The organism is Streptomyces sp. NPDC043996 (assembly GCF_056435225.1).
The window spans coordinates 10,805-68,475 of record NZ_JBWKEY010000011.1 but is presented as its reverse complement, the minus strand read 5'-3'; the positions used below and the strand labels follow the sequence as shown (position 1 = coordinate 68,475).

General features: G+C 77.1%; 5 protein-coding genes. All 5 read right to left on the bottom strand.

What is annotated here, in order from left to right; translation table 11 throughout:
- Positions 1–17 precede the first annotated feature (17 nt).
- The 5 genes from AC07A4_RS27290 to AC07A4_RS27270 all read right to left on the bottom strand — a co-directional run bounded on the left by AC07A4_RS27290 (position 18) and on the right by AC07A4_RS27270 (position 57,388).
- The gene (locus AC07A4_RS27290; RefSeq protein ID WP_478603214.1) at positions 18–6,290 is read right to left on the bottom strand and encodes a type I polyketide synthase; all 6,273 of its coding nucleotides are present in this window, start codon (positions 6,288–6,290) and stop codon (positions 18–20) included.
- Positions 6,283–16,539, bottom strand: coding sequence for a type I polyketide synthase (locus AC07A4_RS27285; protein ID WP_478603668.1), 10,257 nt, complete (start codon positions 16,537–16,539; stop codon positions 6,283–6,285). Before AC07A4_RS27285 ends, AC07A4_RS27290 begins: the two co-directional genes overlap by 8 nt.
- 100 nt (positions 16,540–16,639) lie before the next feature.
- On the bottom strand, positions 16,640–28,411 hold the full coding sequence (locus AC07A4_RS27280; RefSeq protein WP_478603665.1) for an SDR family NAD(P)-dependent oxidoreductase: 11,772 nt from the start codon (positions 28,409–28,411) through the stop codon (positions 16,640–16,642).
- 69 nt (positions 28,412–28,480) lie between these two features.
- A complete protein-coding gene (locus AC07A4_RS27275) occupies positions 28,481–43,372 on the bottom strand; it encodes a type I polyketide synthase (RefSeq protein WP_478603211.1) in 14,892 nt (4,963 codons plus the stop codon).
- A gap of 18 nt (positions 43,373–43,390) precedes the next feature.
- Positions 43,391–57,388: a type I polyketide synthase gene (locus AC07A4_RS27270; protein WP_478603208.1), complete on the bottom strand. Its 13,998-nt coding sequence runs from the start codon at positions 57,386–57,388 to the stop codon at positions 43,391–43,393.
- Between the last annotated feature and the right edge of the window lie 283 nt (positions 57,389–57,671).

Below are 57,671 nucleotides of genomic sequence, written 5' to 3'. Positions count from 1 at the left end.
AGGGTGCTGGGGGGTGGTCAGGGTGTGGTGGTGGTCGTGGGGTCGAGGACGGTGGCGAGCCAGTCGGTGACGGCCTGGGCCGTGGTGTCGACGTGCTCCTCCATGAGGGAGAAGTGGTCTCCGGGTACGTCGACGACCGTGTGCGCGGTCGGCCAGGTGGCCCGCCAGTCGCCCGCCGCGGGGTCCGGGTCGCCGAGCGGCCGCGAGGCGCGCACCAGGAGGGTGGGTGCCGTCACGGCGGGCGGCGTCCAGGTGTCGAGGAGACGGAAGTAGCGGCCCATGGCGGTCAGTCGGGTGCCGTCCATGGGGGCGGCCCGCTCCTCGCGCGCGAACATGCCGCCCACCAGTACGTCGTTGAACTGGGTCATCCCTTCGTTGTCCGAGAGGTACGTGTCGAGCAGCACGACCGCCGCCGGGCCCGCGCCCAGTTCCTCCAGGCGGGCCGCGACGCCGTGGGCGAGGGTGCCGCCGGAGGAGGAACCCATCAGGACGAGGGGCCGCTCGCCGAGTTCCGCGCGCAGCGTGCGGGCCTGGAAGTCGAGGAGCGCGGGCAGGTCGGCCGGTACGGGTTCGCCCGGCAGGAATCCGGGGGCCGCGAGGGCGCTGACGCCGTAGCGGTCGCGGAAGCGGGCGGCGAAGCGGGCGTACTGGTGGGCGCCGCCGAGCGCGACGACGGAGCCGAAGCAGACGAGTTCCGGCGCGCTGTCGTGGGTGCGCAGGCGCAGCAGTTCGGGCTTGGTGGCGGCGGCCAGGAGCTCGCTTCCGGTGCGGAAGTCGGGGCGCAGGGCGGCGGCGTTCTTCAGGAGGGCGATGCCCTCGTCGACCCGGCCCAGGGCGCAGGCCTGCCGGAAGAGGGTGCCGACGGGGTCCGTGGTCGCGGTGTCCTCGGGCGCCGGAGCGGCGGTGTCGGCCGCGTCCGCCGCCGCGAGTTCGGCGCGCAGCAGCTCCGCCAGGCGTGCCGGGGTCCCGCTGTCGAGCACCGCGGTGGGGCGCAGGCGCAGGCCGGTGCGCGCGGCGAGCCGGTTGCGCAGTTCGACCGCGGTGAGCGAGTCGAAGCCGACGGACAGGAACGCGTCGTCGGCGCGCAGCGCTTCGGCGGTGGTGTGGCCGAGGACGTCCGCGGCCTGGGTGCGCACGAGGTCCAGGAGGAGCCGCTCGCGCCCGGCCTCGTCCGCGGCCTCCAGGCGCTGGCGCAGCGGGGGGCCTTCGGCGGCGGCGCGGGGGGCGGCGGGCGGCTTGACCAGGGCGCGCAGCAGCGGGGGCGGGGTCTGGTCGCGGTAGGCGGCGAGGTCGAGGTGGACGGGCACGAAGACCGGGCCGCCCGCGCCCTTGGGCGCGCTGCTGTCGTCCAGGGCGAGCGCGCGGTCGAACAGCGCGACGCCGTCGTCCGCCGACAGGCCCCGCACACCGCCGCGCCGCATGCGCAGCAGGTCGGTGTCGGACAGGTCGGCGGTCAGGCCGCTGCGCCGCTCCCACAGGCCCCAGGCCAGCGAGGTGGCGGGCAGGCCCTGGCGGTGCCGGGCGGTCATGAGGGCGTCGAGCGCGGCGTTAGCGGCGGCGTAGGTGGACTGGCCGGGGCTGCCGAAGACGCCCGCGGCGGACGAGTAGACGACGAAGGCCGTCAGGTCCGCGTCCCGGGTGAGGTCGTGCAGATGCCGGGCGCCGTCGGCCTTCGGCCGCAGCACGGCGCTCAGCCGTGCGGCCGTCTGCGCCTCCAGGAGTCCGTCGTCGAGGACGCCCGCCGTGTGGACGACGGCCCGCAGCGGATGGGCCGCGGGAATGCTCGCCAAGGCCTCGGCGAGCGCGGCGCAGTCGGCCACGTCGCAGGCCGCGACGGTGACCTCCGCACCGGCCTGGCCGAGTTCGGCGGCCAGTTCGGCCGTGCCCGGCGCCTCGGCGCCCCTGCGGCCGAGGAGCAGCAGACGGCGTACGCCGTGCCGGGTGACGAGGTGGCGGGCGAGGATCCCCGCGAGGACGCCGCCCCCGCCGGTCACCAGGACGGTGCCGTCCGGGTCGAACGGCGCCGCGCCGCCGCCCGCCGGGGTCGCGGCGCGGGCGAGCCGGGGCGCGTACAGCTCCCCGCCGCGCAGCGCGAGCCGTGGCTCGTCGCAGGCGAGGACGGCGGGCAGGGCGGCGGCGGTGCCTTCGGGGTCGTCGGTGTCGAGCAGGACGAACCGGCCGGGGTGTTCGGCCTGGGCCGAGGACAGCAGCCCCCAGACGGCGGCGCCCGCCACGTCCACGGGCTCCGGTCCTGGACCCGCCGCGCCCCGGGTGAGGACGACCAGGGGCGCGGCGGGGCTGCCGCCGTCCGCGAGCCACGCCTTGACCTGGTCGAGGACGGCCGCCGCGGTGGTGTGCACGGCCTCGGGTGCCGCCTCGGGGCCGGTCGGCGGGCAGACCAGCAGCACGGCGGCAGAGTCCTTGGCACCCTCACCGGCCGCGGCGGCGAACTCCTCCGGCAGCAGCCGCGCGTCGCCCTCCCCCAGCACCGTCCACCGGCCGCCAGCGGGCGGCGGCGTGCCGGGGGTGGCCGTCTGGGCGTCGTTCGCCGGCGTGCCGGGTGCGGCCACCTGGGTCCAGTCCACGCGGTAGAGCGATCGTTCTACCGCGCGCAGTCCGGTGTACGAGGCCGTGCGCAGCGTCAACGAGCCGATGTCCGCGACGAGTCGGCCGTCCTCGCCGGTGACGCGCACGCTCACCGCGTCGGCGCCGTCGGGCCGCAGGGCGACGCGCAGGGTCCGTCCCGCGCCCGGGCCGAGCGTCACCTGGCTCCACGAGAACGGCAGCGGCACGCCCCGCGTGCCGTCGCCGTCGCCGTCGGTGGTGGCGGTGGCGGTGGTGGCGGTGCGCAGGCCGGTCGTCTGGAGGGCGGCGTCGAGGAGCGCCGGGTGCACGGCGAACGGGTCCGTCACGCCCTCGGGCAGAGTGACTTCGGCGAACAGGTCGTCGCCCCGGCCCCAGGCGGCGCGCAATCCCCGGAAGGCGGGGCCGTACTCCACGCCGCGTGCCTCCATGGCGCGGTAGAGGTCGTCGACGTCCAGTGGCCGCGCGCCGTCCGGCGGCCAGCTCTCCGGCCCGGTGGGCGCGGCCTGGTCCGGCGGGGTGGGGGCCAGGTGGCCGCTCGCGTGCGGGGTCCATGCCTCGTCCCCCGTGGCGGACTCGGGCCGGGAGTGGAAGGCGACCGCGCGCCGCCCCGCCTCCTCCAGGGGGCCCACGGCCAGCCGGAGTTGGACGGCCTCGTCGGTGGCGGGCAGCGTCAGCGGGGCGGCGAGGGTCAGCTCTTCGATCCGCGCACAGCGCAGGAGGCCGCCCGCGTGGGCCGCCATCTCCAGGAAGGCCACGCCGGGCAGCAGGACGGTGCCGGAGACGGCGTGGTCGGCGAGCCACGGGTGGGTGGCCACGGACAGCCTCCCGGTGAACAGGGCGCCGCCGTCGGGCAGGTCGACGGCGGCGCCGAGCAGCGGGTGGCGCGGGTCGCGCTGGCCGGTGGACGCGGGGTCGCCGCCGGGTGCGGGCGCGTCGAGCCAGTAGCGCCGCCGCTGGAAGGCGTACGTGGGCAGGTCGACGCGGCGGGCGCCGGTGCCCTCGAACGCGGGGAGCCAGTCGACGGGGAGCCCGGCCGCGTACGCCTCGCCCAGGGCGAGCAGCAGCCGCCTGGGGCCGCCGTCGTCGCGGCGCAGGGTGCCGATGACCTCCACGTCGTCGAGGCCGGCGTCGGCGGCGGTGTCCGCGATGCCGTAGGTGAGCGTGGGGTGGGGGCTGACCTCGACGAAGGTGCGGTGGCCCGCGTCGAGCAGCCGTCGCACGGCCGCGTGGAAGCGGACGGGTTCGCGCAGGTTGCGGAACCAGTACCCGGCGGTGAGGCGCTCTGCGGTCAGCCAGTCGGCGTCGACGGCGGACAGCAGCGGCACGGCGGGCGTGCGGGGCTCAAGGCCCGCGAGGGCGCTGTGCAGTTCCTCGCGCACGGCGTCGACGGCCCCGGAGTGCGAGGCGTAGGCGACCGGCATGTTCCAGGCCATGACATCCCGCTCCGACAGGTCCGCGACGAGGGCGCGGACGGCGTCGGCCGGGCCCGCGACGACCACGACGCGCGGGCCGTTGACCGCGGCGAGGGACACCTCACCGCCGCGCTCGGCGAGGATCCGCTCGGTCTCCTCGCCGGACAGCATCAGCGTGGCCATGCCGCCCCCGCCGGTGACTCCCGCGAGCGCGCGGCTGCGCAGGGCGGCGACGCGGGCGGCGTCCTCCAGGGTGAGGGCGCCCGCGACGCACGCGGCGGCGACCTCGCCCTGGCTGTGTCCGACGACGGCCGCGGGCTCGATGCCGTGGGCGCGCCACACGGCGGCGAGGGACACCATCACGGTGAACAGCGCGGGTTGTACGACGTCCACGCGGTCCAGGGACGGCGCCTCGGGCTCGCCGCGGAGCGCCGCGGTCAGCGACCAGTCGAGGTAGGGGGCGAAGGCGCGCTCGCAGTCGGCGACGCGCGCGGCGAACACCGGTGACGTATCGAGGAGTTCGGCGGCCATGCCGGGCCACTGGGCGCCGAGTCCGGGCAGGACGAACACCGCCTTGCGGCCGCCGCGCGGGGCACGCCCTGTGGCGCCGTCGGCGAGCAGTTCGCCGCGGGCGAGGGCGTCGAGGCCGTCGAGGAGTGCGGCGCGGTCGCGGCCCACGACGACGGCGCGGTCGGGGAACCGGGAGCGCCCGGTGGCCAGGGACAGGCCGATGTCGGCCGGGCGCGGCGCCGGGTCGGCCAGGACGTGGGCGTACAGGGCGGCGGCCTGCCCGCGCAGCGCGGCCTGCCCCTTGGCGGACAGGGGCCAGGCGACGGGGCCGTCGTGAGGCGTGGCCGGGGCGCTGGCGGGCTCGTCCTCGGGCGCCTGTTCCAGGACGACGTGGGCGTTGGTGCCGCTGGCGCCGAAGGAGGAGACGCCCGCGCGGCGCGGGCGGCCGGTGGCGGGCCAGGGCGTCGCGGCGGTGAGCAGGGACACGGCGCCCTCGCTCCAGTCGACCTGCTCGGTGGGCCGGTCGACGTGGAGCGAGCGCGGCAGCAGGCCGTGGCGCAGCGCGAGGACCGTCTTGATCATCCCGCCGACGCCCGCGGCGGCCTGCGTGTGGGTGAGGTTCGACTTCAGGGAGCCCACCCACAACGGCCGCCCCGGGTCGCGTTGTTGGCCGTACGTGGCGAGCAGGGCCTGCGCCTCGATGGGGTCGCCGAGCACGGTGCCGGTGCCGTGCGCCTCGACGGCGTCGACGTCGGCCGGGGCGAGTCCGGCGCTGCCCAGGGCCTGGCGGATGACGCGCTCCTGGGCGGGCCCGTTGGGCGCGGTCATGCCGTTGCTGGCGCCGTCCTGGTTGACGGCGGAACCGCGGATCACGGCGAGCACCGGATGGCCTTGGCGGCGGGCGTCCGACAGGCGCTCGAGCAGGAGCATGCCCGCGCCTTCGCCGAAGCCCGCGCCGTCGGCGGCCGCCGCGAACGACTTGGAGCGGCCGTCGGGCGCGAGGCCCCGCTGCCTGCTGAAGCCCACGTAGAAGCCGGGCGTCGCCATCACGGTCACGCCGCCCGCGAGGGCCAGTTCGGCGTCGCCCGCCCGCAGGGCCTGGCAGGCCAGGTGGACGGCGACGAGCGAGGAGGAGCAGGCGGTGTCGAGGGTGACGGCGGGCCCCTGGAGGCCGAGGGTGTAGGCGACGCGCCCGGAGGCGACGCTGGCGATGGAGCCGGTGCCGAGGAAGCCTTCGAGGTCCTCGGGCACGCTGCTGAGGCGGGAGCCGTACTCGCTGTAGATGACGCCCGCGTACACGCCGGTGCGGCTGCCCTTGAGGGTGTGCGGGTCGATGCCCGCGCGTTCGACCGCCTCCCAGGAGGTTTCGAGGAGGAGGCGCTGCTGCGGGTCCATGGCGAGGGCCTCGCGCGGCGAGATCCCGAAGAAGCCGGGGTCGAAGGCGCAGGCGTCGTGCAGGAAGCCGCCTTCGCGGGTGTACGAGGTGCCGGGCGCGTCCGGGTCGTCGGCGTACACGCCTTCCAGGTCCCAGCCGCGGTCGGTGGGGAAGCCGGTGACGGCGTCGCGTTCCTTGACGAGCAGCTCCCACAGGTCTTCGGGGGAGCTGACGCCGCCGGGGAAGCGGCAGCTCATCGCCACCACGGCGATCGGCTCGCGGGCCTCGTCGGCGAGTCTGCGGTTCTCCCGCCGCAGGTGCTGGTTGTCGAGGAGGGAGGCCCTGAGGGCCTCGACGACCTGGTCCGTGGACATGTTGTTCCCTTCTTCCCGCGCCGGATCAGGCACGCTCGCCACCGCCCAGCGCCATGCGCACGAGGGCGTCCACTTCCATCTCCCTGATCGCGGCGGGGTCGTCCGCCGGGGCCGCCGCCCCGCTCGTCCCGCCGCGCGTGCCGTCGCCGCCGGTCCCGGTCAGGCGCAGTACGGAGTCCAGGAGTCCGGCCTCGCGCAGCCGGGCCACCGGCACGGCGGCCAGGCGCCGTTGGAGCTCGCGGTCGCCGTCCGGGGGTACGGGGGCCGCGGGCTCGGTGGCCGGGGCGAGGCGCGCGGTGACGTAGGCGGCCGCGGCGGCGGGGGTCGGGTGGTCGAAGACGAGGGTGGCGGGCAGGCGAAGACCGGTCGCCGCGTTGAGGCGGTTGCGCAGGTCCACGGCGGTCAGGGAGTCGAAGCCGAGGTCCTTGAAGGCCTGTTCCGGGTCGATGGCGTCGGGGCCGCCGTGGCCGAGGACGTCGGCGACGCGGGCCCGTACCAGCTCCTCGATCCGCTCGTGGCGCTCCTCGGCGCCGAGCGCGGCCAGGCGCTCGCGCAGCGACGCGGCCTGTCCGGCGTCGGCGCCCGCGGCGGTGGGCCGGGCGCCGCGCACGAGGCCGCGAAGGAGCGGCGGCACGGCGCCGTTCGCGGCGCCCGCGCGGAGCCTGGCGGTGTCGAGGCGTACGGGCACGAGGGCGGCGTCGTCGCGGCGCAGCGCGGCGTCGAACAGCGCCAGGCCCTCGCTGTCGGAGAGCGCGGCGACACCGCCGCGGGCCATCCGCCGCAGGCCCGTGCCGTCCAGGGCGGAGGTCATGTCGCTGCGCTGTTCCCACAGGCCCCAGGCGAGGGACTGCGCGGGCAGGCCCTCGCCGCGGCGGTGGTGGGCCAGGGCGTCCAGGAAGGCGTTGGCGGCCGCGTAGTTGGCCTGTCCCGCGTTGCCGATGACGCCCGCCGCGGAGGAGAACAGGACGAACGCGGCGAGCGGCAGGCCGCGGGTGGCCTCGTGCAGGGCGAGGGCCGCGTCGGCCTTGGGCCGCAGGACGCGGTCGAGGCGCTCGTGCGTGAGCGAGGCGAGAACGCCGTCGTCGAGGACGCCCGCCGCGTGTACGACGGCCGTCAGGGGGTGCCCGGCGGGCACGCCCGCGATCAGTGCGGCGACGGCGGACGGGTCGGCCACGTCGCAGGCCGCGAACTCCGCTTCGGCGCCGAGGTCCCTGAGGTCGGCGAGGAGCGCGTCGGCCCCGGGCGCGGCCGCTCCGCGCCGCCCGGCCAGGAGCAGGCGGCGGGCGCCGTGGCGGGCGGCGAGGTGCCGGGCGACGAGCCCGCCGAGGACCCCGCCCGCGCCGGTGACCAGGACGGTGCCGTCCGGGTCGAGTGGTACGAGGGCCCCTTCGGGGCGGTCGGCTCCGGCGGCCTCCCCGGCGCCCTCGGATGCGGGGACCCGGGCGAGGCGGGAGGCGAGCAACCGCCCTTCACGGACCGCTAGTTGGGGTTCGCCGAGGTCGAGGGCGCCCGGCAGCAGGGAGAACAGGGAGCTGCCGCCGTCCTCGTCATCGGCATCGGCATCGGCATCGGCCAGGACGAAGCGGTCGGGGTGTTCGGACTGGGCGGAGCGCACCAGGCCGCGCGCCGCCGCGGCCGCCAGGTCGCGCACCGCGTCGTCGGGCCCCGTGCGCACCGCGCCGCGCGTGACGAACACCAGGCGGGCGTCGGCGAACCGGTCGTCGGCGAGCCAGGCCTGGAGCAGGTCGAGCGTGGAGTGAGTCAGGGCGCGTACGGCGTGTGCGTCGCCCCCGCCCGTGCTGTCCTCGTCGGCCGATGCGCACTCTGAGAGGACCACGTCGGGCACGGGTGCCCCCTGGTCGACGGCCGCGGCCAGGGCCGCGAAGTCGGGGTAGGTGTCGGGCAGGGGCGCGGCGGAGCCGAGGGCCGCCCAGCGGACGGGCGGCGTGGGCGCGCTGGCCACGGCGGGCAGGGGCGTCCACTCCAGGCGGTACAGCGAGTCGGCCGCGGCCGGGGTGGTGGCGGCGCGCAGGGCGGCGACATCGACGGGGCGGACGGCGAGGCCGGACACCGTCGCCACCGGGCGGCCGGAGGGGTCGCTCGCGCTGAGGGCCACGGCGCCCTGGGCGTCCTGGGAGAGGCGGACGCGCAGCGCGGTGGCACCGGCGGCGTGCAGGGTCACGCCGGTCCAGGCGAACGGCAGCCGCGCGGTGCCCGGCGCGAGGTCGGGGCCACGGGTGCCGGGGGCGAGCCACAGGCCTTGCAGGGCGGCGTCGAGCAGGGCGGGGTGGAGGCCGAAGGCGGCGGCCGCGGCGTGCTGTTCCTGGTCGAGGCGGACCTCGGTGTACAGGTCGCCGCCGTGCCGCCAGGCGGCGCGCAGCCCTTGGAAGGCCGGGCCGTAGCCGTACCCGGACGCGGCGAAGCGCTCGTAGAGGTCACCGACGTCGACCGGTTCGGCGCCCGCCGGGGGCCAGCTCGCGGTGTCCGCCTCCGGTGCCGCCGCGGCCGTCTCGGCCAGCACGCCGGTGGCGTGGGCCGTCCAGGGCGCGTCGGCGGCGTCCTCCGGGCGGGAGTGCACGTCCACGGTGCGGCGGCCCTCGGCGTCCGGGGCGCCGACCCGCACCTGGAGGCGTACGCCGCCGCTGTCGGGCAGCAAGAGCGGTGCCTGGAGGGTGAGTTCCTCCACGGCGCGACAGCCCGCCTCGTCGCCCGCGCGGACGGCGAGGTCGACGAACGCGGCGCCGGGCAGCAGCACGACGTCCGACACGGCGTGGTCGGCGAGCCAGGGGTGGGTGCGCGTCGAGAGGCGCCCGCTGAGGAGGATCTCGCCGCTGTCGGCGACGTCGAAGGACGCGCCCAGGAGGGGGTGCCCGGTGGCGCCGAGGCCCGCGGCCGTGACGTCGCCGCCGGTCCCCTGGGCCGGCAGCGCCCAATAGGCCTGGTGCTGGAAGGCGTACGTGGGCAGGTCGACGCGGCGGGCTGCGGTGCCCGCGAACAGCGGCGACCAGTCGACGGGGGCGCCGTGCGCCCAGGCCGTGCCGAGGGACGCGAGGACGCGTTCCATGCCGCCCTCGTCGCGCCGCAGCGTGCCGAGCACGGCCGCGTCGGCGCCCGCCGCCTCCAGGGTCTCCTCGACGGCGAGGGTGAGGACAGGGTGCGGGCTCACCTCGATGAACGTGCGGTGGCCCGCTGCCGCGACGGCGCGCACGGCGGACTCGAAGCCCACGGTGCGGCGGAGGTTGGCGTACCAGTAGCGGGCGTCCATCGTGGCCGTGTCCAGCCAGTCGCCGGTCACCGTGGAGTACAGCGGGATGTCGCTCGCGGTGGGCTCGATGTCCTTCAGGGCGGTGGTCAGTTCGGCTTCGAGGGCTTCCATGTGGGCGGAGTGGGAGGCGTAGTCGACGTCGACGCGCCGGGCCCGTACCCCGTCGGTGTCACACGCCGCTACGAGTTCGTCCAGGGCGTCCGCGTCGCCGGAGACGACCACGGCCGAGGGGCCGTTGACGGCGGCGAGGGCGAGGCGGCCGCCCCAGGGGGCGATCCGTTCGGCGGCGCGGCCTCGCGGCAGCGCGAGCGACACCATGCCGCCGTCTCCGGCGACGCGGGCGATGGCGCGGCTGCGCAGGGCGACGGTCTTCGCGCCGTCCGCCAAGGTCAGCGCTCCGGCGACCACGGCGGCGGCGATCTCGCCCTGGGAGTGGCCGACGACGGCGTCGGGGACGACGCCGTACGCGCGCCACAGCCGCGCCAGCGACACCATGACGGCGAACAGGACCGGTTGCACCACGTCGACGCGGTCCAGGCCGGTGCCGTCGCGCACGACGTCGAGCGGGGACCAGTCGACGTGCGGGGCGAGCGCGTGTGCGCAGGCGCGCATGGCGTCCGCGAACTCCGGTGATTCGTCCAGGAGTTGGCGGGCCATTCCGGTCCACTGCGAGCCCTGTCCGGGGAACACCAGGACGGTGCGGGCCTCGGTGTCGGCGATGCCGCCGATGGCCGGGGTGGCGCCCGCCGTCCACTCCTTCAGGGCGGTCAGGAGCCGGTCCCGGTCACCGACGAGGGCGGCCCGGTGGGTGAAGGCGGTCCGCCCGGTGAGGGAGAGGGCCACGTCGGCCGCGTCCGGCGCGTCCGGGCGGGCCAGGTCCGTGAGCAGGCGGTCCGCCTGGGCGCGCAGGGCCTCCGGGGACCGGGCGGAGAGCAGCCAGGGCAGGGCGCGCGGCGGCTCGGAGCCGCGCGGGGCGGGTTCCGGTTCGGCGGAGACGGGGGCCTGTTCCAGGATGACGTGGGCGTTGGTGCCGCTGAGGCCGAAGGAGGAGACGCCCGCGCGGCGCGGCCGCCCCGTGTCCGGCCAGGGCGTGGCCTCGGCGGCGAGGGCGACGGCACCCCGGGTCCAGTCCACGTGGGTGCTGGGCCGGTCGGCGTGCAAGGTGGCGGGGACGGTGGCGCGGGACAGCGCGAGGACCGTCTTCATGACGCCCGCGACGCCCGAAAGCGCCTGGGTGTGGCCGATGTTGGACTTCAGTGAGCCGATCAGGAGCGGCCGCTGGGCGGCCCTGTCCTGGCCGTAGGTGGCGAGGAGCGCCTGGGCCTCGATGGGGTCGCCGAGGGTGGTGCCGGTGCCGTGGGCCTCCACCACGTCGACGTCGGCGGGGCCGAGCCCGGCGTCGGCGAGCGCGGCGCGGATGACGCGCTGCTGGCTGGGCCCGTTCGGCGCCGAGAGGCCGTTGCTGGCGCCGTCCTGGTTGACGGCGGAGCCGCGCAGGACGGCGAGCACGGGGTGGCCCTCGCGGCGGGCGTCGGACAGGCGCTCGACGAGCAGCACACCGGCGCCCTCGGCCATGCCCATGCCGTCGGCGCCGTCGGAGAACGCCTTGCACCGGCCGTCGGCGGCCAGGCCGCGCTGGCGCGAGAAGCTGATGAGGGCGCCGGGCGTCGCCATCACCGCGACGCCGCCGACCAGGGCGAGGGAGCAGTCCCCCGCGCGCAGCGCGCGGGCGGCCAGGTGCAGGGCGACCAGGGACGAGGAGCAGGCGGTGTCGACGGTGACGGCGGGGCCCTCCAGGCCGAGGGTGTAGGCGACGCGCCCGGAGACGACGCTGGGCGCGCTCCCGGTGAGCGCGTGGCCCTCGCCCTCGGTGGAGCGGGCCACGGCGGCGCCGTAGTCGCTGTAGTTGACGCCGGTGAACACGCCGGTGCGGCTGCCGCGCAGGGCCTCGGGGTCGAGGCCCGCGCGTTCGACGGCCTCCCAGGAGGTTTCGAGGAGGAGGCGCTGCTGCGGGTCCATGGCGAGGGCCTCGCGGGGGGAGATGCCGAAGAAGGCGGCGTCGAAGTCGGCGGCGTCGTGCAGGAATCCGCCGTGCCGGGTGGTGGAGGTGCCCGGGTGTTCCGGGTCGGGGTCGTAGAGCGCGTCGAGGTCCCAGCCGCGCCCGGCGGGGAAGCCGGTGACGGCGTCGCCCCGGTCGGCGAGCAGCCGCCAGAGCTCTTCGGGGGTGGTGACGCCGCCGGGCAGGCGGCAGCCCATGGAGACGATGGCGAGGGGCTCGTCGGCGGCTCCCCGGCGGGGCTCCGCCGCGACGGGCCCCCGCTCGTCGACCGTGCCGAGCAGGCATGTCTCCAGGTGGTCGGCGAGGGCGGTGGCCGAGGGGTGGTCGAAGACGAGGGTCGACGGCAGCCGCAGTCCGGTCGCCTTGTTCAGGCGGTTGCGGAGTTCGACGGCGGTGAGGGACGCGAAGCCGAGCTCCTGGAACGCCTTCGCGGGCGGTACGGCGTCGGCGGACTCGTGGCCGAGCACGGCCGCCGCGTGGCCGCGGACGAGGCCGAGGAGGAGCCGGGTGCGCTCGGCGGGCCGCCGCAGCGCGGTCAGGCTCCGCCGCAGTTCGGTAGCGGCGGGCGCGTCGCCTTCGTCCCGGCCCTCCAGGGCGCGCCGGGCTTCGGGGAGTTCCCGCAGCAGCGGGCTGGGGCGGCTCGAGGTGAACACGGGGGCGAACTGCTCCCAGTCGACGTCGGCGACCGTCAGAAGCGTCGCGTCGTCGTCGAGGACCTCCTGGAGCGCGGCGAGGGCCCGCTCGGCGTCGATGCGGGGCAGGCCGTGCTCTTCGAGGTTGAACAGACCGGCGTCGGCGGCATCGGCGGGCGGCGCCCACGGGTTCTCGGCCCGCCAGATGCCCCAGTCGACGGTGGTCGCGGCCAGGCCCCGGCCGCGCCGGTGCTGGGCGAGGGCGTCGAGGTGGGCGTTGGCCGCGCTGTACGCGCCGTGGTCGCCGCTGCCCCAGACCCCGGCGATCGACGAGAACAGCACGAACGCGTCGAGGTCGCGGTCGAGCAGCGCGTCGAGGTGCGCCGCGCCCGCTGCCTTGGCGGCGACGACCCGCTCGTACGCCTCCACGGGAATCGTGTCCAGCGGGGCGAGCGCGATGTAGGCGGCGGCGTGCACGACGGCGGTGACGGGCGTGCCGTCCGCGTCGAGCCCGGCCAGGAGCCGCGCGACCTGCTCGCGGTCGGTGAGGTCGCACACGGGCAGCGCGAGGGTGGTGCCGTGCGCGGCGAGTTCCGCGCGGAGCGCGTCGGCGCCGGGCACGTCGTGGCCGCGCCGTCCGGGCAGGACGAGGTGTGCGGCGCCGCCGCGGGCCAGCCAGCGGGCCAGGTGCGGGCCGAGTGCCCCGGTGCCGCCGGTCAGCAGGACGGTGCCGCGCGGCTTCCAGGTGCGGCCGGGGCGGGTGGTGCGGGGCGCGCGGACCAGGCGGCGGGCGAACAGGCCGGTGGCGCGCACCGCCAGCTGGTCCTCGCCGCCGGTGCCGCCGAGCGCGGCGCACAGCCGTTCCCCCGCGCGGGCGTCGAGCGTCTCGGGCAGGTCCACCAGGCCGCCCCAGCGCTTGGGGTGTTCGAGCGCGGCGACCATGCCGGTCCCCCACACCTGCGCCTGCGCGGGCGCGGTGAGCCGCTCACCCGCTCCCGTGGACACCGCGCCGCGCGTGGCGCACCACAGGGGGGCGGTGACGCCCAGGTCGCCGAGCGCCTGGACGAGCGCGAGCGTGAGGGCCGTGCCGGTGGGCAGGGCCGGGTGCCTGGGGTGCGGGTCGTCCGCGAGGCCGAGCAGCGACAGGACACCGGTGAGGGGGCGGCCGCCGGTCGCGGCGGTGACGGTGGCGGCGAGGCGTTCGCGGTCGGCGACGGGTCCTTCGGTGTCGGAAGCGGGGCCGTCGGCCCGCGCCGTCAGCACCCGCGCCCCGTGCGCGCGCAGCGCCCGTACGCACTCTCCTGCCGTCGCGCTCTCCTCGTGGCCTTCGGGTACGAGCACCAGCCACGTCCCGGCGAGGGCGGGGGCCGCCGGGTCGGGGACGGGATGCCAGTCGACGCGGTAGCGCCAGGCGTCGGCCGTGGCGGTGGCGTGCTGGCGGCGGCGCCAGCCGTCCAGGGCGGGCAGGACGTCGCGCAGGGGTGCGGTGTCGACGGCGAGGGCGTCGGCGGCCTCCGTCACGTCGCCGCGGGCGACCAGGTCCCAGAACGCGGCGTCGGCGCCGGTGGCGGACGCCTCCGTGGCGGGGGGCGTGAGCCAGTGGCGGCGCGCCTGGAACGGATAGGTGGGCAGGTCGACGCGGCGGGCGCCCGCGCCTTCGTACACCCTGGTCCAGTCGAGGGGCACGCCGCGCGTCCACAGCGCGGCGGCGGAGGTGAGGGCGCGGCGCACCCCGCCCTCGTCGCGGCGCAGGGTGCCGGTGACGACGGGCTCGGTGAGGCCCGCGGCCTCGGCGGTGTCCTGGACGGGGGAGGTGAGCACGGGGTGCGGGGACACTTCGAGGAAGACGCCGTGGCCCTGCTCGGCGAGGGCGCGCACGGCGGTCTCGAAGCGCACGGTGCGGCGCAGGTTGCGGTACCAGTACGCGGCGTCCATGGCCGTGGTGTCGAGCCGCTGCCCGGTGACGGTGGAGAACAGCGGGACGCGGGACGCGACCGGTGTGATGTCGTCGAGGGCGGCGGTGATCTCGTGTTCGAGGCGTTCGACGTGCGCGGAGTGCGAGGCGTAGTCGACGGGGATCGTGCGGGCGCGCACGCCGTCGGCCTCGCAGGCCTCGGTGAGTGCGGCGAGGGCCGCCGCGTCCCCGGAGACCACCACGGACGCGGGGCCGTTGACGGCGGCGACCGCCAGGCGCCCCGCCCAGGGGGCGGTCAGTTCCTCGGCGCGCTCGCGGGACGCGGCGAGCGAGACCATGCCGCCGTCGCCCGCGAGCGCGGCGATGGCGCGGCTGCGCAGGGCGACGACCTTCGCGCCGTCCGCGAGGGACAGCGCGCCCGCGACCACCGCCGCCGCGATCTCTCCCTGCGAGTGCCCCACGACCGCGTCCGGTTCGACGCCCCAGGAGCGCCACAGGGCGGCCAGCGACACCATCACCGCGAACAGGGCGGGCTGGACCACGTCGACGCGGTCCAGGGAGGCCGCCCCGGGCGCTCCGCGCACGACGTCGCGCAGCGACCAGTCCACGTGCCCGGCCAGAGCGTCCTCGCAGGCGGCGAGGGTACGGGCGAACTCCGGTGCGGTGTCGAGGAGTTCGCGGCCCATGCCGGACCACTGCGCGCCCTGCCCGGGGAAGACGAAGGCGACGCGGCCGGGCGCGGGCTCGGCGACGCCGGTGACGGCGCTCGCCGCGCTCGCGGCGCCTTCCGGGTCGCGGACCAGCTCGTCGAGCGCGGCGAGGAGTTCGCTGCGGTCGGCGGCGGTGACGGCGGCGCGGTGCGCGAAGGCCGTACGCGTGGTGGCGAGCGAGTAGCCGATGTCGGCGGGGCGGGCTTGCGGGTCGGCCGCGACGCGGGCCTTGAGGCGCAGGGCCTGGTCGCGCAGGGCGGCGGCGGTGCGCCCGGACAGCACGCACGGCACGGCGTTCGGGGCGGCGTCCGCGGCCTCGGGCGCGGGCGCCTGCTCCGGGAGTGGCGGTGCCTGTTCCAGGATGACGTGCGCGTTGGTGCCGCTCATGCCGAAGGAGGAGACGCCCGCGCGGCGCGGCCGCCCGGTGTCGGGCCACTGCCTGGCCTCGGTCAGGAGCGCGACGGCGCCCTCGCTCCAGTCGACGTGCGGGGTCGGCTCGGTGATGTGCAGGGAGCGGGGCAGCAGCCCGTGGCGCAGGGCGAGGACGGTCTTGATGACGCCCGCGACGCCCGCGGCGGCCTGGGTGTGGCCGATGTTCGACTTCAACGAGCCGAGCCACAGCGGCCGTTCACCGGACCGCCCGCCGGGCCGCTCGCGGCCGTACGTGGCGAGCAGCGCGTCGGCTTCGATGGGGTCGCCGAGGGTGGTGCCGGTGCCGTGCGCCTCGACGGCGTCGACGTCGTCCGGGTTGAGGCCCGCGTCGGCGAGCGCCGCCTGGATGACGCGCTGCTGGCTCGGCCCGTTGGGCGCGGTGAGGCCGTTGCTGGCGCCGTCCTGGTTGACGGCGGAGCCGCGCAGGACCGCGAGCACGGGGTGGCCGTTGCGGCGGGCGTCGGACAGCCGCTCCAGGAGCAGCATGCCGACGCCTTCGCCCCAGCCGGTGCCGTCGGCGGACGCGGAGAACGGCTTGCAGCGGCCGTCGGCGGCCATGGCGCCCTGGCGGCTGAACTCGGTGAACACCGAGGGCCGCGCCATCACGGTGACGCCGCCCGCGAGGGCGAGGGCGCACTCTTCGGCGCGCAGGGCCCGCGCCGCCTGGTGCAGGGCGACGAGCGACGCCGAGCAGGCGGTGTCGACGGTGACGGCCGGGCCCTCGAGGCCGAGGGCGTAGGCGACGCGGCCCGACATGACGCTCATCGAGTTGCCGGTCATCAAGAAGCCCTGGACGGTCTCGGGGGCGCCGGTGCCGAGCTGGCCGTAGCCCTGGTCGATGGCCGCGGTGAACACGCCGGTGCGGCTGGCGCGCAGCGCCGCCGGGTCGATGCCCGCGCGTTCGATCGCCTCCCAGGCGGCCTGGAGCAGCAGCCGCTGCTGCGGGTCCATCGCGAGGGCCTCGTGCGGGGACACCGCGAAGAACTCGGCGTCGAAGTCGGCGGCGCCGTCGATGAAGGCGCCCCGGCAGGGCACGCCGCCCGCGCTGAGCCGCGCGGTGTCCCAGCCCCGGTCGCCGGGCACGCCGGTGACGGTGTCGCGGCCCTCGGCCAGGAGCCGCCACAGCTCTTCGGGGGTGCGGACGCCGCCGGGGAACCGGCAGCTCATGGAGACGACGGCGATCGGCTCCCGGCTCTTGGACTCGGCCTCGCGCAGCCGTCGGCGGGTGTCGCGCAGGTCGATGGTGACGCGGTTGAGGTAGTCGCGCAGCTTCTGCTCGCCGGTGGGCGCGCTCGGCTGCCGCTCGGGGGTGGGCGCGCTCATCGGGCCCCTCCGTGGGTGCGTCGGGACGGCGCGGTCGGGACGGGACTCACGAGATGCCCAACTCCTTGTCGATCAGGTCGAAGATCTCTTCGTTGGTGGCGGACTCGATGGCGTCGGCGGGGTCCGCGCCGCCGTCGGTGACGTCGTCTTGGGGCGCGGAGTCGAGGCGGGCGAGGGTGTCGCGCAGGCGCCGGGCCAGGTCGGCGCGGTGCGGGGCGCCGTCGGCGCCCGCGTCGGCCAGGGCGGTGGCCAGGGCGTCGAGGCGGTCGAGTTCCGCGCTGCCGGGCGGCGCGGCCGTGGCGCGGTCGGCGAGGAGCCGGGCGGCGAGGTGGCGGGCGAGGGCCTCGGGGGTGGGGTGGTCGAAGACGAGCGCGGCCGGAAGGCGCGTCCCGGTCACCGCGGTGAGCCGGTTGCGGAGTTCGACGCCGGTGAGGGAGTCGAAGCCGAGGTCCTTGAAGGGCCGCTCCGCGCCGATGAGGTCGGTGGAGGCGTGGCCGAGGACGGCGGCGGCGTGGCCGCGCACGAGGTCGAGCAGGACGCGCTCGGCCTCGGCGGGTGCCAGCTGGGCCAGTTGCTCGGCGAGCGTGGGCCCGGCGGGCGGCGCGGAGGCGGTGGGTGCCGCGGCCCGGCGCGGGGCCCGCACCAGGCCGCTGAGCAGCGGCGGCAGGGGCGTTCCCGTGGCGCTGACGGCGCGCAGGGCGGCGGTGTCGATGTCGGCGGCGAGCACGTGGGCCTGTGCCGCGCCGAGGGCCGCGTCGAAGAGCGCGAGGGCGGCTTCGGTGGTGAGGGCGCCGACGCCGCCGCGTGCCATCTTCCGCACGTCGGCGTCGCTGAGGTGCGCGGTCAGGGTGCTGCGCTCCTGCCACATGCCCCAGGCGACGGACACGGCGGGCAGCCCTTCGGCGCGGCGGCGCGCGGCCAGCGCGTCGAGGGCGGCGTTGGCGGCGGCGTAGTTGGCCTGTCCGGCGCCGCCGAGCAGCGCGGCGCCGGACGAGAACAGCACGAAGGCGGCCAGGTCGTGCTCCCGCGTCAGCTCGTGCAGGGCGAGCGCGGCGTCCGCCTTGGGCGCGAGGACCCGGGCGAGGCGGTCGGGGGTGAGCGCGGTGAGGGTGGCGTCGTCGAGGACTCCGGCGGCGTGCACGACGCCGGTGAGGGGGTGGGCCGTCGGGACGGCCGCGAGGAGCGCGGCGAGCGCGGCGCGGTCGCTCACGTCGCAGGCGGCGACGGTGACGTCGGCGCCCGCCTCCGCGAGCTCCCGCACCAGGCGTTCGGCTCCCGGCGCTCCCCTGCCCGCGCGGCCCGCGAGCAGCAGGTGGCGGGCGCCGTGGGCGGTGGCCAGGTGGCGGGCGACGAGTCCGCCGAGGGTGCCGGTGCCGCCGGTGATCAGGACGGTGCCTTCGGGGTCGAGGGGCTCGGGCAGGGTGAGGACGTTCTTGCCGATGTGCCGGGCCTGGCTGAGGTGGCGGAACGCCCGCGGGGCCTGGCGGAGGTCCCAGCAGGTCAGCGGCAGCGGGCTGAGGACGCCCCGCTCGAACAGGGAGAGGACGTCGGCGAGCATGGCCGCGACGCGGTCCGCTCCCGCCTCCATCAGGTCGAAGGCCCGGTAGTGGACGCCGGGGTGGGCGCGGGCCACGTCGTCGGCGTCGCGCACGTCGGTCTTGCCCATCTCGACGAAGCGGCCGCCGCGCGGCAGCAGGCGCAGCGAGGCGTCGACGAACTCCCGGGCCAGGCAGTCGAGGACGACGTCCACGCCGTGTCCGCCGCTGGCGTCGAGGAAGCGTTCGGCGAAGTCGAGGGTGCGGGTGGAGGCGATGCGGTCGTCGGCCAGGCCGAAGCCGCGCAGCACGTGCTGCTTGGCGGGGGCGGCCGTCGCGTACACATCGGCTCCGGCGTGCCGGGCGAGCTGGACGGCGGCCATGCCGACGCCTCCGGCCGCCGCGTGCACCAGGACCGACTGGCCGCGCCGCAGCCCGCCGAGGTCGAACAGGCCGTAGTACGCGGTGAGGAAGACGATCGGCACCGACGCGGCCTGCGCGTAGGTCCATCCGGCGGGGATGCGGGCGAGGGTGCGCCGGTCGGCGACCGCGGTCGGGCCGAAGGCGCCGCCGAAGACGCCGAGGACCCGGTCGCCGGGGGCGAGGTCGGTGACGCCGGGGCCCGTCTCCAGGACGACGCCCGCGCCTTCGCTGCCGAGCACGGCCTGGTCGGGGTCGAGCCCGAGGGAGACGACCACGTCGTGGAAGTTGAGGCCCGCGGCGCGCACGGCGACGCGTACCTGCCCCTTCGTGAGCGGCGCGAGCGCGTCGGGGGCGGGGACGGCCGTGAGCCCGTCGACGGAGCCGTCGCCGGTGAGTCCGATGCGCCAGGCGTCCTCGGCTCCCGGGGGCGGCACGAGGGTGTCGCGGCCGGGCCCGGCGGTCAGGCGCGGCACGAGGACGTCTCCGGCGCGGACGGCCGTCTGGGGTTCGCCGGTGGCGAGGGCGGCGGGCAGGGCGGCGCGGGACTCCGGCAGGCCGTCGAGGTCCACGAGCAGGAACCGGCCGGGGTGTTCGGTCTGCGCGGTCCGCAGCAGCCCCCACACTCCGGACCGGGTCCAGTCCGCCGTACGGTCGCCGGGTCCGGTGGCGACCGCGCCGTGGGTGACGACGGCGAGGACGGACGCGTCGAACCGTTCGTCGTCAAGCCACTCCCGCACCAGGGCGAGGCAGTCGGCGGTGACGGCGTGCAGCGCCGTGGACTCGTCCCGCTCGCCGGGCGCGGTGTCGGGGCGCGGGCAGTGGGCGACGACGAGCGCGGGCACAGGGGTGTCGGGGGCGGCGCGCAGTGCGGCGAAATCGCCCCAGGTCACTTCCTCCTCTCCCGCGGCCCCGGTGTCGGGCGCGGGCACCCAGTCCACCCGGTGCAGGCCGTCCCCGTGGCGTTCGGCGCGGAGGCCGTCGGCGGGCGCGGGCCGCAGGGTGAGCGAAGCGGCCGTAAGGACCTCCTGCCCGGCGAGGTCGTGCACGGTCAGGGCGACGGCGTCGGGTCCTTCGGCGGTGATCCTGGCCCGTACGGCGGTGGCGCCGGTGGTGTGCGCGGTGACGTCGTTCCAGCTGAAGGGCAGGCGCGCGGTGTCGTCCCTGCCGGGCAGCAGCGCGGCGGTCTGCAGGGCGGCGTCCAGGAGCGCCGGGTGCAGGCGGTAGCCGGGCGCGTCGGCGTGCTGCCGCTCGTCCAGGACGAGTTCGGCGCAGATCTCGCCGTCGCGCGCCCAGGCGGCACGGATGCCCTGGAACGTGGGCCCGTAGGCGTACCCGGCGGCCGCGAACCGCTCGTAGAGCCCTTCGATGTCCACGGCCTCGGCGCCGGGCGGCGGCCAGGCGATGAGGGCGGGCGCCGCGGTCCTGGCGGCGGGCGCGACGGCTCCGGTGGCGTGGGCCGTCCACGGCGGGGCGGCGCCGGTGTCGCTGTCGTGCGCGGTACGGGCGTACAGGCCGAGCGCGCGGCGGCCGTCCTCGTCGGGCGCGCCGAGCCGTACCTGCACGAGGACGGCGCCCTCGTCGGGCAGCACGAGCGGCGCCGCCAGGGTGAGTTCGTCGACGCTGGCGCACCCGGCTTCGGCGGCGGCGCGCAGGGCGAGCTCCAGGAAGGCGGTGCCGGGCAGCAGGGCGGCTCCCTGGACCGTGTGTTCGGCGAGCCAGGGGTGGGTGCGCCGGGAGAGGCGTCCGGTGCACAGGAGTTCACCGCTGTCGGCGACCTCCACGGCGGCGCCCAGGAGCGGATGGCCGGTCGTGCCGAGGCCCGCGGAGGCGACGTCCCAGGTGGTGGTGGGGACGTCGAGCCACAGGCGGCGCTCTTGGAAGGGGTAGGTGGGCAGCTCGACGCGCGTGCCACCGGTGCCGTCGAAGGCGAGCGACCAGTCGACGGACACGCCGTGCGCGTGCGCCTGGCCGAGCGCGAGGAGCATCCGCTGGAGGCCGCCTTCGTCACGGCGGAGGGTGCCGAGCACGGGAGCGTTCACGCCCGCGTGTTCTAAGGTCTCCTCGACCGCCATGGCCAGCACGGGGTGCGGACTGACCTCGATGTACGCGCCGAAGCCCTGCCCCGCGAGCGCCTGGACGGCGGGGGCGAAGCCGACGGTGCCGCGCAGGTTCGCGTACCAGTACGCCGCGTCCATGGCCGAGGTGTCGAGCCAGTCACCGGTGACGGTGGAGAACAGCGGCACCGTGCCCGGCACCGGCGCGATCCCGTCCAGGGCCGTGAGCAACTCGTCCTCGATGCGCTCGACGTGGGCGGAGTGCGAGGCGTAGTCGACGTCGACGCGCCGGTTCCGTACGCCGTCCGCCTCACAGGAGGCCCGCAGCTCGTCCAGAGCGTCGGTGTCACCGGACACCACCACCGCTGAGGGCCCGTTGACCGCGGCCACTGACAACCGGCCGTTCCAGGCGGCCAGTCGGGCCTCCGCGTCAGCCGGTGTGAGCCCCACGGACACCATGCCGCCGCGCCCGGCCAGCTGGACGATCGCCCGGCTGCGCAAGGCGACGACCTTCGCGCCATCCGCCAACGACAGCCCGCCCGCGACCACCGCAGCCGCGATCTCCCCCTGCGAATGCCCCACCACCGCATCCGGCACCCCACCAAAAGCCCGCCACAACCGCGCCAGCGACACCATCACCGCGAACAACACCGGCTGCACCACATCCACCCGCTCCAGACCGCGCCCCTCACGGATCACGTCCAGCAGCGACCACTCCACATACGGGGCCAGAGCCGCCTCGCACTCCCCCATGAACGCGGCGAACCGCTCCGATTCAGCGAGCAGGTCACGCGCCATGCCCACCCACTGAGCGCCCTGCCCCGGGAAGACGAACACCGTCCCCCCGGACACCGACGCCCGTCCCTCGACCACGCACGGCGACGCCTCACCCAGCGCCAACGCCCGCACACCCTCCAGGAGTTGCTCCACATCCCCGGCCACCACGGCCCGGTGCTCGTGCAGCGCCCGCGTCACCGCCAGCGACCACCCCACATCAGCGGCCCCTGCCGGTACGTCGAGCAGCCGCGCGGCCTGCTCTCGAAGCGCCTGCGGCGACTTGGCCGACAACAGCCACGGCACCGGAGTCCGCACCCCACGCACCTCGGACGGCGCCTCCGGCTCCGGGGCCTCCTCCACGATCACGTGCGCGTTCGTCCCGCTGACGCCGAAGGACGAGACCCCGGCCCGGCGCGGGCCGCCGGCGGTCTCCCACGGGCGGGCCTCGGCGAGCAGCCGCACCTCGCCCGCCGACCAGTCGACCTGCGGGGTCGGCTCGTCGACGTGGAGGGTGCGCGGCAGCACCCCGTGCCGCAGCGCCAGGACCATCTTCATCACCCCGGCGACACCGGCCGCCGCGGAGGTGTGGCCGATGTTGGACTTCAGGGAGCCGAGCCACAACGGCCGCCCCTCCACGCGCTCTTGGCCGTACGCCGTGAGCAGCGCCTGTGCCTCGATGGGGTCCCCGAGCGTGGTGCCCGTGCCGTGGGCCTCGACGGCGTCGACGTCCTTCGCGGTGAGGCCGGCGTCGGCGAGGGCCGCGCGGATCACGCGCTGCTGGCTCGGCCCGTTCGGCGCGGTCAGGCCGTTGCTGGCGCCGTCCTGGTTCACGGCGGAGCCGCGTACGACCGCGAGCACCGGATGGCCGTTGCGGCGGGCGTCCGACAGGCGCTCCAGGAGGAGGATTCCCGCGCCCTCGCCGAAGCCCGTGCCGTCGGCGGCGGCCGCGAAGGACTTGCAGCGGCCGTCGGCGGCCAGGCCGCCCTGGCGGCTGAACTCCACGAAGAGTTCGGGGCTCGACATCACGGTGACCCCGCCCGCGAGGGCCAGCGCGCACTCGCCACGGCGCAGCGACTGCACCGCCGTGTGCAGGGCCACGAGGGACGAGGAGCAGGCGGTGTCGATGGTGAGGGCGGGGCCTTCCAGGCCGAAGGCGTAGGCGATGCGCCCGGAGACGACGCTGCCGGAGTTGCCGGTGCCGAGGAAGCCCTCGACGTCCTCGGGGATGTGCGGGAGCAGCCGTACCGCGTAGTCCTGCTGCATCAGGCCGATGAACACGCCCGCGGGGGTGCCGCGCAGCGCGGCCGGGTCGATTCCGGCGCGCTCGATGGCCTCCCAGGTGAGCGTGAGCAGGAGGCGCTGCTGCGGGTCCATGGCGATGGCCTCGCGGGGCGAGATGCCGAAGAAGTCGGCGTCGAAGTCACCGGCGCCGGTGAGGAATCCGCCCTCGCGGACGTACGAGGTGCCGGTGTGCGCCGGGTCGGGGTCGTAGAGGGTGTCGAGGTCCCAGCCTCGGTCGGTGGGGAAGGCGCCGACGGCGTCGGTGCCGGAGGCGATGAGCCGCCACAGGTCGTCGGGGGTGCGGACCGCGCCGGGGAAGCGGCAGCCCATGGAGACGATCGCGATGGGCTCGTCCGCGGCGGCGGTGGCCGTGGGCGCGGCGGCCGGGGCCTCGGTCCCGGTGAGTTCGTCCCGCAGGTGCGCGGCGAGCGCCTCCGGGGACGGGTGGTCGAAGACCAGGGTGGCGGGCAGGCGCAGGCCGGTGGCGGCGCCCAGGCGGTTGCGGAGTTCGACGGAGGCCAGGGAGTCGAAGCCGAGGTCGCGGAAGGCGCGCGCGGGGGCGACCGCGCTGTCGGAGGTGTGTCCGAGGACGGCGGCGGCCTGCGCGCACACCAGGCGTACGAGGGTGCGCAGGCGTTCGGCGGCGGGCAGCGCGGCGAGGCGCTCCGGCAGCGCGGCGCCGGTGCCTGCGGGGGTCGCGGCGGCGGCCGCCCTGCGCGCGGGGGCCCGGACGAGGTCCCGCAGGAGCGGATGTACGGGTTCGCCTTCGGCGGCGCGGGCGCGCAGCGCGCGGCGGTCGATCCTGAGCGGGATGAGCAGCGGGGCGTCGACGGTGAGGGCGGCGTCGAGGAGCGCGAGGCCCTGGTCGGTGGTGAGGGGCGGCAGGCCGGAGCGGGCCAGGCGGCGCACGTCGGCGTCGTCGAGGTGGCCGGTCAGGGCGGAGCGCTGCTCCCACAGGGTCCAGGCCAATGCCTGCGCGGGCAGGCTCAGGGCGTGGCGGTGCTGGGCGAGGGCGTCCACGAACGCGTTGGCGGCCGCGTAGTTGCCCTGCCCTGGCCCGCCGAAGGTGCCCGCGGCGGAGGAGAACAGGACGAAGGCCTTGAGGTCCAGGTCCCGGGTGAGCTCGTGCAGATGGTGGGCGGCGTCGGCCTTGGGGCGCAGGACGGTGTCGACGCGGTCGGGCGTGAGGGAGGTGACGACGCCGTCGTCGAGGGCGCCCGCGGCGTGCACGACCGCCGTCAGGGGGTGCTCGGCCGGGACGGCGGCGAGCAGCGCGGCGAGCGCGTCCCGGTCGGCGGCGTCGCAGGCGGCGAGGGTGACGTGGGCGCCGAGCGCGGTCAGTTCCTCGGTGAGCTTCGGGGCGTCGGGCGCGTCGGGGCCCGCGCGCCCAGCGAGGAGGAGGTGGCGGACGCCGTGCCGGGCCACGAGGTGGCGGGCCACGCGGGAGCCGAGGAGTCCGGTGCCGCCGGTGACCAGGACGGTGCCGTCGGGGTCGAGGGCGACCGGCGCCGGGTCGGCGGCGGGGACCTTGGCGAGGCGGGGGGTGAGGACGGTGTCGCCGCGTACGGCGAGCTGGTGTTCGGCGGTGGCGAGCGCCGAGGCGACGCTGTCCGCGTCCGCCCGCTCGTCCAGGTCGAGGAGGGTGAAGCGGCCGGGGTGTTCGGCCTGGGCGGAGCGCGCCAGGCCCCAGACGGCGGCGCGGGCCGGGTCGGGGGGCGCGTCGCCCGGGGTGGCGGCGACCGCGCCCCGGGTGACGACGGCGAGGCGGGACCGGGCGAGGCGGTCGTCGGCGAGCCAGGCCTGGAGGACGGCGAGGGCGTGGTGGAGGGCGCGGCGGGCGCCTTGGGGCGCGTCGTCCGTGTCGCCGTCGGCGGGGAGCACGGGCAGCAGTGCGAGGGCGGGCGCGGGCGCTCCCGCGTCCAGAGCGGCGGCGAGCGCGGCGACATCGGCGTGGAGGGCCGTCCCCGTCGGGGTCGGGATGCCGTGCTCGTGCGGGCCGATGACCAGGACGTCGGCGTCCTGGGGCGGGCGCGGGCAGGGCACGGCGGCCCACCGCACCTGGTACAGCGACTCGTGGTGGGCGCGGCCCGCGCCGGGCCGTGGCGCGGCGGGGCGCAGGGTCAGGGACTCCACGGACGCGACGGGGCCCCCGGCGGCGTCGGCGACGTCCAGGGCGAGGGTGTCCGGCGCGGTGGTGGTCAGGCGGACGCGCAGCGCGGTGGCGCCCGACGCGTGCAGGGTCGCGCCGGACCAGAGGAACGGCATGCGCCCGCCTTCGGCATCCGAGGCGTCCGAGGCGTCGGAGGCATCCGAGGCGTCGTCGGCGGTGAGTCCGGTGGCGTGCAGGGCGGCGTCGAGGAGCGCCGGGTGCAGGGCGAACCGCTGGGCGTCCTGGTGGAGTTCGGGCGGCAGGACCGCTTCGGCGTACAGGTGCTCGCCCTGCCGCCAGGCCGCCGTGAGGCCCTGGAAGGCGGGCCCGTAGGCGAAGCCGCCCTCGGCGTAGCGCGCGTACATGCCGGTGAGGTCGAGGGGGGTGGCGCCGGGCGGGGGCCAGGCGGTCAGCTCGGCGGCGGACGCGGGCGCGGGGGCGGCCGGGGCGAGGACGCCGGTGGCGTGGCGGGTCCACTCCTCGTCGGTGTCGGGGTCGTCGGGCCGCGCGTGCAGGGCCAGGGCGCGGGTGCCGTCGGCGGCGGGCGCGGCGACGGACAGGCGCAGCACGACGCCGCCGTCGTCGGGCAGGAGCAGTGGCGCTTCGAGGGTGAGGTCGTCGACGCGGGGGCAGCCGGTGCGGTCGCCCGCGAGGACGGCGAGTTCGAGGAAGGCCGTGCCAGGCAGCAGGGCGCTCCCGCCCACGGCGTGGTCGGCGAGCCAGGGGTGGGTGCGCGGCGAGAGCCTGCCGGTGAACAGCAGTCCCTCGCTGTCGGCGAGGGCGACGACGGCACCGAGCAGCGGGTGTTCGGCGGGGGCCAGGCCGATGGAGGCGGCGTCGCCCGCGGGGACGCCGGTGTCCTCCAGCCAGTAGCGCTGCCGCTGGAAGGCGTACGTGGGCAGGTCGACGCGGTGGGGGCGGGGCCCGGCGAGGACGGCGTCCCAGTCGACGCGCACGCCGCGCACGTGCAGCTCCGCGAGGGCGGTGAGCAGGCGGCGCGGGCCGCCGTCGTCGCGGCGCAGGGTGCCGAGGGCGAGGGCGTCGGTCCCGGCGGCGGCAGCGGTGTCCTGGAGCGCGGCGGCCAGGACGGGGTGCGGGCTGACCTCGATCAGGACGCGGTGCCCGTCGGCGAGCAGCGCCTGGGCGGCCTGTTCGAACTCCACGGTGCGGCGCAGGTTCTCGTACCAGTACGCGGCGTCCAGGCGCGTGGTGTCCAGGAGGCCGCCGGTGACGGTCGAGTAGAAGGGCACGGCGGCCGGGCGGGGCGTGATGCCCGCGAGTGCCTCGGCGAGCTCCTCGCGGATCGCCTCGACGTGCGGGCCGTGCGAGGCGTAGTCGACGGGGATGGCGCGGGCCCGTACGCCGTCGGCGGCGAGCGCGGCGCGCAGTTCGGCCAGGGCGTCGGGGTCGCCGGAGACGGCGACGGACTCGGGGCCGTTCACGGCGGCGAGCGCGATCCGCTCGCCCCAGGGCGCAATGCGGGCGCGCACCCGGTCGGCGGGCAGGGACACCGAGGCCATGCCGCCGCGCCCGGCGAGGGCTCGCAGCGCCCGCGCGCGCAGCGCGACGACCTTCGCGGCGTCCTCCAGGGTGAGCGCCCCGGCGACGCAGGCGGCGGCCATCTCGCCCTGGCTGTGCCCGGCCACGGCGGCGGGCTCCACGCCGTGCGCGCTCCACACCCGCGCGAGGGAGACCATCACCGCGAACAGGGCGGGCTGGACGACGTCCACGCGGTCCAGGCCGGGGGCGCCGGGCGCGCCCCGTACGACGTCCAGGAGCGGGAAGTCGATGTGCGGGGCGAGGGCGTCGGCGCACTCGGCGATGCGGGCGGCGAACACCGGGGATGTGTCGAGGAGTTCGCGGGCCATGCCGGGCCACTGGGAGCCCTGCCCGGGGAAGACGAAGGCGACGGCCTCGTCGGGGCGTGACGTGCCGCGCACGACGCCGGGCGGCGGCGGGCCGTCGGCGTGGATCAGCGCGTCGAGGCCTTCGAGCAGCGCGTGCCGGTCGTCGGCGACGACGGCGGCGCGGTGTTCGAGCGCGGCGCGTCCGGTGGCCAGGGTGTGGGCGAGGTCCGGCAGGCGCAGGTCGGGGCGGTCGGCCAGGTGGGCGCGCAGGGCGGCGGCCTGGGCGCGCAGGGCGTCCGCGCCACGCGCGGAGACGACGCACGCCACCGGTCCGGTGGGCTCCGGTTCGCTGGCCGGGGGCTCTGGGGCGGGCTCCGCCTGCTCCAGGATCACGTGCCCGTTGGTGCCGCTGACGCCGAAGGACGACACGGCCGCGCGGCGCGGGCGCCCGGTCTCGGGCCAGGCGGTGGTGTCGGTGACGAGCCGCAGCGCTCCCGAGGACCAGTCGACTTGGGGCGTGCGGTCCGTGCCGTGCAGGGACGGCGGCACCACGCCGTGCCGCAGCGCGAGGACCATCTTGATGACGCCGCCCACCCCGGCGGCGGCCTGGGTGTGGCCGATGTTCGACTTCAGCGAGCCGATCAGGAGCGGCTGTTCGGCGGAGTGCTCACGGCCGTACGTGGCGAGCAGGGCCTGGGCCTCGATGGGGTCGCCGAGCGGGGTGCCGGTGCCGTGGGCCTCGACGACGTCGACGTCCCTGGCCGTGAGCCGGGCGCCCGCGAGGGCCTGGCGGATGACGCGCTGCTGGGAAGGGCCGTTGGGGGCGGTGAGGCGGCTGCTCGCGCCGTCCTGGTTGACGGCGGAGCCACGGACGAGCGCGAGGACGGGGTGGCCGTTGCGGCGGGCGTCGGACAGGCGCTCCAGGAGCAGCATGCCGACGCCCTCGCCCCAGCCGGTGCCGTCGGCGGCGGCCGCGAAGGACTTGCAGCGGCCGTCGGCGGCGAGTCCGTTCTGGCGGCTCATCTCCACGAACGGCACCGGCGTGGACATCACCATGGCGCCGCCCGCCAGGGCGAGGGCGCAGTCGCCCTGGCGCAGCGCCTGGCAGGCCAGGTGGAGGGCGACGAGGGAGGACGAGCAGGCCGTGTCGACGGAGACGGCGGGGCCCTCCAGGCCGAAAGTGTAGGCGATGCGCCCGGAGGCGACGCTGTCGGAGCTGCCGTTGCCGACGTAGCCCTGGACGTCGTCGGGCACCTGGCGCAGGCGGACCGCGTAGTCCTGGTACATGACCCCGGCGAACACGCCGGTGCGGCTGCCGCGCAGCGCCTGCGGGTCGATCCCGGCGCGTTCGAAGGCCTCCCAGGTGGTCTCCAGGAACAGCCGCTGCTGCGGGTCCATGGCGAGGGCCTCGCGCGGGGAGATCCCGAAGAAGCCGGGGTCGAAGTCCGCGGCGTCGTCGAGGAAGCCGCCCTCGGCGCAGTACGTGCTGCCGGGCCGCTCCCCCGCCGGGTCGTGCAGCGCGGCCAGGTCCCAGCCGCGGTCGGCGGGGAACGGGCCGATCGCGTCGGTGCCCGCGGCGACGAGGCGCCACAGGTCCTCGGGGGTGCGCACGCCGCCCGGATAGCGGCAGGCCATGGCGACGACGGCGATCGGCGCCCGGTCCTTCGCCTCGGCCTCGTTCAGGCGCTGCCTGGTCCGGTGCAGATCGGCGGCCACCCGCTTGAGGTAGTCGCGCAGCTTGTCGTCAGTCACCGTGTTCACCGTGGATCGTCACCTTCGGTACGCGGGGCGGTCGGGGGGCGTGGGGTGTGCCGGGCGCCGTCACGGCCCGCCGAGTTCCTGGTCGATGAAGTCGAAGAGCTCGTCGTCGGTGGAGCCCATGCGGTCCTCGACGGCGTCCTCCTCCCCCGGTCCCGTCCCGGGGCGCAGCGTCTGAAGGAGGTCTTGGAGGCGGGCGGCGAGCGCGGTGCGCGCGCCGTCGTCGGGCATCGCGTCGCGCACCGCGGCTTCCAGGCGGTCGAGTTCGGCGAGGGCGGCGGGTCCTGTCTCGGCCGCGCCGTCCGCCGGTGCGGTCTCCTCGGCGAGGTGCCGGGCGACCGCGGCGGCCGTCGGGTGGTCGAAGAGCAGCGTGGCGGGCAGGTGCAGGCCGGTGGCGGCGCGCAGCCGGTTGCGCAGCTCCACGGCCGTCAGGGAGTCGAACCCGAGGTCGAGCAGGGGCTGTTCGCTGCTGAGCGCGAGGGGGTCGGGGAAGCCGAGGACGAGGGCGGCGTGGGTGCGGACCACGTCCAGGAGGACCCGTTCGCGCTGCGCGGGCGGCAGCCCGGTCAGCCGCGCCCGCAGCGCGTCGGCGGCGTCGGGTCCTGGGCCCTCGCCCGCCGCGGCGCGCCGCACAGGCGTGCGGACGAGGCCGCGCAGGAAGGCGGGGACGCCGCCCGCGGCGGCCTGTTCGGCGACGGCGGCGGTGTCCAGGCGCAGCGGCATCAGGGCGGGCGCGTCCAGTCCTGTGGCCGTCTCGAAGAGGGCGACGCCGTCGGCGGGGCCGAAGGCGACGATGCCGCCGCGGGCGATGCGGGCCAGGTCGGCGTCGCCGAGGTGCCCGGTCATGCCGCCGCCGGTGGCCCACAGGCCCCACGCCAGCGAGACGCCGGGCAGGCCCCGGGCGCGCCGCCGGTGGGCGAGGGCGTCCAGGAAGGCGTTGGCCGCCGCGTAGTTGGCCTGGCCCATGCCGCCGAAGACGCCCGCGATGGAGGAGAACACGACGAACGCGGTCAGCTCGCGCCCGGCGGTCAGCTCGTGCAGGTGGACGGCGGCGTCGACCTTGGGGCGCAGCACCCCGTGGAGCTGCTCGGGCGTCATGTCGGCGACGACGCCGTCGTCGATGACGCCCGCCGCGTGCACGACGCCGCGCAGCGGGTGCTCCAGGCCGTCGAGGAGCTTGGCCAGGGCCTCGCGGTCGGCGGCGTCGCAGGCGACGATCTCGGCGTCGGCGCCCAGGGCGGCGAGGTCGGCGCGCAGCGCGTCGGCGCCGTCGGCGGCGGGCCCGCCGCGGCTGGTCAGGAGCAGGTGCCGCACCCCGTGCTCGGCGGCGAGGTGCCGGGCCACGAGGCCGCCGATGGAGCCGGTGCCGCCGGTGATGAGGACGGTGCCCTCGGGGTCCCAGACGGGTGCGCGCACGGGCGTGGAGCCGGGCACGCGGGCCAGGCGCGCGGCGTGGATCCGCCCGGCGCGCAGGGCGAGTTGGGGCTCGCCGGTGGCGAGGGCCGCGCGCAGGGCGGTGGCGGTGCCGGACTCACTGTCGGTGTCGCACTCGGTGTCGGTGTCGGCCTCGATGTCGGCTTCGATGTCGATCAGCACGAACCGGTCCGGGTTCTCCGTCTGCGCCGAACGGACCAGGCCCCAGACGGCGGCGTGCGCCGGCTCTGCCACGTCGTCGTCGGGGGCGACGGGGACGCCGCCGGTGGTGACGAGGGCGAGCCGCGCTCCCTCGTACCGCGCGTCGGCGAGCCAGTCCCGCACCAGGACGAGGACGTCTTCGGCGCACGCGTGGACCGCGGCGGCGCTCTCCCCCGTCGTGCGCGGCAGCGCCGTCACCACCAGGGCGGGCACCGGCGCGCCCGCGTCGACCGCCGCGCCGAGCGCGGTGAGGTCCGTGTGCGCGGGAGCGAGACCGGCGGTGGCCGCGTGGTCGCCGAGGACGGCCAGGGACGCAGCGGGCGGGTTCGCGGGGGCGGCGATGACGGGCCACTCCAGGCGGAACATGTCCTCGTACGCGCCCGCGCGGGCCTCCTGGATCCGCTCCGCCGTGACCGGCCTGAGCACGAGCGAACCGGCCGACAGGACGGGGCGTCCGGTGGGGTCCGCCACGGTCAGGGCGACGGCGTCGCGCCCGGCGGGCGTCATGCGCAAGCGCAGCGCCGGGGCGCCCGCGGCGTGCAGCCGCACGCCGCTCCAGGAGAACGGCAGCCATCCCTGGTCGCTGCCTTCGAGCACGCCGAAGGCCAGCGAGTGCAGCACGCTGTCCAGGAGCGCCGGGTGCAGGCCGTAGCGGCCCGCGTCCCGCTGCTGCTCCTCGGGCAGGCGCGCCTCCCCGTAGACGGCGTCGCCCAGGCGCCAGGCGGCGACCAGGCCCTGGAAGGCGGGCCCGTAGGCGAAGCCGCCGTCGGCGAGGCGCTCGTACAGGCCGTCGACGTCGAGCGCTTCGGCGTCGGCGGGCGGCCAGGCGTCGAGTGCTTCGGGCTCGGCCGGTGCGCCCTCGCCGAGGCGGCCGCTCGCGTGCCGGGTCCAGGGCTCGTCGGGGGCGGCGTGCTCGGGCCGCGCGTGTACGGCGAAGGCGCGGCCGCCGCTCGCGTCGGGTGCCTGGACGGTGAGCTGGAGCGTGACGGCGCCCCGCTCGGGCAGGGTCAGAGGGGCTTCCAGGGTGAGTTCGTCGACTTCCGCGCAGCCGGTGCGGTCGCCCGCGTGGACGGCGAGTTCGAGGAAGGCGGTGGCGGGCAGGAGCGCGCCGCCGTGGACGGCGTGGTCGGCCAGCCAGGGGTGGGCGGCCACGGACAGGCGGCCGGTGAACAGATAGCCGCCGGTGTCGGCGAGCGGGGAGCCCGCGCCGAGCAGCGGGTGCCCGGACGGCAGCAGGCCCGCCGCGGGCATGTCGCCCGCCGCCGGGGTGGGCGGGAGCCAGTAGCGGCGCCGCTGGAAGGGGTAGGTGGGCAGCGGCACGTGGCCGCCGGGCGCGCCCGCGTACAGCGGTGCCCAGTCGACGCGTACGCCGTGGACGTGCAGGCGGGCCAGGGCCGCGGTGAGCGCGGCGGACTCCGGCGCGTCCTTGCGCAGCAGCGGCACCAGGGCGGCGCCGTCGGTGGCGGTGAGGCAGTCCTGGCCGAGCGCGGTCAGGGCGCCGTCGGGGCCGAGTTCGAGATACGCGGTGGCGCCCTCGGCCTCCAGGGTGCGCACGGCGTCGAGGAAGCGGACGGCGTGGCGGACGTGGCGCACCCAGTGGTCGGGGTCGGCGAGTTCCTCGGGGCTGGCGAGGGCGCCGGTCAGGTCGGAGACGACGGGGACGCGCGGCTCGTGGTAGGTGACCTGTTCGGCGACGGCGCGGAAGTCGGCGAGCATGCCGTCCATGTGCGGGGAGTGGAAGGCGTGGCTGACGGTGAGCCGCCGGGTCTTGCGGCCCTGGGCCCGCCAGTGCGCGGCGGTCTCCTCGACGGCCGCCGCGTCGCCGGACAGGACGGTGGCGGCGGGCCCGTTGACGGCGGCGACCGCGATCTCGCCCTCGCGGCCCGCGAGATGGGGCGCGAGCTCGGCCTCGGAGACGGTGAGCGCGACCATCGCGCCGCCGCCGGGCATGGCCTGCATCAGGCGCCCGCGCGCGGCCACCAGGGCGGCGGCGTCGGGCAGCGAGAGCACTCCGGAGACGTGCGCGGCGGCCAGCTGTCCCACGGAGTGCCCGGTGACGAGGTCGGGCCGCACGCCGTACGACTCGACGAGCCGGTAGAGGGCGATACCGAGGGCGAAGAGGGCGGGCTGGGTGTATGCCGTGGTGTCGAGGAGTGCGGCGTCCGTGCTGTCCGCCGCGGCGTGGACGACGTCGCGCAGCGGCCGGTCGAGGAGCGGGTCGAGCTCCGCGCACACCGCGTCGAAGGCGTCGGCGAACACCGGGAAGCGGTCGTACAGCTCCTTGCCCATGCCGGGGCGCTGGCTGCCCTGCCCGGGGAACAGGAAGGCCGTCTTGCCCGTCCGTCCGGTGGTGCCCGCGATCAGGCCCGCGGCGTGGGTGCCGTCGGCGAGCGCGGTCAGCGCGTCCAGGAGCGCGGCGCGGTCGGCGCCGACGAGGACGGCCCGGTGCTCGAAGGCGCCGCGGCCGGTGGCCAGGGCCTTGCCGACGGCGTCGGGGTCGAGGCCGGGGTCGGTGCGGACGCGGTCCAGGAGCTGTCGGGCCTGGTCGCGCAGGGCGTTCTCGCCGCGGGCTGACAGCAGCCAGGGCAGGACGCCCGTGGCGGGCGCGGGCCGCTGGGACGCCTCAGGGGCGGTGTCGGGGACGTGTTCGAGGATGGTGTGCGCGTTGGTGCCGCTGACGCCGAAGGACGACACGGCGGCGCGGCGCGGACGGCCCCCGTCGGGCCAGGCGGTGTTCTCGGTGGGCACCCGCACATGGCCCGCGGACCAGTCCACGTACGGCGTCGGCTCGTCGATGTGGAGGGTCGCGGGGAGCGTGCCGTGCCGCATGGCGAGGACCATCTTGATGATGCCCGCGATGCCCGCGGCGGCCTGGCTGTGGCCGATGTTGGACTTGGACGAGCCGACGAGCAGCGGCCGTTCGGCGGGGCGTTGTTGGCCGTACGTGGCGAGCAGCGCCTGGGCCTCGATGGGGTCGCCGAGCTTGGTGCCGGTGCCGTGGGCCTCGACGGCGTCCACGTCGCCGGGCGCGAGGCCCGCGCTCGCCAGGGCCTGGCGGATGACGCGCTGCTGGGAGGGTCCGTTGGGGGCGGTGAGGCCGTTGCTCGCGCCGTCCTGGTTGACGGCGGAGCCGCGGACGAGCGCCAGGACCGGGTGGCCGTTGCGGCGGGCGTCGGAGAGGCGTTCCAGGAGGACCATGCCCGCGCCCTCGGCCCAGGCGGTGCCGTCGGCGGCGGCCGCGAACGGCTTGCAGCGGCCGTCGGCGGCGAGCCCGCGCTGGCGGCTGAACTCGACGAACGCGCCGGGCGTCGCCATCACGGTCACCCCGCCCGCGAGCGCCAGGGAGCACTCGCCGCCGCGCAGTGCCCGCGCCGCCAGGTGGACGGCGACCAGGGAGGACGAGCAGGCCGTGTCGACGGTGACGGCGGGGCCCTCCAGGCCGAAGGTGTAGGCGATGCGCCCGGAGGCGACGCTGCCCGCGCTGCCGATGCCGAGGTAGCCCTCGAACTCCTCGGACGGCTCGGTGACGCGGGAGCCGTAGTCGCGGTAGCTGGAGCCGACGAACACGCCGCCGTCGCCGCCCTTGACGCTCCGCGGGTCGATGCCCGCGCGTTCGAACGCCTCCCAGGCGGTCTCCAGGAGGAGGCGCTGCTGCGGGTCGACGGCGAGGGCCTCGCGGGGGCTCATGCCGAAGAAGGCGGGGTCGAAGTGGTCGGCGTCGTAGAGGAATCCGCCTTCGCGCGCGTAGGTCCGTCCGACCTTCTCCGGGTCGGGGTCGTAGAGGCCCTCCAGGTCCCAGCCCCGGTCGGTGGGGAACGCGGAGATGGCGTCGGTGCCGTCGGCCAGGAGCCGCCAGAACTCCTCGGGGGTGGTGACGCCGCCGGGGAAACGGCAGCTCATGGCGACGATCGCGATGGGGTCGTCGTCGGGGGCGGCCGGGGCGGCCATGGGCGTGGCGGTGGCGGGTTCGGCCGCGCCGAGCAGTTCCTCGCGCAGGTGCCCGACGAGCGCGGTGGTGGTGGGGTGGTCGAAGACGAGGGTGACGGGCAGACGCAGGCCGGTGGCCTCGGCGAGGCGGTTGCGGAGCTCGACGGCGGTCAGCGAGTCGAAGCCGAGGTCCTTGAAGGCGCGTTCCGGCTCGATGGCGGCGGGGTCGTCGTGTCCGAGGACGGCGGCGGCCCGGGTGCGGACGAGGTCGGCGAGCTCCTGGGCGCGTTCGGCTTCGGGCAGTTCGGCGAGGCGGGCCGCGAGGCCGTCCGCTCCCTCGCCGGGCGCGGCGGCGCCGTCCGCGAGGGCGCGGCGCACCTCGGGCAGGTCGCCGATCAGGGCGCTGGGGCGCAGCGCGGTGTAGGCGCGCGCGAAGCGGTCCCAGGCGAAGTCGGAGACGATCAGATGGGTCTCGTTGTCGTCCAGGGCCTGCCACAGGGCGGCCACGGCGAGCTCCGGGTCCATCGCGGGCAGCCCGTTCCTGACGAGGCGTTCGCTGGTGGCGCCCGCGGCGAGGCTCTCGCCGCCCCACAGGCCCCAGGCGACGGAGGTGGCGGGCAGGCCGCGGTCGCGGCGGGCCCGGGCGAGGGCGTCGAGGTGGGCGTTGGCGGCAGCGTAGCTGCCCTGTCCGGTGCCGCCGAGGGTGCCCGCGAGGGAGGAGAACAGCACGAAGGCCGTGAGGTCCGCGGCGGCGGTGAGCTCGTCGAGCAGGAGCGCGGCGTCCGTCTTGGGCCGCAGCACGGCGGCGGCGCGCTCGGGGGTGAGGGCGTCGATGACGCCGTCGTCCAAGACGCCCGCCGCGTGGAACACGGCGCGCAGCGGCCGGTCGGCGGGGATCCCGTCGAGGAGGCGTACGAGGTCGGCGCGGTCGGCGGCGTCGCAGGCGGCGACGGTGACCTCGGCGCCCAGGGCGGCGAGTTCGGCGGCGAGCGCGGCGGCGCCGGGGGCGTCGGGGCCGCGGCGGCCGGTGAGCAGCAGGTGCGCGGCGCCGGAGCGGGCGAGGCGGCGGGCGATGTGGGCGCCGAGGCCGCCGGTGCCGCCGGTGACGAGGACGGTCCCGTCGGGGGTCCAGCCGGTGCCGTCGGGCTCGTGCCGGGGTCCGGCGTGGGTGAGGCGCCGCCCGAAGACGCCGGAGGCGCGCACGGCGAGCTGGTCCTCGCCGTCGGTCCTGGCGAGGGCTCCGGCCAGGCGGGCGCGGGCCCGCTCGTCCAGGCGGGCGGGAAGGTCGATGAGTCCGCCCCAGCGTTCGGGGTGCTCGACGGCGGCGACCCCGCCGAGGCCCCAGTGCGGGGACTGCGCGGGCGCGTCGAGGCGGTCGGAGCGGCCCACGGCGACCGCGCCCCTGGTGGCGCACCACAGCGGCGCCTTCACGTCGGCGTCGCCGAGCGCCTGGAGCAGCGTGGTGGTCAGGGCGAGCCCGGCGGGCAGGGCGGAGCCCGGGGTGTGGGGCGCTTCGGCGAGGGCGAGCAGGCTGAGGACGCCGTCGGGCGGGGTGTCCGTGGCGTGGGCGCGCAGCCGGTCGGCGAGGGGGCCGCGCCCGGTGTCTTCGGTGCCGAGCTCGACGACGACGGGCTCGCCGCCGTGTGCGCGCAGCGCCCGGGCGCAGGCGGCGACGGTCTCGTCGGCGGCGAGGGCGGCGGGCACGGCCAGCCACCAGGTGCCGCCGAGCCGGGCGTCCCCGTCCTGGGCGAGGGGCTTCCACGTCACGCGGTGGCGCCAGGAGTCCACGGTGGAGCGGCCGCGGTGGCCGTCCAGCCACTGCGAGAGGGCGGGCACGACGGTGCCCATGGCGGCGCGCACGTCGTCGTCCTCGATGCGCAGGCACCGCGTCAGGGCGCCCAGGTCCTGGTCGGCGACGGCGTCCCAGAAGCCGTGGTCGGCCACGTCCGTGCCGGGGCCGTCGGCGGCGCGCTGGGCGGGCTCCATCCAGTAGTGGCGGCGCTGGAAGGCGTAGGTGGGCAGCTCGCAGGGGCGGGCGCCGGTGCCGTCGAAGACCGCGTCCCAGTCCACGGGGTGGCCAAGGACGTGAAGTGCGGTGAGCGAGGCGAGCAGCTGGTCGCGGCCGCCCTCGCCGCGCTGCAGGGTGCCCACGACACCGCCGGTGCCGCCCGCCAACTCCAGGGCTTCCTGGAGCCACACGGTGAGCGCCGGGTGGGTGCTGGCCTCGACGAACAGACGGTGTCCCGCATCCAGGAGGGCGTCCACGGCGCGGCGGAAGTGGACGGGCTCGCGCAGGTTGCGGTACCAGTACGCGGCGTCGAGCGCGGTGGTGTCGAGGGCGGCGCCGGTGACGGTGGAGTAGAAGGGCACGCGGGAGGGGCGCGGGGTGATCCCGGCGAGCAGGGTGCGCAGCTCGTCGTGGATCTCCTCGACCTGCGGCGAGTGCCCGGCGAAGTCGACGCCGGGCAGGTCCCAGCAGAGCACGCCGTCGTCGGCGAGCGCGGTGTGCAGCTCGCTGAGGGCGGCGGGGTCGCCGGAGACGGTGACCGTGGTGGGGCCGTTGACGGCGGCGATGCCGAGCCGGTCCGCCCAGGGCGCGATCCGGGCCTCGACCCGCTCCGGGGGCAGGGGCACGTACAGCATGCCGCCGCGCCCGGTGAGCGCGGTCAGGGCCTTGCTGCGCAGGGCGACGACCTTCGCCGCGTCGTCCAGCGACAGCGCTCCCGCCACGCACGCCGCGGCGATCTCCCCCTGCGAGTGCCCCACGACCGCCGCGGGCTCCACCCCGTACGACCGCCACACCTCAGCCAACGACACCATCACCGCGAACAACACCGGCTGCACCACATCCACCCGCTCAAGGTCCACCCCCGAGCGCAACACCTCCACCAACGACCAATCCGTATACGGCGACAACGCCTCCGCACACTCCCCCACCCGCGCCGCGAACACCGGCGACGACTCCAGCAGCTCCCGCGCCATCCCCGGCCACTGCGACCCCTGACCCGGGAACACGAACACGGCCCGCCGGTCCTGGGCGGCGGTGCCGCGTACGGCGCCGGGTCCGGTGCGGCCGTCGATGAGGGTGTCGAGCGCGGCGAGCAGGGCGTCCCGGTCGCGGCCGACGGCGGCGGCGCGGTGTTCGAAGGCGGTGCGCGTGGTGGCCAGGGAGTGCCCGATGTCGGCGGGGCGCAGCGCGGGCCGGTCGGCGACGTGGGCGCGCAGCCGTACGGCCTGTTCCTGGAGCGCCTCCGGGGTGCGCGCGGAGAGCACCCAGGGCACGGCGGTGCCAGGGGTGTCCTCGCGGGTGGTCTCCGGCTCCGCGGGCGGCTGTTCGACGATGACGTGGGCGTTGGTGCCGCTGAGCCCGAAGGACGAGATCCCGGCGCGCCGGGGGCGGCCGTTCACGGGCCAGGGGGCGGGCTCGGTGAGCAGGGACACCGCTCCGGCGGACCAGTCGACGTTCGGGGACGGCGCGTCCACGTGCAGGGTCGCCGGGAGGTGCTCGTGGCGCAGGGCGAGGACCATCTTCATGATGCCCGCGACACCGGCGGCGGCCTGGCTGTGCCCGATGTTGGACTTCAGCGAGCCCAAGTGCAGCGGTGTGGCGCGGTCTTGGCCGTACGTGGCGAGGACGGCCTGCGCCTCGATGGGGTCGCCGAGGGTGGTGCCGGTGCCGTGCGCCTCCACGGCGTCGACGTCGGCGCCGGTGAGCCCAGCGGCGGCGAGGGCCTCGCTGATCACGCGCTGCTGTGCGAGGCCGCTGGGGGCGGTGAGGCCGTTGCTGGCGCCGTCCTGGTTGACGGCGGAGCCGCGCAGGACGGCGAGCACGGGGTGCCCCGCGCGGCGGGCGTCGGACAGGCGCTCAAGGAGGAGCAGGCCGACGCCCTCGGCCATGCCGAAGCCGTCGGCGGACGCCGCGAAGGACTTGCAGCGGCCGTCGGCGGCGAGCCCGCGCTGGCGGCTGAAGCCGGTGAAGGTGAGCGGTGAGCCGATCACGGTGGCGCCGCCCGCGAGCGCGAGGGAGCAGTCGCCGTCGCGCAGCGCGCGCGCCGCCAGGTGGACGGCGACCAGGGAGGAGGAGCAGGCCGTGTCGACGGTGACGGCCGGGCCTTCCAGGCCGAGCGTGTAGGCGACGCGGCCGGACAGGACGCTGGTGGAGATGCCCGCGACGAAGAGGCCTTCGAGTTCGTCCGGTACGGCGTCCATGCTGCCGCCGTAGCCCTGGTAGGCGGCGCCCGCGAAGACGCCGGTGCGGCTGGAGCGCAAGGTGTGCGGGTCGATGCCCGCGCGCTCCAGGGCCTCCCAGGAGGTTTCCAGCAGGAGGCGCTGCTGGGGGTCCATGGCGAGGGCCTCGCGCGGGGAGATCCCGAAGAAGCCCGCGTCGAAGCGGCCCGCGTCGTAGACGAAGCCGCCCGCGGCCGCGTAGCTGGTGCCGGGCTGGTCGGGGTCGGCGTCGTAGAGCGCGTCCAGGTCCCAGCCGCGGTCGGCGGGGAGTTCGGCGACCGCGTCGCGGCCGTCGGCGACGAGCCGCCACAGCTCGTCGGGGGTGGCGACGCCGCCCGGGTAGCGGCAGGCCATGGAGACGATGACGATCGGGTCGTCCTCGGCCGCGGCGGCGCGCGCCGCCGGGGCGGGGGCCGGGGCCTTGGCCGCCGGGGTCTGTCCGCCGAGGAGTTCGGTGCGCAGGTGGCGGGCGAGTGCGCCGGGCGAGGAGTAGTCGAAGACGACGGTGACGGGCAGGCGCAGGCCGGTCGCCGCGGTGAGCCGGTTGCGCATCTCGACCGCGGTCAGCGAGTCGAAGCCGAGGTCGCGGAAGGCGCGGTCGGGCGCGATGGCGTCGGTGGCGTCGGTGGTGTCGTGGCCGAGGACGGCGGCGGCCTCGGTGCGCACGAGTGCGGTCAGGAGGCGGTCGCGCTCGGCTTCGCCGAGGTCGCGCAGCCTCTCGCGCAGGCCGCCGGTGTCCGGGGCCGCGGCGTCGGCGGCCCGGTCCTGGCCGGGCTCCAGGGCGGCGCGGGCCTCGGGAACGCCGCTGATGAGGGGGCTCGGCCTGCTGGTGGTGAAGACGGTGGCGAACCGGTCCCAGTCGATGTCGGCGACCAGGACGAGGGTCTCGTCGTGGTCGAGGACCTGCTTCAGGGCGGTGACGCAGGTGGCGGGCGGCATGAACAGCACGCCTTGGGCGCGCAGTTGGTCCTCGGCGAGGTTCGCCGCCATGCCGCCGCCGTCCTCGGGGCTCCAGATGCCCCACACCACGGACGTGGCGGCGAGGCCCCGGGCCCTGCGGTTCTCGGCGAGGGCGTCGAGGTGGGCGTTGGCGGCGGCGTACGCGCCGTGGATCGCGCTGCCCCACACGCCGGAGATGGAGGAGAACAGCACGAACGCGTCGAGCGTGTCGCGGTCGAAGAGGGCGTCGAGGTGGGCCGCGCCGAGGGCCTTGGCGTGCAGCGTGTCGGCGAACTCGGGCAGGTCGGTGTCGTCGAGCGCCACCAGGGAGCCGCCGGCGGCGGCGTGCAGCACGGAGCGGATCGTGTGGCCTTCGGCCTCCAGGTCCGCGACGAGCGCGGCGAGGGCGTCCCGGTCGGTGATGTCGCAGGCGGCGACGGTGGCGCGGGCGCCCAACTCCTCCAGCTCCTGGGCGAGTTCGGGGGCGCCGGGCGCGTCGGGGCCGCGGCGGCCGACGAGGACGAGGTGCTCGGCGCCCTCGCGGGCGAGCCAGCGGGCGATGTACGCGCCGAGGCCGCCGGTGCCGCCGGTGATCAGGGTGGTGCCGCGCGGGGTCCAGGAGCGGCGCGGGGCGGCGTCGCCGAGCGGCGCGCGGACGAGCCTGCGGCCGTGCGTTCCCGCGTCGCGCACGGCGAGCTGGTCCTCGTCGCCGGGCGCGGCGAGCAGCGCGGCGAGGCGGGCCCCGGCCCGTGCGTCGGGTGCGGTCGGCAGGTCCACGAGGCCGCCCCAGCGGCGCGGGTGCTCCAGGGCGGCGCACCGGCCGAGGCCCCAGGCGAGGTGCTGGGCGGGGCTCACGGCCGGGTCGGCGGGGCTGACGGCGACGGCGCCGCGCGTGGCCCACCACAGCGGCGCGGTGAGCCCGGCGTCGCCGAGGGCCTGCACCAGGGCGAGGTTGAGGGCGGTGCCGACGGGCACCGAGGGGTGGCGCGGGTGGGGCCGTTCGTCGGTGGCGAGCAGCGAGAGCACGCCCTGCGGGTCGGCGCCGTGGACGGCGTCGGCGATGCGGGCGGCGAGCGGGCCGCGCTCGCTGTCGTCGGCGTCGAGGACCAGGGTCGTGACGGTGGCCCCGGCGTCTTCGAGGGCGGTGACGCACGCGCGGGTGCCGTCGTCGTCGGCCCCTGCGGCGGGCAGCGCGACGAGCCAGGTGCCCGAGAGCCGGGCGGCGGCGGGCTCCGGCAGGGGCTGCCAAGTGGTCCGGTAGCGCCAGGACTCGACGGTGGCGAGCTCGGCGCGCCGTCGCCGCCAGGTGGCGAGGGCGGGCAGGACGGCGCTGAGCGGCTCTTCGGGGCCGACGCCGAGCGTGGCGGTCAGCTCGGGCAGGTCGCCGGTGCGGACGGCCTCCCAGAAACGGCCCTCCACGGGGTCGACGATCGGCTGCGCCGCGGTCGGCGCGGGCGGCGACTCCAGCCAGTACGGGCGGCGCCGGAAGGCGTACGTGGGCAGGTCCAGGGCGGTCTCGTGGCCGTCGAAGACGCGGGACCAGTCCGGGGACAGGCCCCGGGTGTGGGCTTCGCCGAGGGCGAGCAGGAAGCGCTCGGGGCCGCCCTCGTCGCGGCGGAGCGTGCCGAGGACGGCGGCGGGGCGCTCCAGGTCCGCGGCGTCGGCGGTCTGCTCCACGCCGACGGTGAGGACGGGGTGGGCGCTGATCTCGACGAAGAAGCCGTGGCCCTGGTCGAGCAGCGCGCGCACGGCGTCCTCGAAGCGCACGGTCCGCCGCAGGTTGCGGTACCAGTACCCGGCGTCGAGGGCGGTCGTGTCGCGGAGCCAGTCGGCGTCGACGGTGGAGTAGAAGGGCACGTCGGCGGCCCGGGGCGCGAGCCCGGCGAGCGCGGTGCGCAGGCGCTCCTCGATCGCCTCGACGTGCGCGGAGTGCGAGGCGTAGTCGACGGGGATGACGCGGGCGCGCACGTCCCGCGCGGTCAGTGCGGCGACGACGCCCTCGATCGCCTCCGGGTCGCCCGACAGGACGGTCGTCGCGGGCCCGTTCACGGCGGCGACGGAAAGGCGTTCGCCCCACGGCTCCAGGTGCGGGCCGAGGTCGGCGGCGGGCAGCGGCACGGACGCCATGCCGCCGCGCCCGGCGAGCTCGCCGAGGGCCTGGCTGCGCAGGGCGACGACCTTGGCCGCGTCGTCCAGGGACAGCGCGCCCGCCACGCACGCGGCGGCGATCTCCCCCTGGGAGTGCCCGAGCACCGCGTCCGGCTCGATGCCGTACGAGCGCCACAGCTCCGCGAGGGACACCATCACCGCGAACAGCGCGGGCTGCACCACGTCGAGGCGCTCCAGGGGCGGCGCGTCGTCGGCGCCGCGCAGGACGGCCGTCAGGGACCAGTCCACGTACGGCGCCAGGGCGCGTTCGCAGGCCGCGATCCGGGCCGCGAACACCGGCTCGGCGTCGAGGAGGCCGACCGCCATGCCCGGCCACTGCGAGCCCTGCCCGGGGAAGACGAACACGGTCTTGCCGTCGGCTCCGGTGGTGCCCCGCACCAGGCGCGGGCTCGGGGCGCCCGCGGCGAGCGCGCGCAGCCCGTCGGCGAACCCGGCCCAGTCGTCGGCCACGACGGCGGCGCGGTGCTCGAACGCGGAGCGCGTGGTGGCGAGGGCCCGGCCGATGGCGCCGACGCCGACCGCCGCGTCGGCGGATTCGGCGGGCCCAGCGGCGTCGAGGTGGGCTAGGAGGCGCTCGGCCTGGGCGCGCAGGGCGTCGTCGTCGCGGGCGGAGAGCACCCAGGGCAGGGCGGCGCCCTCGTCGGGGGTGACCGCGGTGCCGTCCGGGGCGTCGTCCGCGGTGTCCTCTTCGAGGATGAGGTGGGCGTTGGTGCCGCTCACGCCGAAGGCGGAGACCCCGGCCCGGCGCGGCCGCCCTGCGGGCTCCCAGGGGAGGGCCTCGGTCAGGACGCGCACGGCGCCCTCGGACCAGTCGACGAAGGGGGTGGGCTCGTCGACGTGCAGGGTGCGGGGCAGGCGGCCGTGGCGCAGGGCGAGGACCATCTTGATGACGCCGCCGACGCCCGCGGCGCCCGAGGTGTGCCCGATGTTCGACTTCAACGAGCCGACCCACAGGGGCTGTTCGCCCTCGCGCCGCTGTCCGTACGCGGCGAGCAGGGCCTGTGCCTCGATGGGGTCGCCGAGGCGGGTGCCGGTGCCGTGGGCCTCCACGGCGTCGATGTCGCCGGGCGCGAGCCGGGCGTCGGCGAGGGCGGCGGCGATGACGCGTTCCTGCGCGGGGCCGTTGGGAGCGGTCAGGCCGTTGCTGGCGCCGTCCTGGTTGACGGCGGTGCCGCGGACGACGGCGAGGACCCGGTGGCCGTTGCGGCGGGCGTCCGCGAGGCGCTCCAGGACGACGACGCCGACGCCCTCGGACCAGCCGGTGCCGTCGGCGGCGGCCGCGAACGCCTTGCAGCGGCCGTCCGCGGACAGCGCCCGCTGCCTGCTGAAGGCGACGAACGCGTCCGGGGTCGCCATCACCGCGACGCCGCCCGCGAGCGCCAGGGAGCACTCGCCGGAGCGCAGCGAACGCACCGCGAGGTGCAGGGCCACCAGGGACGAGGAGCAGGCGGTGTCGACGCTGAGCGCGGGGCCTTCGAGGCCCAGGGTGTAGGCGACGCGGCCGGAGACGACGCTGGCGGCGGTGCCGGTGTCGAGCAGGCCCTGGAGTTCGGGGACGTCGCGCGAGGCGCCGCCGTAGTCGTTGCGCATGGCGCCGATGAACACGCCGGTGCGGGTGGCGCGCAGGTCCGCCGGGTCGATGCCCGCGCGCTCGACGGCCTCCCAGGAGGTTTCCAGGACGAGGCGCTGCTGCGGGTCCATGGCGAGGGCCTCGCGCGGCGAGATGCCGAAGAAGCCCGCGTCGAACGCGGCGGCGTCGTGCAGGAATCCCCCGTGCCGCGTGGTGGAGGTGCCGGGGTGGTCCGGGTCCGGGTGGTAGAGCGCGTCGGTGTCCCAGCCCCGGCCCGTGGGCCAGGTGGTGATGGCGTCGGTTCCGCCGTCGAGCAGGTCCCACAGGCGTTCCGGCGTGTCGGCGCCGCCGGGGTAGCGGCAGCCCATGGCGACGATCGCGACGGGCTCGTGGCGGGCGTCCTCCGCCTCGCGCAGACGGCGGCGGGCGTCTCCCAGGTCCGCGGTGGCGCGCCTGAGGTATTCGAGGAGCTTCTCGTTGTCCGGCATGGGTGTCTCGGTTCTCCCTCAGGCCCCGTAGTTGTTGTCGAGGAGTGCGAAGAGTTCGTCGGCGGTGGCGGTGGCCGTGTCGGTGCCGTCCGCCCCGTCCGCGGCGTCGCCTTGGGGCAGACGGCCGTTCCAGGCGCGCAGCAGGTCCCGCAGCCGGGCGCCGACCTCGTCGGCGCCGGGCGTGTCGGGGCCCGCGGCGGCGAGCGCGTCGGCGAGGCGGTCCAGTTGGGCCAGGACGGGCCGCTCCGGTTCGGGTGGCGCGGTGATGCGCGTGTGCAGATGGGTGGCGAGCGCGGCGGGCGTGGGGTGGTCGAACACCGCCGTGGGCGGGATGCGCAGTCCGGTCGCCTCGCTGAGCCGGTTCCTGAACGTGACGGCGAGCATGGAGTCGAACCCGGCGTTGGCGAAGGGCTGTCCGGGTTCGACGGCCGCGCTGCCGGAGTGCCCGAGCACGGCGGCGGCGTGCGCGACGACCAGGTCGAGGACGGCCCGGCGCCGGTCGGCCTCGGCCAAGGGGGCGAGCCGCGCCGCGAGTTCGGCGGCCGGGTCCGCGCCGGGGGCCTCGGCCTCGTCCACGGAAGCGGGCGCGGGCGCGGTGGCTCCCGCTGTGGCGGTGAGGGCGGAGCGGCCCGGTGTGGGCAGCCAGTACCGCGCGTGCTGGAAGGCGTAGGTGGGCAGGGCGGGCGGGGGGCCGCCCTGGGGCAGGACGGCGGCCCAGTGCACGGGCGCGCCGCTCGTCCACGCCTCGGCGAGGGCGGTGAGCACGCGGTCGGTGCCGCCGTCGTCGCGGCGCAGGGTGCCGACGGCGGCGACGGGCCGCCCGGCCCGCTCGGCGGTGCCCGTGAGGGCCGCGGTGAGCACCGGGTGCGGGCTCACCTCGACGAACAGGTCGTGCCCCGTGGCGGCGAGCCGTTCGGTGGCGCGGGCGAACTCGACCGGCTCGCGCAGGTTGCGGTACCAGTACCCGGCGTCCAGCGCGGTACCGTCGACGACGTCGCCGGTCACGGTGGAGTACAGCGGTACGTCCGCGGGCCTGGCCCGCACTCCGGCGAGCGCGGTGCGCAGCGTCTCGCCGACGTCGGCGACTTGCGCGGAGTGCGCGGCGTAGTCGACGGGGAGCCGCCGCGCGCGTACGTCGTCGCGCGCGCAGTCGGCGAGCAGTTGGTCGAGGGCGGCGGGCTCGCCCGCGACGACAACGGCTTCGGGGCCGTTGACGGCGGCCACGCCGATCCGTTCGCCGTAGGGCAGCAGGAGTTCGCGTACGCGGTCCTCGGGCGCGGCCAGGGAGACCATGCCGCCGCGGCCCGCGAGACGCAGGAGTTCCCGGCTGCGCAGGGCGACGACCTTGGCGGCGTCCTCCAGCGACAGCGCTCCCGCCACGCACGCCGCGGCGATCTCCCCCTGCGAGTGCCCCACAACCGCCGCGGGCTCCACCCCGTACGACCGCCACACCTCAGCCAACGACACCATCACCGCGAACAACACCGGCTGCACCACATCCACCCGCTCAAGGTCCGCCCCCGAGCGCAACACCTCCACCAACGACCAATCCGTATACGGCGACAACGCCTGAGCGCACTGGGCCACCCGCGCCGCGAACACCGGCGACGACTCCAGCAGCTCCCGCGCCATCCTCGGCCACTGCGACCCCTGCCCCGGGAACACGAACACGGTCCTGGCCTCGCCCGCGCGGCCGGTGGCGAGGCCGGGTGCGGGGGTGCCGTCGGCCAGGGCGGTGAGCGCGTCGAGGACGTCGGCGCGGGTGCGGCCGGTCACCGTGGCGCGGTGGCCGAAGGCGGTGCGGGTGGTGGCGAGGGCGCGGGCGAGGTCCGCGAGGGGCAGTTCGGGGGCGGTGTCCGCGTGGGCGCGCAGGCGGCGGGCCTGGGCGCGCAGGGCGGGCGCGGTGGCGGCGGACAGGGGCAGGGTGACGGCGTCGGTGGCGAGGGGGGCGGTGTCGGGGGGCTCGGGCGCCGGGGGTGGCGTGTCGTGCGGGGCCTGTTCGAGCAGGGCGTGGGCGTTGGTGCCGCTCATGCCGAAGGAGGAGACCCCGGCGCGGCGCGGGCGCCCTGTGTCGTCCCAGGGGCGGGCCTCGGTCAGGAGGCGGACCGCGCCCTTGGACCAGTCCACGTTGGTGGAGGGCTCCTCGACGTGCAGGGTGCGTGGCAGCAGGCCGTGGCGCAGCGCCATGACGGTCTTGATGACGCCCGCGACGCCCGCGGCGGCCTGGGTGTGGCCGATGTTGGACTTCAGCGAGCCGAGCCACAGCGGCCGCCCCTCGGTCCTGTCCTGGCCGTAGACGGCGAGCAGGGCCTGCGCCTCGATGGGGTCGCCGAGGGTGGTGCCGGTGCCGTGCGCCTCGACGAGGTCGACGTCCGCGCTGGTGAGCCCGGCGGCGGCAAGCGCCCGGCGCAGCACGCGCTCCTGTGCGGGGCCGCTGGGGGCGGTGAGGCCGTTGCTGGCGCCGTCCTGGTTGACGGCGGTGCCGCGGACGACGGCGAGGACCGGGTGGCCGAGGCGGCGGGCCTCGGTGAGGCGTTCGACGACGAGGACGCCGACGCCCTCGCCCCAGCCGGTGCCGTCGGCGGTGTCCGCGAAGGACCGGCAGCGGCCGTCCGGCGAGAGGCCGCGCTGGCGGCTGAACTCCACGAAGACGTCGGGGGACGCCATCACGGCGGCGCCGCCGACGAGCGCGAAGGAGCACTCCCCGGCGCGCAGGGCCTGCCCGGCCAGGTGCAGGGCGACCAGCGAGGACGAGCAGGCGGTCTCGACGGTGACGGCGGGGCCCTCGGTGCCGAGGGTGTAGGCGACGCGGCCGGAGGCGACGCTGGTGACCGTGCCGCTGAGCAGGTGGCCCTCGACGTCGGCGGCCGGGTCCCGGGGCCCGGTGCCGTACCCCTGCGAGGCGACGCCCAGGTAGACGCCGCCCTGGCTGCCGCGCACCGACCGGGGGTCGATGCCCGCGTGCTCCAGGGCCTCCCAGGAGGTTTCCAACAGGAGGCGCTGCTGGGGGTCCATGGCGAGGGCTTCGCGCGGGGAGATCCCGAAGAACTCGGCGTCGAAGTCTCCGGCGCCGTCGAGGAATCCGCCGCCGCTGGTGGAGAAGGTGCCCTCGCGTTCGGGGTCGGGGTCGTAGAGGTCGGTGAGCGGCCAGCCCCGGTCGGCGGGCAGGGCGCCGATGGCGTCGCGTTCGCCCGCGACGAGGTCCCACAGGTCGTCGGGGCCGCTCACGCCGCCGGGGAAGCGGCAGGCCATGCCGACGATGGCCAGCGGCTCGTCGACAGCGGCGGCGGGGCCGGTGGGTGCGGCGGGCTCGGCGCCCGGCGCGGGCGGGGCGCCGGTGAGTTCGGTGTGCAGGTGGGTGCCGAGCGCGGTGGCGGTGGGGTGGTCGAAGACGGTGCTCGCGGGCAGGGTGAGGCCGGTCGCGGCGGCGAGGCGGTTGCGCAGTTCGACGGCGGTGAGCGAGTCGAAGCCGAGGTCGTGGAAGGGCCGCCCGGCATCGAGCGCCGTGGCCGAGTCGTGCCCGAGGACGGCGGCCGCCTCGGTGCGTACGAAGTCGGTGAGGGCGCGCCGCCGTTCGGCGCCGGGCAGGGCGGCGAGCCGGTCGCGCCAGCGGGCGGCGGCGTCGGGCACGGCGTCCCGGGCCGGTTCCGGTGCCGCGTCGGGCAGGTCGCTCAGGAGCGCGCTGTCGCGGCCGGAGCGGAACGCCGGGGCGAAGCGCGCCCAGTCCATGTCCGCGACGACGAGGCCGCTTTCGCCGTGTTCCAGGGCCCGCCACAGCACGTCGAGCGCCGCTTCGGGGGCCATCGGGACGAGGCCGAGGCGGCGCAGGTTCGCGCCGGTCGCCCCCTGGGCCATGCCCGCGCCCGCCCACGGCCCCCAGGCCACGCAGGTCGCGGCGCGGCCCTGGGCGCGCCGCCGCTCGGCGACGGCGTCGAGGTGGGCGTTGGCGGCCGCGTAGGTGGCCTGGCCGCCGCTGCCCCAGGTGGCGGAGACCGACGAGAACAGCACGAAGGCGTCCACGTCGGCGCCGAGCAGGGCGTCCAGGTGGTCGGTGCCGCGCACCTTGGCGGCGGTGTCCGCGGCGAGCCGCTCGGGCGCGCAGTCGGTGATCGGGAGGTCGGCGGTGACTCCGGCGGCGTGGAACACGGCCCGCACGGGTGCGCCGTCGGCCGCGAGGCGGTCCAGGAGTTCCGCGAGGGCGCTCCCGTCGGCGATGTCGCAGGCCGTGACGGTGGTGGGGGTGCCCGCCGCGGCCAGTTCCCGGGCGAGGTCGGCGGCGCCGGGCGCGTCCGGTCCCTGTCGGCTCGTCAGGACGAGGCGGTCCGCGCCCTGCCGGGCCAGGCGGCGGGCCACGTGGGCGCCGAGGCCGCCGGTGCCGCCGGTGACGAGGACGGTGCCGCGCACGCTCCACGCGGGCTCGTCCCCCACGGCCGCCGCGGCGCTGGTGTCCCTGACCAGGCGGCGGCCGTGCAGACCGTCGGCGCGGATCGCCACTTGGTCCTCGGCCCGGCCCGCGTCGCCGGGCACGGCCCCGGCCAGGAGGGCGCACAGGCGGCGCAGGGCGGTGCCGTCCGGCCGCTGGGGCAGGTCCGCCAACCCGCCCCAGCGGCCCGGGTGTTCGAGCGCCGCGACCCTGCCGAGCCCCCACACCTGGGCCTGCTCGGGGCGTTCGGGGCCGTGGCTGTCGACGGCGACGGCGCCGGTGGTCAGACACCACAGCGGGGCGTCGCGGCCCGCGTCGCCGAGGGCCTGGACGAGCAGCAGCGTCGTCTCGGTTCCGGTGGCGGTCGCGAGCAGGGAAAGGACGCCGGTGACGTCGCCCGGCACGCGTGCGGCGAGCCCGGCCCGGTCGGCGCCGTCGCCGACGGCCAGGACGCTCACGTCGGCGCCGTGGTCGGCGAGTGCGCCCCGGCAGGCGTCGGCGAGCGGCGCGGCGTCGGCCGTGTCGGGCACGACGAGCAGCCAGGTGCCGGTGAGGCGGGCGGGCGCCGGGTCGGGCAGGGCGCGCCAGGTGACGCGGTAGGTCCAGGAGGCGTTCGTCGCGGGGGCGGGGCGGCTTGGGCGGGGCGCGGGCCAGTACCTGCGGTGCTGGAAGGGGTAGGTGGGCAGGTCGGGCGGCGGCAGGTGGGCGGGGCTGCCCGTGGTCCAGTCGACGGGCACGCCGCGTACGTGCAGGGCGGCGAGGGCGGCGGTGAGCGACTCGGTCTCGGTGCGTCCCTCGCGCAGCAGCGGCAGGGCGCGGCAGTCGTCGCCGTCGGCGCGGCACCCTTCGACGAGGCCGGACAGGACCCCGCCCGCGCCGAGTTCGAGGCAGCTGGTGGTGGCCGCGGCGAGCAGGGCGCGGGCGCCGTCGAGGAAGCGGACGGTGCCGCGCACGTGGCGCACCCAGTACTCGGGGTCACTGAGCGTGTCGGCGCCTGCGTGCGCGCCGGTGAGGTTCGAGATCACGGTCAGGCGCGGCGGCGCGTACGTCAGCTCCGCCGCCACGGCGCGGAACGCGTCGAGCATGCCGTCCATGCGCGCCGAGTGGAAGGCGTGGCTGACGGCGAGTTCCTTGGTGCGGCGCCCGCGCGCGCGGAAGTCCTCGACGAGGCGCAGGACGGGGGCGCGGTCGCCGGACAGAACGGTGGCGCGCGGTCCGTTGACGGCGGCGACGCTGACGCCGTTCGCCGTGCTGCCCGCGTCCGCGAGCAGCGCCCGTACCTCTTGTTCGTCGGCTTCCACGGCGGCCATGGCGCCGCCGTCGGGCAGTGCGTCCATGAGGCGGCCGCGGGCGGCGACCAGGGCGCAGGCGTCCGGCAGGTCGAGGACCCCGGCGACGTGGGCGGCGGCGAGTTCGCCGATGGAGTGCCCGAGCAGCACGTCGGGCCGTACGCCTCGGTGTTCCAGGAGGCGGAACAGGGCCACTTGGAGGGCGAAGAGGGCGGGCTGGGTGCAGCCGGTGCGGTCCAGGTACGCGGCCGCCGCGGTGCCGGGGGCGGCGAACATGAGGTCGCGCAGCGGCAGCGGCAGGTCCGGGGAGAGGTGCGGGGCGAGGTGGGTGAGGACGGCGTCGAGCGCGTCGGCGAAGACCGGTTCGTCCTGGTAGAGCCCCGCGCCCGCGCCCGCGCGCTGGCTGCCCTGCCCGGGGAAGAGGAAGGCCGTCCGGCCGGGGGCGGCGGCGTGTCCGGTCACGAGCCGCCCGTGGGAGCGGCCATCGGCGAGGGCGTCGAGCGCGGCGAGCACCGCCTCGGGCGCCTGGCCGAGGACGGCGGCCCGGTGGCCGAGCGCGGCGCGCCGGGTGGCGAGGGCGTGGGCGGTGCCCGCGAGGTCGCGGGGGGTGCGGGCGGTGAGGTACGCGCGGACGTGGGCGGCCTGTGCGCGCAGGGCGTCCGGGGTGTGGGCGGACAGCAGCAGGGGCGGCACGGGGGCGCCGGTGTCGGGTTCGGCGGGGTCCGTGGCGGGCGGTGCCTGTTCCAGGACGACGTGGGCGTTGGTGCCGCTGATGCCGAACGAGGAGACTCCGGCGCGGCGCGGCGCGCCCGTGTCCGGCCAGGGCGTGGGCGCGGTCAGCAGCCGTACGGTGCCCTCGGACCAGTCGATGTGCGGGTTGGGCTCGTCGGCGTGGAGCGTGCCGGGCAGTTCTCCGGCGCGCAGGGCGAGCACCATTTTCATGAGTCCGGCGACACCGGCGGCGGCCTGGGTGTGCCCGATGTTGGACTTGACGGAGCCGAGCCACAGCGGCCGTCCGGCCGGGCGTCCGGCGTGCACGGCTTGGAGCGCGCGGGCCTCGATGGGGTCGCCGAGTACGGTGCCGGTGCCGTGCGCCTCCACGGCGTCCACCTGGTCGGGGCGCAGGCCGGCGGCGGCGAGGGCGGCGCGGACGACGGCCTGTTGGGCGGGGCCGCTGGGAGCGGTCAGGCCGTTGCTGGCGCCGTCCTGGTTGACGGCGCTGCCCCGGATCACGGCGAGCACCGGGTGGCCGTGGCGGCGGGCGTCGGACAGGCGCTCCAGGAGCAGCACTCCGGCGCCCTCGCCCCAGGAGGTGCCGTCGGCGCCCGCGCCGAACGCCTTGCAGCGCCCGTCGGGGGCCAGGCCTCGCTGGCGGCTGAACTCGACGAACAGGCGGGGGGTGCTCATGACGGTGACGCCGCCCGCGAAGGCCTGCTCGCAGTCGCCGCGCCGCAGCGCCTCGGTGGCGAGGTGGACGGCGACGAGCGACGAGGAGCACGCCGTGTCGACGGTGAGGGCCGGGCCTTCGAGGCCGAGGACGTAGGCGACGCGGCCGGACATGACGCTGGCCGTGTTGCCGGTGAGGAGGTGGCCTTCGGACACTTCGGGGTCGGCGCCCGCGAGGTGCATGTAGTCCTGGCCGTTGGTGCCGACGAACACGCCGACGCGGCGCCCGCGCAGCGCGGCCGGGTCCTGCCCGGCGCGCTCCGCGGCCTCCCACGCGGTCTCCAGGAGGAGCCGCTGCTGGGGGTCCATGGCGAGGGCCTCGCGCGGGGAGATCCCGAAGAACTCGGCGTCGAACCCGGCGGCGTCGGCGACGAACGCGCCCTGGGTGCAGTAGGTGGTGCCGGTGCGGTCCGGGTCCGGGTCGTAGAGTCCGGCGGCGTCCCAGCCCCGGTCCGCGGGCCAGTCGGTGACCGCGTCCCTGCCTTCGGCGAGCAGCTCCCACAGCTCGTCGGGGCGGCGCACTCCGCCGGGGAAGCGGCAGCCCATGCCGACGACGGCGATGGGCTCGTCGTCGCGGGCGGCGGGCGGAGCCGGTGACGCGTCCGGCGTGGGGCCGGGGCGGGGTGCGCGCGCTTCGCCGGGCTGCCCGGACGCGCCGAGCTCGCCGATCTCACTCAGCAGGTGTGCCGCGAGGGCCGCGGGTGTGGGGCGTTCGAAGAGCACGGTGGCGGGCAGCCGTACGCCGGTGGCGGCGGCCAGGCGGTTGCGCAGTTCGACGGCGGTCAGCGAGTCGAACCCCATGTCTGTGAAGGCCCGTTCGGGGTGGACGGCGTCGGCGGTGGCGTGCCGCAGGACGGCCGCCGCCCGGGCGCGGACGAGGTCGGTGACGAACCGGGCGCGGTCGGCGGCGGGCACGGCGGCCAGCTGCTCGTGGAGCGCCCCCTGGGACGCGCCGGTCCTGGCGTCGGCGCCGCCCGTGTCGCCTGCGGTGTCCGCGGCGACGGCGGTGAGTTCGGTGAGCAGGGTCGCGGTGCGCGGCCCCGCCGCTTCGGCGAGGCAGCGCCAGTCGGCGTCGGCGACGACCACCAGCGCGTCGTCCTCGGCGAGGGCGCGCCCGATCGCGGTGACGGCGGCAGCGGGGTCCATGGAGGGCAGTCCGCGGTCCCGCAGCCGCCCGGCGACCCGGTCGTCGAGCATGCCCTCACCGGCGGCCCAGGCGCCCCAGGCGAGGGCGGTGCCGGGCAGCCCGTCGGCGCGCCGGGCGGCGGCGAGGGCCTCCAGGGCGGCGTTCGCGGCGGCGTAGTTGGCCTGGCCCGCGTTGCCCACGACGCCCATGACGGAGGTGAAGACGACGAACGCGGCGAGGTCCTGGCCCAGGGTGGCCTCGTGCAGGACGCGGGCGGCGGTCACCTTGGCCCGCAGGGAGACAGCGAGCCGGGCGGGCGTGAGGGCGTCGAGCGTGCCGTCGTCGAGGACGCCCGCCGCGTGCACGACGGCGGTCAGCGGCTGGTCCTGCGGCAGGGTGCGCAGCAGCTCGGCGACGCTCTGGGGGTCGGCGACGTCGCAGGCCGCGACGGTCACGGCGGCCCCGGCCGCTGCCAGTTCGGCCCGCAGCGCGTCGGCGCCGGGCGCCTGCGGCCCACGGCGGCCGACGAGCAGCAGCCGCCCGACGCCACACCCGGCCAGCCACCGCGCCACGTGCGCGCCGACGCCCCCGGTACCGCCGGTGACGAGGACGGTGCCGTGTCCGAACGCCGCGGCGAGCGCGGGCGGGCCGCCGCGCACGGGAGCGGGCAGCAGCCGCCGCGCGAGGACCCCGGTGGGCCGCACCGCGACCTGGTCCTCTTCGGCGGCGGCCGTCAGGACGGCGCACAGCCGTCGCAGGGTCCGCTCGTCCGGCGCGTCGGGCAGGTCGGCGAGGCCGCCCCAGCGGTCGGGGTGTTCGAGCGCGGCGCAGCGGCCGAGCCCGGCGACGGCGGCGTGTGCGAGGGGGCCGGGCCGCTCGCCCGCGCCGGTCACGGCGGCGCCCCGCGTCAGGCACCACAGGGGCGCGTCGATCCCGGCGTCGCCGAGCGCCTGGACGAGCGCGAGGGTGAGCGCGAGAGCGCCGGGCAGCTCGTCGTGTTCGGGGTGGGTGCGGCGTTCGTACGCGAGCAGGGAGAGCACTCCGGCGACGGGCCGTTCCCCGGCGGCCGAGGTGAGCGCGGCGGCCAGCGCGCCCCGTGTCTGTCCGGGCCCGTCCGCCGTGACGACGGTGACGTCGAGGCCGATCGCGCCGAGCCCGCGCACGACGTCGGCGGCGGCCGTCTCCTCCTCGGGGCACACCGCGAGCCAGTGCCCGCCGGGTGCCGACGCGGGCGGCAGGTCGAGGGGCCGCCATCCCACGCGGTGCCGCCAGGAGTCGACACGCCGCTCCCGCGTCCGCTCGGCCCGCCAGGTGGTGAGCGCGGGCAGCACCTCGTCCAGGGCTTCCGGAGTCACCCGCAACGTCTGGGCGAGCCGCGCGGGTTCCGCGCGCACCAGCGCCTCCCACAGCTCGTCCCCCGCCCCGTCGGCCGCGGCCCGCGCGGTGTCCAGCCAGAACCGCTCGCGCTGGAAGGGGTAGGTGGGCAGGTCGACGCGCGTGGCACCGGTGCCGTCGAAAGCGGGCGACCAGTCGACGGACACACCGTGGACGTGCGCCTGGCCGAGCGCCAGGAGCATCCGCTGCAGGCCGCCCTCATCGCGGCGCAACGTGCCCAGCACGACGCCACTCGCGCCCGCGTGCTCCAGGGTCTCCTCGACCGCCATGGCCAGGACGGGGTGCGGACTGACCTCGATGTACGCGCCGAAGCCCGCCTCGGCCAGCGCCCGCACGGCGGGAGCGAAGCCGACGGTGCCGCGCAGGTTCGCGTACCAGTACGCCGCGTCCATGACCGAGGTGTCGAGCCACTCCCCCGTCACCGTGGACAGCAACCGCACCTCGCCGCGTAACGGCTCGATCCCCTCCAGGGCTGCCAGTAACTCGCTCTCGACGCGCTCCACATGGGCGGAGTGCGAGGCGTAGTCGACGTCGATACGCCGTGCACGCACCCCATCCGCCTCACAGGAGGCCCGCAGCTCATCCAGAGCGTCGGTGTCACCGGACACCACCACGGCCGAGGGCCCGTTGACCGCGGCCACCGACAACCGGCCGCTCCACGGGGCCAGCCGCTCCTCGACATCAGCCAAGGGCAGCGCCAGCGACACCATCCCCCCATGACCCGCCAGCCGCACGATCGCCCGACTGCGCAGCGCCACCACCTTCGCGCCATCCGCCAACGACAGACCGCCCGCGACCACCGCAGCCGCGATCTCCCCCTGCGAATGCCCCACCACCGCGTCCGGCACCACACCAAACACCCGCCACAACCGCGCCAGCGACACCATCACCGCGAACAACACCGGCTGCACCACATCCACCCGCTCCAGACCGCGCCCCTCACGGATCACGTCCAGCAGCGACCACTCCACATACGGGGCCAGAGCCGCCTCGCACTCCCCCATGAACGCGACGAACTCCGCCGACTCCGCCATAAGGTCACGTGCCATCCCCACCCACTGAGCGCCCTGCCCCGGGAACACGAACACCGTCCCCCCGGACACCGACACCCGGCCCTCCACCACGCACGGCGACGCCTCACCCAGCGCCAACGCCCGCACACCCTCACCGAGTTGCTCCACATTCCCGGCCACCACGGCCCGGTGCTCGTGCAGCGCCCGCGTCACCGTCAGCGACCACCCCACATCAGCGGCCCCGGCCCCGACCTCAAGCAACCGCGCCGCCTGCTCCCGCAACGCCTCCGGCGACTTCGCCGACAACAGCCACGGCACCGGAGCCAGCACCTCACGCACCTCGGACGGCGCTTCCGGCTCCGGAGCCTCCTCCACGATCACGTGCGCGTTCGTCCCGCTGATCCCGAAACCGGATACTCCCGCCCGGCGCGGCCGGTCCCCCGTGGGCCACGGTGCCGGTTCGGCGAGCAGGTGTACGTCGCCCGTGCTCCAGTTCACGTACGGCGAGGGCTCGGTGAGGTGCAGGGTGCGGGGCAGCAGCTCGTGGCGCAGGGCCAGGACCATCTTCATGACGCCGCCGACCCCGGCGGCGGCCTGGGTGTGGCCGATGTTCGACTTGAGGGATCCGAGCCGCAGCGGCCGTCCGTCGGGGCGCTGTTGCCCGTACGTGGCAAGGAGCGCCTGCGCTTCGATCGGGTCCCCGAGCCGGGTGCCCGTGCCGTGGGCCTCCACGGCGTCGACGTCCTGAGCCGTCAGGCCCGCGTCGGCGAGGGCCGCGCGGATCACGCGCCGCTGGCTCGGCCCGCTGGGCGCGGTCAGGCCGTTGCTGGCGCCGTCCTGGTTGACGGCGGAGCCGCGTACGACCGCGAGCACCGGATGGCCGTTGCGGCGGGCGTCCGACAGGCGCTCCAGGAGCAGCACGCCGACGCCTTCGGCCAGGCCGAACCCGTCGGCCGAGGCGGAGAAGGCCTTGCAGCGGCCGTCGGCGGCCAGGCCGCCCTGGCTGCTGAACTCCACGAACATGCCCGGCGTCGGCATCACCGTCGCGCCGCCCGCGAGCGCGAGGGCGCACTCGCCGCGGCGCAGCGACTGCACCGCGAGGTGCAGGGCCACCAGCGAGGAGGAGCAGGCGGTGTCCACGGTGACGGCGGCGCCTTCGAGGCCGAGGACGTAGGCGATGCGGCCGGAGGCGACGCTGCCGGTGTTGCCGGTGAGGAGGTGGCCGTTGCCGTCCTTCGCCTCGTGCAGGCGGGGCCCGTAGTCCATGGTCATCGCGCCGATGTAGACACCGGTGCGGCTGCCGCGCAGGGTGCCCGGGTCGATCCCGGCACGCTCCAGGGCCTCCCAGGAGGTTTCCAGGAGGAGCCGCTGCTGCGGGTCCATCACGAGGGCCTCGCGGGGCGAGATGCCGAAGAAGTCCGCGTCGAAGCGGTCGGCTTCGTGGAGGAAGCCCGCCTCGCGCTGGTAGTGGCGCCCGGGTCCGGTGTCGTCGGGGGCGCAGGCGCCCTCGGTGCTCCAGCCCCGGTTGTCGGGGAACGGCGTCACGGCGTCGGTGCCGTCGGCCAGGAGCCGCCACAGGCGCTCGGGGCTGTCGGCGCCGCCGGGGTAGCGGCAGCCCATGGCGACGATCGCGATGGGGTCGTCGGCCGCCGGAGCCGCCGATGCCTCCACGGCCTCCCGCTGCCCGTCGTCGCCAAGGAGTTCACCGCGCAGCGCTTCGGCGAGTGCCTTCGGCGTCGGGTGGTCGAAGACAGCCGTCACGGGCAGGGTGGCGGCGCCGGTGGCCCCGGCGACGCGGTTGCGGATCTCCACGGCCGTCACGGAGTCGAGGCCCAGTCCGGTGAACGTCGCCTCGGGGTCGACGGGCCGGGTGTCGCCGAGCACCGCGGCGACCTCCTGGACCACGACGCGCAGCAGCCGCTCGCGCTGCCCCGGGGCGGTGAGCTCGGCCAGTTCGTCGCGCAGGGCGGCCCCCGCGTCCTCGGTGTCGGCGTCGGCGTCGCCTTGCCGCAGGTCGGCGGGCAGGTCGGCGGGGCGGGCGTCGAGCCCCGCGAAGACGGCCTCGTGGTCGGGGGTGGCGCCGTGCGCGTACGCCTCGCCGAGCGCGGTGAGGAAGCGTGTGCGGTCTCCGTGGCCGCGGCGCAGGGTCGCGCCGACGTGCGCGGTGACGCCGCGTTCGGCGGCGGTCGCCTGGAGGGCGGTGACGAGGACCGGGTGCGGGCTGACCTCCAGGAGGAGGGCGTGGCCGTCCCGCAGCAGGGCCGTGGTGGCGTCGTGGAAGCGGACCGTGCCGCGCAGGTTGCGGGCCCAGTAGGAGGCGTCGAGCGCCGGTTCGGGGAGCAGGTCGCCGGTGAGGCCGGAGTAGTACGGCAGGGTGGCGGGCAGCGGCCGGACGGGGGCCAGGTCGGCGTGCAGGCGGGGCGCGATGGCGTCGATGTGCGGGGAGTGCGCGGCGAGTCCGACGGCGATGCGGCGCGCGTGGACGCCCGCGGCGGTGAGCCGCTCGGCGAGTTCCGCGGCGGCGTCGGCGTCGCCCGACACGATCACGGAGCGCGGCCCGTTGACGGCGGCGATGCCCAACCGCCCGTCGAACGCGTCCAGATGGGCCGCCACGTCGTCCGCGGCGGCCATGACGGACACCATCTCGCCGCGCCCGGACAAGGTGGCCTGCGCCTGGCTCCACAGGGCGACGACGCGGGCGCTGTCGTCCAGGGAGAGGGCGCCGCTGACGGCGGCCGCGGTGATCTCGCCGCAGCTGTGGCCGAGGACCGCGGCGGGCTCCACGCCGTGGTCGCGCCAGAGCCCGGCGAGGGCGACGCCGACGGCGAACAGGGCGGGCTGGACGACGTCGGGGCGCTCCAGGCCCGGCGCGCCGTCGGCGGCGCGCAGCACGTCCATGAGGGACCAGTCGACGAAGGGTTCCAGGGCCTGCGCGCAGGCGTCGACGCGCTCCTTGAACCGGGGCGTGGAGTCGAGGAGTCCGGCGGCCATGCCGGGCCACTGGGAGCCCTGCCCGGGGAAGACGAAGGCGACGGCCCCGCCGGGCCCGCCGGGGCCTTCGGCGAGCCCGGGCGTGCCGCGGCCGTGGGCGAGCGCGTCGAGGCCGTCGAGGAACGCCTCCCGGTCTCCGGCCACCAGCGCGGCCCGTCGCCCCGGCGCGGTCGGTGCGCCCGCGAGGGCGAGCCCGACGTCGGCGGGGCGCCACTCGGGCAGGGCGCGCAGATGGTCGCGCAGCCGCCGCGCCTGCGCCGCGAGGGCGCCCTTGCCGTCGGCGGACAGGGCCCACAGGAGGGGGGTCCCGGCAGGGGACTCGGGCACGTTCACGCCATGGCTCCTCAGCACGTACGGGGACAGGGACAAGGGGGCGTGGACCGGCGCGCGGTCCATGCCTGGGCGCGCCGGGGCGCGGCGGGTCCGCACGGTTCGGGTGCGGGCGCATCGGCGGGTGAGGGCGTACGGGGGTGAGGGCTCCGGTACGGGAGCCGCGCGTCGGGGGGGGGGGGGGGGGGGGGGGGGGGGGGGGTGCAGGGGGGGGGGGGGGGGGGGGCCGGGTAACCCATCGTAGGGGGTCCCCCGGGAGGGCCTCCTCCAGTCTCTTGTCTCTCGT

Bases quoted from the DNA above. Each gene is read 5' to 3' on its own strand.
- AC07A4_RS27275 (WP_478603211.1), bottom strand. From the start codon at position 43,372: ATGCCGGACAACGAGAAGCTCCTCGAATACCTCAGGCGCGCCACCGCG.